Below are 57,671 nucleotides of genomic sequence, written 5' to 3'. Positions count from 1 at the left end.
TGAACAACAGTTTCAGGGCTTACAAATTTCAAACGGTTTATTGCCATTACATTTTGAGTTTACGAAAGGAAATAATGGTGGGTTTACACTTCATATAGATGGCCTAAATCGTGTTCAAGTTATGGAAATGTATAATACCGCTCTTTACGATGGAAAACTATATTCTTTACCTATGGAAGATTGTATGCGACTTATTGAATTGCAAAAGATGATGAGCCGCTCAAATAGCAACCAGTTTTATATTCCTGAAAGTAAGATGGAACATTTTGTAGCGAAAGTTGTGCCAGGATTAATGAAACTGGGAACGGTACGCATTGATGAAGTAATATCAGATCGTGTTGAAACGCCGTCGCTAAAAGCAAAGCTGTATTTAGATCGAGTGAAAAATCGTTTGTTAGCAGGTCTTGAATTTCATTATGGAAACGTCATGATCAATCCGTTAGAAGAAGATGGACAGCCGTCTGTTTTTAATCGTGATGAGAAAAAGGAAAAAGAAATTTTAGATATTATGAGTGAAAGTGCCTTTGCGAAAACAGAAGGCGGCTATTTTATGCATAATGAAGAGGCTGAGTATAACTTTTTATATCACGTCGTCCCGTCGTTAAAAGGCTTAGTTGATATTTATGCGACGACAGCAATCAAATTACGTATTCATAAAGGGGATACAGCACCACTTATTAGAGTGAGAAGAAAAGAAAGAATTGATTGGTTGTCATTTCGTTTTGATATAAAAGGAATACCGGAAGCAGAAATTAAAGGTGTATTAGTGGCTCTTGAAGAGAAACGTAAATATTACCGATTAGCGAACGGTTCTTTCTTATCACTAGAAAGCAAAGAATTTAATGAAATTAATCAGTTTGTAAAAGAATCGGGTATTCGGAAAGAGTTTTTACACGGAGAAGAAGTGAACGTTCCGCTTATCCGGAGTGTAAAATGGATGAACGGACTTCACGAAGGTAATGTTTTAAGTTTAGATGAGTCTGTTCAAGATTTAGTGGAAAGTATTCAAAATCCGAAAAAATTAAAGTTTACAGTGCCGCAAACTTTACATGCTGTAATGAGAGAGTATCAAGTATACGGATTTGAGTGGATGAAAACACTCGCCTATTACCGTTTTGGCGGTATTTTAGCAGATGATATGGGACTTGGAAAAACGCTGCAAAGTATTGCTTACATAGATTCTGTGTTGCCTGAAATTCGAGAAAAGAAACTACCTATATTAGTCGTTTCACCGTCCTCTCTCGTTTACAATTGGTTTAGTGAATTGAAAAAATTCGCCCCGCATATTAGAGCGGTTATTGCAGATGGAAATCAAACGGAGCGGCGAAAAATATTAAAAGACATAGTGGAATTTGATGTCGTAATTACGTCATATCCATTACTGAGAAGAGATATAAGATCGTATGCGAGGCCGTTTCATACACTGTTTCTTGATGAAGCACAGGCGTTTAAAAATCCTACAACCCAAACTGCAAAAGCAGTGAAAACAATTCAAGCTGAATATCGTTTCGGGCTAACGGGAACGCCTGTAGAAAATTCATTAGAAGAGCTATGGTCTATCTTCCATGTCATATTTCCGGAATTATTACCAGGAAGAAAAGAATTCGGTGATTTAAGGCGCGAAGATATAGCGAAGCGCGTAAAACCTTTCGTATTAAGACGATTAAAAGAAGACGTATTACAGGAGCTTCCAGATAAAATAGAGCACTTACAGTCATCGGAGTTATTACCAGATCAAAAGAGACTTTATGCTGCTTATTTAGCGAAATTAAGGGAAGAAACGTTAAAACATTTAGATAAAGATACGTTACGTAAAAATAAAATTAGAATTTTAGCTGGCTTAACGAGATTGCGACAAATTTGTAATCATCCCGCTTTATTCGTTGATGATTATAAGGGTAGTTCAGCTAAATTTGAACAACTATTAGAGATACTAGAGGAATGCAGAAGTACTGGTAAGAGAATTTTAATCTTTTCTCAATTTACGAAGATGCTGTCTATTATTGGTCGTGAGTTAAATCGTCAAGCGATTCCATACTTTTATTTAGACGGGAGTACACCATCACAAGAACGTGTAGAGCTATGTAATCGGTTTAACGAGGGGGAAGGGGATCTATTTCTCATTTCTTTAAAAGCTGGTGGTACGGGTCTTAACTTAACGGGTGCCGATACGGTTATATTATACGATTTATGGTGGAATCCAGCTGTTGAACAACAAGCAGCTGATAGAGCATATCGAATGGGACAAAAAAATACAGTACAAGTTATAAAATTAGTAGCCCACGGAACAATTGAGGAAAAAATGCATGAACTGCAAGAGAGTAAGAAAAATTTAATCGCTGAAGTGATTGAGCCGGGAGAAGAGAAATTATCATCAATCACGGAGGAAGAAATACGAGATATTTTAATGATTTAATATAAAAAGCTATGCTTTCACATGTATGAGAGCATAGCTTTTTTAGTGTAATAATTATAATTTGTTTTGAACAAAGTAAAGAGATAATACAGAATTTATTTTTTAGTCCCTTTACTTTTATATGGCTTTGCAGCTGCCTTTTTCTTTGCACTTGATTGCCAACGATTCCATCCTTTACTTCCTGTACCTTGTCCTACACCTTTTTTCGGTTTTGCTTTCGTTTTACTCATATGATCACTCCGTTATATAAAAATCTTATTTGATAATAGTCAATGATTTAGAACATACTCTTTATAAATGACTATGATTGCTTTAAGTAAAAATAAACTGCTTGAATGCTATAGTATAACACGAATTTGCAAGTAAACTGAAAGGAATTACAAAGAAAATGAAAATAATACGAAATACTGCGGATTCTATATTTCGAACGATTACATTACTTGTTGTGTATATGTTAGTTTCGGTTAGTGAAACATTTTTTGGATTGACGAGACAGAAAAAGTAAAGATGTTAAATTAGCAACAATCAATAAAGCCGTAAAATAAAGAATTGAAAAATATTTTGAAACTTTTTGTTGACTTTCTTTATTTTTTGTATAGAATAATCATTAATAAAATGTTTCAGAGATGTGACAACAAAACGACTATGAAAGGACGAGTAGTAGTAGGATGTAGTCTAAGCGAGTCAGGGGTGGTGTGAGCCTGATACGAAGCCTATTATGAAGAACCTCCTGGAGTTGCTAACCGAAATCCTTTAGAGGAAAGTAGACTTAGCCGGGAACTTCGCCGTTACAAGAAGAACAGTATCGAGATATTTCATCTCCGTATTGTATAAGTGAGCAACCTCTGTTGCTAATTTGGGTGGTACCGCGGAACCAAAGTCTTTCGTCCCAGTTTTTTGGGAAAGAAGGGCTTTTTTTGTTGGCTTCTTTTCACAACATCCAAACATTTTAGGAGGAAACCACCATGTATCAATCATTAATGACAGTAAGAGAGACTCAAATCGCAATTAAGGAAGTTAAAACATTTTTCGAGGATCAATTAGCAAAACGCCTTGAACTATTCCGCGTATCTGCACCATTATTCGTAACGAAAAAATCAGGATTAAACGATCACCTAAACGGTGTAGAACGTCCAATTGAGTTTGATATGTTACATTCAGGAGAAGAATTAGAAATTGTGCATTCACTAGCGAAATGGAAACGATTTGCTTTACATGAATATGGATATGAAGCTGGTGAAGGTTTATATACAAACATGAACGCGATTCGTCGTGATGAAGAACTTGATGCAACACATTCCATTTACGTTGACCAATGGGATTGGGAAAAAATCGTTCAAAAAGAATGGCGTACTGTAGATTACTTGCAAGAAACAGTACGAACAATTTATGGAATATTCAAAGATTTAGAAGACCACTTATTTGAAAAGTATCCGTTCCTTGGAAAGTATTTACCAGAAGAAGTTGTTTTCATCACTTCCCAAGAACTCGAAGATAAATATCCAGAATTAACACCGAAAGATCGTGAACACGCAATTGCAAAAGAACACGGTGCAGTCTTTATTATCGGAATTGGTGATGCACTTCGTTCAGGTGAAAAGCATGATGGACGCGCAGCTGATTATGATGATTGGACATTAAACGGTGACATTTTATTCTGGCACCCAGTATTACAATCTTCATTCGAATTATCATCAATGGGAATTCGTGTTGATAGTAAATCACTTGATGAGCAGTTAACGAAAACAGGTGAAGACTTCAAACGTGAGTACGATTTCCATAAAGGTATTTTAGAAGACGTACTACCGTTAACAATTGGCGGTGGTATTGGACAATCAAGAATGTGCATGTACTTCTTACGTAAAGCACATATTGGTGAAGTTCAATCTTCTGTATGGCCTGACGATTTACGTGAAGCTTGCAAGAAAGAAAACATTCATCTGTTTTAATAGAAGAGAGAGGATAGCTCAAAGAGTTATTCTCTCTTTTTTATAGTGTAAACGAGTGGTTTACAGTGAATTTTACCAATAGTTTCTTTCTTTTTTATCTCCTATTATGTAATAATTTGTTAAAGGAGGAGACGTTATGAGCTTAGGAGAACAACTTAAAAGATTACGAGAGTCAAAAGGGTTTTCACAGGAAGATGTTGCTAAGAAAATTGGTGTGACAAGGCAAGCTGTGTATAAGTGGGAACATGATAAAAGCTGTCCGGATATTGATAATTTAGTTTTGCTTAGTGAAATGTATAATGTTACGCTCGATGAGTTAATAAAAGGGAACCAAAATTTAAAAGAGAAAATACATATTGATGAAGATGAAGATTTTGAGAAAGAGAATGAATTTGGTTTCTACATTGGATTTGGTTTGCTAATTGTGAGTGCTTTCATTGATTATGAAGGAATGCAAGAGATTTTATTAGGAATTGCACTATTCATGATGGTTTTTTACTCTGACGTGAAGAAAGTTATTTTGAATGAGTTCAGATCGTTTTTTAAAACAAAAGATATATATGATAAGAAGTGAGAAGAGTCCGTTATATTTCCTAGGAAAGAGTATAATAAGTAATTGAATTGTTTTATAATGATTTTGGGATGTTGATAGTATGTTAAAAAGTTCAAACAAGCATAACCCCGCTCTAAAGCTAGGACGGGGTTCAAAATCAAAGTTTTATTAAGCGTAAAGTTCTTTCAAATATTTTTACTTCAGTAAAGACTTCTAATAAAACATTACTTATTTGTTACCGAGTTCTTCCGCTAAACCGATTAAAATTCCTTCGGTTCCACGAATGTAGCAGAGTCGATACGAGTTCTCATACTGAACTACTTCACCAACGAGCTGAGCACCATGTTTAGTCAGTCTGGATACCATTTCGTCAATGTCCTCAACGGTGAACATGACGCGTAAATAACCGAGGGCATTTACAGGAGCTGTCCGATGATCTGCAATAGTAGGGGGGGTGAGAAATCGCGAAAGTTCAATTCGGCTATGGCCATCTGGCGTAACCATCATAGCAATTTCTACGCACTGAGAACCGAGTCCAGTTACGCGACCAGCCCATTCACCTTCGACAGTAGCTCGCCCTTCGAGTTTTAATCCAATCTCTTCGAAGAAAGAGATTGCGTTATCAAGAGATTCTACAACGATGCTGACATTATCCATTCTTAGTAATTTGTTGTTTGCCATAGTCTTTATCTCCTTATATGTATAAATTTATTATTTAATTATCCTCATAATTATACTAAAATCTCTTCTAAACAAAAAACATCTTGTCACAGTGTTGGAAAATGTGACAAGGTGTTTTCGGGCATAGTATATAAAATCTTGTTAACGAATAACACTTCGTAAACCCTTTACTATTGAAATATGCGAGAACTTTATTTCGTGAATGCTATCATTTCAAGAATTCGATACTGTAATTGCTATTCGATAGAATAACTTCGACTTTCCCACAAAACAGTCCTACCCTGTTTCTATTGATATAGGAAGGAAATAGATTCATATATTTTTTAAAGTTTTACCGGTGGAAATTAACTCATCTGCACTAAAGGCTCAATTTTCGCCATAAATGATTGATGCAGTGCCTCAACACCTGTTACTAAATGAAGGCGGTCAATAACGACAGACACTTTAATTTCTGATGTACTTACCATTTTAATATGAATATCTTCTTCTTTTAAAGTAGTGAACATATTTGCAGCAACACCTGGATTAGAGACCATACCAGATCCTACAATGGATACTTTTGCTAAATGATTTTCATACTCTACAGATTCATAGTGAAGTGTTTCTTGATTTTGTTCGAATACCTCTAACGTTTCTTTTAAATCATTAGAATGGATTGAGAAGGAGAGGTGAACAGTTCCTTCATTTGTAATACTTTGAATGATGATATCTACATTAATATGTGCCGCTGCTAATGTAGAGAAAATTGTTGAAAGTGCACCTTGTTCTAATCCTTTAATTGTGACACGTGTAATATTATCTTCAAATGCAATACCTTTAACGATTGATTGTTGTTCCATGTTACATTCTCCTTTTACAATTGTTCCATTTTCTTGTTCCATACTTGAGCGAACTTCTAAAACGACATTATGATTTTTAGCAAACTCAACCGCACGCGGGTGTAATACACCAGCACCGAGGTTTGCAAGTTCTAACATTTCGTCATAAGAAATTTCATCTAATTTATAAGCGTCTTTTACAAGTCTGGGGTCCGTCGTATATACGCCTGTCACATCCGTGTAAATATCACATTTTTTTGCTTGTAGTGCAGCCGCTAATGCAACAGCTGTAGTATCAGAACCACCACGTCCAAGCGTTGTAATTTCATGGTTTTCACTAACTCCTTGGAAACCGGCTACAATAACAATCGTGCCTTCAGTAAGATAAGACTGAATTCGATCTGTATGAATGTCAGTAATCCGTGCACTACTATGTACAGATTCTGTCGTCATACCAGCTTGCCATCCAGTTAATGAAATCGCGTTATAGCCTTTTGCTTGTAGTGCCATCGTTAATAATGAAATAGTCACTTGCTCTCCTGTTGATAGCAGCATATCCATTTCGCGTTTACTCGGATTTTCTGAAATCGCGTTAGCAAGTGCTACGAGTTCATCTGTGCTTTTTCCCATTGCTGAAACGACAGAGACGATGCTATATCCTCGTTCATATTCTTCAATAATTAAATTTGCTACATGTTGAATGCGCGCGACATTTCCGACAGAAGTGCCACCAAATTTTTGTACAATCGTTTCCATTATGAATTCCTTCTTTCATCCATTTTTAAGAATAGATTAGGACATATATAAATCCCAATATTCCTGTAGTTACCAGAGAAAAACAAAAAACACCATCTCAAATAAGTGAGGATGGTGCTGTTACAGGAAAAGGGAAACAGAAAACGGAGCTAATAAAAAAACCGCCAAAAAAGGAATACCATAAAAATGATATCTCTTTTTTGTAGATAGCTCTTCATACATACACTTCTGTACATATGACAGTTCTGTTTCTATTCGAAAACAGCCCCAATCGATAAATGCAGAGAAAATTATCGATTTCGGCAATACTTCCTTTCATCTAAGTTCATAGACATCTCTGTGTCTCCATTAGAATAATCATAAGTATCGCAACCTCTATCTCACGTTTTAGGCGAGAGTGTTTGATTTATGAAGTTGTTGGTAACATTTGTTTTATAATAATTTAAATTTTTCGGGGAATCAAGTGTTTTGTATAAATTTTAAAAATTCTTTCTTTTCTTGAAGTAGTTTGTGAAAACTGTAGCAAAATAAATTCATTGCATGTACATTAAATTTATAGTGCATAGGAGGTGGAAGAATGAAGGGGAAAAAGCCTATTTATGTTTCGGCAGAAATGAACACAACAATGGAAAATTTATGGGGATATACACAGGAACCAGATATACATACAGAATGGGATGCTCGCTTTACTGAAATTTCGTATTTAGAGAAAAAAGAAGGAGAACCGCAGAAGTTTTTATATAAAACTAAAATTGGATTTGGACTTGAAATAGTTGGTGAAGGGGAATCGATAGGAGAAATAAGAAAAGAAACGGGTGAACGGATTTCTTCTTTAAAATTTTGGACAGATAATAAATTATCACTTATTCAAATAGGGCGTGGTTATTGGAAGTATACACCGCGTAAAGAACACATTCATTTTGAGACGCAATATGATTACGATACGAGGTTTGGTCGTATAGGAAATGTAATAGATTTCTATATGTTTCGTCCGTTATTAGGCTGGGCGACTGCTTGGAGTTTTGATGCGTTAAAATTATGGATAGAAAAGGGACTTCATCCTAAGTTACTAATTAGAAGAACAATGACATATTGGCTCGTATGTTTTTTATTTGCTTTTGTATGGATGTATCAAGGAATAGTGCCGAAACTAGTGTTTACTCATTCAGAAGAAGTAAAAATGCTATCTGTGATGATTGGTTCAACGGAACATAGTATTTTTGTACTTAAAATAATTGGATTACTAGAAATTATTTTTGGTGTCCTATGGCTGTTGCCATTTCCAAAACGAAAAGTATTTATCGTACATATTTTTATGTTAATAGCCTTAACGATAGCGGCGGGTTTTACGAATATCGTAAGCTTTACAGAGCCGTTTAATCCAATTACATTAAATGTTTTACTAATGGGGTTATCAATTGTCGGTTATATAAATAGCACGAATTTGCCAAGCTCAAAAAATTGCAAGAGGAAGAGAAAGGGATAATGTATGGCTAATATGTATGAAAGACTATTAGGGGATTCTTATAAAAAACTTCATCCAAAATTACAGAAACGCTATGAGATTACAGAAGAAAATAGCTTTATTGGAGAAGGAAAGATGGATGGAATTTACGGAGGTTCTTTTTTCGTAAAATTGATATTAAAAATTGCATCGAAGTTTCGAATGTTTTTCTCTGAACGGGGGAAGGAAGTGCCATTTACAATACATAATACAGCTGAGCGAGATGAACATGGAAATGAACTTGTGCGGTGGAATCGTACTTTTTATTTTCATAATAAGAAAAGATACTTTAACGCTGTTATGCAGTTGGATGAAGAGAATAATGAAATTGTAGATTATTTTGGTGAGCCACATTTACTCGTTTCTACATTGAATTTTTATATTGATGAAAAAGGCGGGATGCATATCTCTTCAAAGAAACAATGGTTTTTTATGTTTGGAAGAAAAGTACCGTTACCTAGGTTTTTATACGGAGACGCCAAAATTGTAGAAAGTTATGATGAAACACTACAATGTTTTCGAATTCATGTACAAGTGCGCAATGTATTAATTGGTTCATTATTTTCATATAAGGGAACATTTGTGGGGAGGAAATAAGTGATATGAAAAATATAATAGTTGGGATAGCTTGTTATATTATTTTTCTAATATGTGAGTGGTCAAATGTAAACCCAGTTGAAGCAATTATTTTATTATCTATTTTGTTATTTATACCGATGTCATTTTGCATCATTGATAAGAAAACAAGAAATGGATTATATGTATTATTTTGTAAATTTGTATCGCTGTTATATCCAATCGCAGCAATTAGTGCAGTGCTAGCTTTCGTAACAAATCACTATTTCTTTGCGTTACTTTGGTTTGTATATACAGGAATTTTTGCGTTATTTGGTGTAAGTAGATTACTAGAAAGAGGATGGAAACCGTTAGAAGAGACGGCTATCGATAGTGCGTTTATGTATTTGTTTTTAGGTGGTTTCTGGTTTTTTGCTTCTGTAGCAAAACTCTCCATTATGCACTTTAGTTCTGACATTGTTTTGCTTACCGCTGCACATTTTCATTATTCGGCATTTCTACTGCCGTTATCAGCTGGTTTAATTGGGAGAAAAAGAGAAAAGAGAAGTAAAGTGTATGATGCTATTATGTTTATCATCGTCATTTCACCTATGACAGTTGCAATAGGAATTACGTACTCAAGAGCATTTGAATTTTTTGCAGTTCTTCTATATTTATGTGCTATTTATAGTTATGGGATTTATGTTTGGCGCACGAAATTTACTGCTATTAGTGCAAAGGTTCTCCTGATCATATCGTCTAGTACACTCATGGTAACAATTATGTTTTCACTTATATATTCATATGGGAATTTGAAACATGTAATGACAATTACAATTGCTCAAATGGTTTGGATTCACGGTGTTGTTAATGGAATTGGAGTAGCGTTACCGGCATTTGTCGGTTGGATGATTGAAAAGAGTGCTCCGAATTATAAATATTACGGGAAACCAATGAGCAGGTTAAGAGGAAATACGACAGTTGGAGAAGCATTTTTACATAACAGAAATTTAATAGATAGCAAGGAATACAAAGGTTTAGTTGATAAAATGAATGATTTTCATAGTGAGATATTTGACGTGACCAAGATTCCTTTAAGTATTATTCGTTTCTATGAAAATACAAAAGAGTATGAGTTACAATCGTATATTAAATGGAATCGTTGGTTCCACCCGCTTGCATTTTGCTATGAAAAAATGAGTAAGCGTGTAGGACAAATACATTTAGGAATGGGCGGCAAGTGGGAAACGATGCATGGCTCTATCATCGGGGTAATAGATGAGAAGGATGGAAGAGAGAATGTAAGGGCTTGGCTAAGAAAAAATGAAGCAGGAGAATCTATTTTTGTAGCTCTTTATTCAAAGCACACATATAAGAGCGAGACATATATGAATATTGCATTACCTTTACCAAATTCGAATATGACGGGGGTTTTAAAATTATGTAATAAGAGTAATGATTTAATCATTACTAGTAAGCTGAGAAGAAATGGTAAAGGAGATGAGGGGATTTATTTACATACTCGTTTCTTTACAATTCGTTTACCGTTAGCAGAGACTTTTATTATTAAAGAGAGCACAGATCACATATTAGAAGCTAATCATAGAATGTGGATATTTGGAGTTGAATTTTTAGAAATTGATTATGAGATTAAGAAAATAGCGGAGAAGTAAGAAAAGCTTGGAGAGATTCCAAGCTTTTCTACGTATGCGTAATTGTCATAGCAACTTGTTTATCTAAGTCTCGGTCCCAAACACGTTGAATTTCAAACGTACCTTTTTCAAAAAATAATGGGAATCTCTCTTTAAACCAATTTTGCATAGGAAGATTTAATGCTGTATCAATTGGCACCCATAATAATTCGCCTTCAGGAGGATTCATAAGAAGTTCGCCTTCAAATGAGTCTGTCCAATAATTAAATACCATATATCGAACGTTTTCTTTCGGATTTACGTATTCATCTAATCCCTTAAAAGTTAATTTTGAAACAAGTAATCCAGTTTCTTCTTTTACTTCTCGTTTAGCAGCGTGAACGATACTTTCTGGAAAATCTACTTTACCGCCAGGAGCGATGTAGCCAGGAAAACCTCGATGATCGGGGCGTTTTATAAGTAAAACTTCATTATTTCGCTGGATCATACACATTGTATAGATGCGGTGCTCGATGTTATGAGAATTTTGAGGCATAACAATGTATTCTCCTTTATATTTATTTTGATAATTTTACCATAACATAATGGTTTCTTATATAATTGAAAAAGAATATTAGGAATTTTTAGTGATATATTATAAAGTCTATAATCATTTGAAAAGAGGAGAGAGAAATGCAAGGGGAAGTACAAAGAGAAAAAGGTTTGGGGTATGTTGGGAAATTATTATTGCCAGTTAAAGCGTCACCATATTTTAAGTTTTTATGGATTGGGCAATTACTTTCGACTTTAGGCAGTTCGATAACGATGGTTATTTTGCCAGTCGTTGTGTATTCATTAACTGGTTCAACAGTTGTAATGGGGATGACAATGGCAATGTACATGCTACCTAATATTCTTGCGTTACCGTTTGCTGGATTAGTCGTAGATCGAATTGATCGGGTGAAAGTAATGTTATTTACAGATATAATTCGCTGTATAGTAATGCTATTACTTGCGACACTTATATTTATGGACGTTTTAACAATTCCACTTCTATATGTACTTGTAGCATTATATGGACTTATGGAAGGGATATTTCAGCCAGCGTATGCGGCTGTAAGAGCGAAAGTATTTGTACCGGACATTCGAAATGCAGCTAATGCATTAACGCAAATGAGTAATCAAGGTATACGACTAATTGGACCGGCTCTTGGAGGATTAATCGTTTCAGTTGCATCTGCTGGAATAGGATTTGGACTAGATGCAGTAACGTATTTGCTATCATTTTTTTGTTTATTATTTTTAAGAGAAATAAAGTTTAAAAAAGTAAACTCCATTGAAAAGAGAAAGGTCGATTACAAACAAGAGTTTATGGAAGGTGTTTTCGTTTTAAAAAGTCATCCGTGGCTATGGATTACAATTTTAGTCTTTTCTTTCATCAATATTTGTTATGCAGGAATTATCGTCGTATTAATTCCATGGTTATTTAATGTTCATCATCAATTTGAAGCATACGTGTATGGATTAGGAATGGCATCCTCTGGTGTTGGAGCTGTAATTGCCGCGTTAATATTTGGTGGGAGAGAACGGTGGCATAAGCGTGGATTACTTGCTTATGGTGGTGTTTTAATAAGTGGTTGTGCGCTTTTAGTTATGCCGTTTATTACTTGGGCACCTGCTTTAATTGGATTAATGGCAATTGAAGGGTTTGGTATGATGATATTTGGACTCATTTGGGAAACAAGTTTACAAGAGCTTGTGCCAGAAGAAGCATTTGGAAGAGTGGCAAGCCTTGATATGTTAGGTTCATTTGCTTTATTGCCACTAGGTTATGTGGTTGTAGGATGGTTAGCTACTGTCATAGGTGGCGAGATAACGATTATAACACTAGCTATTTTTGTACTTGTAACAATTGGAATAGCGTTATGTGTAACAAGTATTCGACGATTTGATTGATGATATAAGGGAAGGGGGAACGACTTATATGATTATAGAAAACTTGAAAGATATAGTAGTAAAGGAGTTGGCCAACAAATATATTTTGCAAGAAAAGGTCTTTGAAGCAAAAAATTTCACAGTCTATATCGCCACCCATAGAGAAAATAAGCTAACATATAACCAACTAGTATTAATAAAACATCTTTGTAACGAAAAGCCTTCCGTACATATTTGGGACAAGAAAATTAGTACGGAAGCAACAGAACTAGAAATCACAGAAGAAGTGACGGAAGCGATTCAATCTGGTTTTGTAAATGAAGAATAAGCCCTAATCAAATTAGGGCTTATTCTTCATTAAACACAAATGTTTGTTTCATTTGTTCCCCCTCATTTACCGGATGACCGTTGTATGAGAAATTTTTTTCTTCCCAAGTAATGACGACTTTAAAATTATGGCTATTAAAGTCTAAAGGGAATACGATGTAGTCAAAGCTTGTCTGACTTTTTGAAACGTTGTTATGTAATGTAGTAGGATTAAAAGTAGCTTTAGAGGTAGGAGTGTTATCAACTATTTCTACAGCTACGTTTGAAACATCATTACCGATGTTTTTTATGAGTAAGCGATATGTATCGTATACACCCTGTTTTGGCTGCGCTGCTTGCTTGTTTGCGTTATGGGATTTATCAATTTCGATATACCACTGTTTAGACTTTGATTCAATTGGTAGTGAGTGAAATGTGTATGCACTAGCTTGTATTGGTAGTGCTAAACAGATTAGTGTAAAGAGAGAAAGTATTTTTCGTTTCATCTTTAAAGTACTCCCATTCTGTAACGAATTTATTTGTTATTATCTTCTTTTTTTGAGAAGGTATACCATAATTCAATTGTAAAAAATATAGTCTCTCTTTGTGAATAAGATGGATATATTTCTCTTGGGCTAACCAATTGCCTGCAGCAATTGCGTTATGGATTGGAACGATGTATTTATTTATAAAAGGAAAATTATATGTTGTTTTCTTAATTCCCGTGACAGTCATGACACTCATGACTGTAATTTACATTTTAAATGCAAAAATTGGTTTTAACATTCCGCTAAACACATCTTATATTGTAGGTACATTTATTACGATTATAGTAACTGCTGTATTCTTTATGAAAGCTGTGAAAAATAAAAATGAGAATATTGAAGTAGATGTGCAATTAGAGAAGGAAGCTGTGTAGAGATTTTTCTACACAGTTTTTTCTAATGTGAAAAATTTTCCAATAATATGTTAAAATAACATTGTCATACAACAAGGGGGATTTGTTTTATGGAAAATGGATATCTTGCTAAAGTAGATTTAATGAAAAAAATAGAATCGAAATCTAAGTATAATAAGAAACTTGAAAAATACCAAAGACGTTTATTAGCACTACAGCAAATTGTAAAAGAAGAAAAAATCGCAGTTATGCTCGTTATGGAAGGCTGGGATGCGGCTGGAAAAGGCGGAGCGATTAAGCGAGTGACGGAACATCTTGATCCGCGCGGGTTTCAAGTAAATCCAATCGGAGCACCAGCACCTCATGAAAAACGGTACCATTACTTGCAACGTTTCTGGCGGAAACTACCTCAGTACGGGCAAATTACTATTTTTGATCGCTCATGGTACGGCCGTGTGTTAGTTGAGCGTGTTGAAGGCTTTGCTACAAAGGAAGAGTGGACGAGAGCGTATGATGAGATTAATGATTTTGAAAAACTATTAACAGATGATCATTATATAATCGGGAAGTTTTTCTATCATATTAGTAAAGATGAACAATTAAAGAGGTTTAAAGATAGAGAGAACAATCCTTTAAAAAGATGGAAAATTACAGACGAAGATTGGCGTAACCGTGAAAAGTGGGATGAGTATGTTGAAGCAATGGAAGACATGTTTGAAAAAACAAGTAAGCTAAATGCGAAATGGCATATTATTGAAAGCAATGATAAATTATACGCACGTTTGAAAACATTGAAAGTGATTATTGCATTGATTGAGGATTACCTTTTAGAACATAATATAGAATTACCTTCGTATTATTATGAAATGAAAGAGGGTAAGACAGAAGGTTTTGAAGCTAATCAAGATGAAGTTGTAAAATAGTACAAAGTTTGTATATGAAATATAAAGTAGAGCCACCCTGTAATTTTAGATAATAAACTTACAGGGTGTTTTTATTTAGAAACATTTTACAATTAACGGAATGAGGTATATAATCAATAATTATATTAACAATGTTAATATAATTATTGATTATATACAGTATGGAGGTTTTATTTTGAAGGGAAGAGATGTTGTCTTAGGCTTGTTAATGGGAAAAAAAATGTCTGGTTATGATATTAAAATTGTGTTTGAAGACGTATTTACTCATTTCTTTGATGGGAGTTTTGGAATGATTTACCCAACGTTACGACAGTTGGAAAAAGAGGGGAAAATAAAGAAAGAGGTTATTATGCAAGAAGGAAAACCGAATAAGAAAATGTACTTTATTACAGATGAAGGGCGTGAAGAGTTTTATCAGTACATGCAAACAGATGTAGAGAAAGATGTTTTACGTTCAGATTTTTTAATGAGGATGTATTTCGGTTATTATAGCGATGACAAGGCAATAAAAAAATGGATTGCGGACGAAATTGAAAGGAAAGAAGCATATATTGCGGATCTTCGTTTGAAATATGAAAAGTGGAGAGAAGGTATTACTTTTGTTGAAGAAATTTCACTAGATGTAGGTATCGCATCGTATAGTGCTCAAGTAGAGACGTTGAAAAGAAAACTAGAGCAACTAGAAGTAAAAAAACACAATAAAACGGAAGAATGAAAAACACGTTCATAATAAATAAAGGGGTAGATGAACATGGAGCAATCAAAGGGTATTAAGATTGTCTTTTTAATGTGCTTAGGTATATTTCTTTGTATGATTGATACGACAATTATGAATATAGCTTTACCAGCCATACAAACGAGTGTAAATACTTCATTAGAAAAGATGTCTTGGATATTAAATGTTTATACGATGACGATTGCAGTACTAGCCATTCCACTAGGAAGGATAGCTGATATTTTTGGGAAAGCAAAGATGTATATTCTTGGTTTGATAATTTTTGGTGGTGGATCAGTGCTTTGTGCTTTTGCTAATACGGGCGATTTTCTTATCTTTTCTCGTTTTATACAAAGTATTGGTGCGGCAATTTTATTTCCGACAAGTATGGTAATCGGCGTATCAGCAATGCCATTAGCAAAGAGGCATGTTGCACTTGCAATTTTAGGGGTAACACAAGGACTATCAGCTGCAATGGGACCAGTAATAGGTGGAATTATTACACAAAATTTCGGTTGGAGATGGGTGTTCTTCGTAAATGTTCCAATTTGTATTCTTGGAATCATTTTATGCTGCGTTATGCTGCAAATAAAAAATGAAGAACGTATTATTTCAAAAATAGATTGGGTAGGACTACTATTAAGTAGCACAGCAATTTTTTCTTTTACTCTCATATTAGTAAAAGGCAATACATGGGGATGGCAAAGTAATATTGCTTTTTCTTGTTATGCAATTAGCACTATTTCTCTTATTCTATTTGTTTTAGTAGAACGAAAGATTCATAATCCAATGGTGAATTTAAAGTTATTTCAAGATCGAATGTTTGTCGGAGCGTCTATCGTTATCATATTAAGTAATTTATTTTTAATTGGAGTTACTGTATTGCTTCCGACGTTCTTGACGAAAATACAAGGCCGAACGGAAATTGAAGCAGCTTTTTTAGTGACACCTATTTCAGCAATGATATTTTTTGTCTCACCAGTTGCAGCAACTTTAATTAAAAAACTCGGAAAGGTAACTATTATTTTGTCAGGCTTTCTTGTTATGGGCTTATCTTATTATTGGTTGCAAATGATTGATGTTAATTCAACAAATATAGAAATTATTATTCCATGTATGATATTAGGTGTTGGGTATGGTTTAGTAGTAGGTCCAATTACAGTTTTAAGTGCTTCTTCGTTTGAAGGGGAATTATTAACTGCTTCTCAAAGTGTTGTCTCAATGTTGCGGCAAGTAGGAATTGTATTAGCAGTTGCAATATTTGTATCTAACTTAACGCACAATTTAGCTGTAAATAAAGAGAATGTATATCGTTATGCAGAAAAAAAAGTGCATAATATTCATGTGGATAGCTCACAGCAAGCTGAAATACTGCAAGTAACAAAAGAAAAAATAGAGAACCAAAGTATAGAACCAAGTGTAGAAAAGCATCAAAATAAAACATTTGTAGGGTTAAATAAAGAGAAAAAAGATGCATTAATTCACCAAAAAGTGGATGAAGTATTAAGAGGAATTCCAGTAGAATATAGAGATGTAAAAAGAGAAGAAGTTATGAATCAAGTGACAAAAGAAGTTGAAAAACAAGAGGAAAGTATAAAGAAAGAGGTACTCGCATTTTCGAATGATGTGAATCACTATGCTCAAAATCAGATGGCAATGAGTTTTACAGATTTATATAAAGTAAGTGTGCCGATTATCTTAGTTTTTGCGTTAGTAAGTTTGTTATTTTGGGAAGGAAAGGCTTTGAGTAAAGGGAGAAGGAAAAGGGTAGTAGAGGAAGCGTAAAAAAACAGGCTAATAGCAGCCTGTTTTTTTATTGTTTTCTCCTTGCATATTGTAAATAGTAGTATTTTTAATATAGCATGAGATAAGTAGTCTATGGTTAGTAAGTTTTTAGAATGAAAAAAACGAATAGAAAATGTCGTTGTATATGTAATGTAAAACATAATACATTAACAAGGGGATTTTATTTCAAAGGGAGGATGAGGAATTGTTAGATGAGGCGGGGGCTTTAAAAAGTAATCACATATATACAGAAGAAGACCAACAAAAATTATACAAACGAACGTTAATAATCGTCAGCATCTCACAAATGTTCGGCGGAGCAGGGTTAGCTGCTGGAATTACAGTAGGTGCACTTCTTGCGCAGCAAATGCTTGGGACAGATGCATATGCAGGATTACCAGCTGCTATGTTTACAATGGGATCTGCGGTAGCGGCTTTCTTTGTTGGGAAGTTATCACAAAAACATGGTCGCCGCATAGGGCTTGCAGGAGGTTTTATAGTAGGTGGACTAGGGGCTATTGGAGTTGTGGTGGCAGCTTTAACAAATAGTATTATTCTTTTACTAGTTTCTTTACTTATATATGGCGCGGGCACAGCTACGAATTTACAAGCGCGTTATGCTGGAACGGATTTAGCGAATAAGAAGCAAAGAGCAACTGCTATTAGTATTACGATGGTAATGACGACTTTTGGTGCAGTCGCAGGTCCGAATTTAGTAGGTGTAATGGGAAGGTTTGCTCATTCAATTGGAATTCCTGAACTTGCTGGTCCGTTCATATTATCGGCAGCAGCATTTATACTAGCTGGTCTTGTTCTATTTGTTATGCTTCGTCCAGATCCGTTACTTATTGCTAATATGATAGAAACATATAAACAAGAGCATACATATAAAGGGCAAGCAGTAATAGAAGAAGCGACAGAAAATAAACGAGGTATTACTGTTGGAGCTATTGTAATGATACTTACACAAATCGTGATGGTTGCGATTATGACGATGACTCCAGTTCATATGGGGCATCACGGTCATGGATTAAGTGCAGTAGGACTTGTGATTGGTTTTCATGTAGGTGCAATGTATCTTCCATCTCTCGTTACAGGAATGTTAATTGATAAAATTGGAAGAACTACGATGAGTATAGCTGGCGGAGTAATTTTACTAGCAGCAGGTGTCATATCTGCAATAGCGCCGAGTGATTCTTTAATACTATTAATTGTTGCTTTATCTTTACTTGGATTAGGATGGAACCTCGGTTTAATAAGTGGAACGGCTCAAATTGTTGATGCAACTATACCTTCCACACGTGCAAAAACACAAGGGAAAATAGATGTGTTTATTGCGCTAGCTGGAGCTTCAGGCGGAGCGATGTCAGGTATGGTAGTGGCGAATTCAAGTTATGCGGCATTGTCATTAGCAGGAGGAGTATTAGCTTTCATGCTTATTCCTGTTGTGATATGGGCTCGGACAGGTAAATAAAATTAAGAGAGTAGAAGCAGCGTTCAAAGTGGGGTAACCAATCTTTGGATGCTGCTTTTTTGTAGTTAGTTGTATAAAAGAAAAATGTTAGTTTAAATCCCACTCCACAATAAGGCCTAAATGCGTAAGACCACCGCCAAATCCGTATAGTAAAAGTGTGTCTCCGTTATTTAATTTTCCTTCTTTCCTAGCTAAGTCCAGAGCGAGTGGAATGGAAGCCGAAGATGTATTTCCCATGTGTTTTACACTTGTTAAAGTTTTTTGAATTGGAATTTCGGTTTTCTCACAAATAGATTCAATCATTCGTAAGTTAACACTGTGTGGTATGAACCAGTCTATATCATCTATTTGCATATTTGCGGTATGTAATAGTTCTTTTATACCTGCTGGCACTGTACGAGTTGCCCATTTATATACTTCTCTCCCGTTTTGAACGATTTTTTCATTTGTTTGCAGTGGTGTGCCATTCATAGTAGTAGATAAGTTTGTTCGGTATAGATGAATCCCACCGTGCCCATTTGTTCCCATGTGAGCAGCGACAAAGCTTGGTTTGTTTTCATCTCTTTCTAATAAAATAGCTCCAGCACCATCGCCAAATAAAATGCAAGTCGTTCTATCGGTGCAATCAGTAACTTTAGATAATGTCTCTGCCGCTACGACAAGTACTTTTTTGTGTGATCCAGAAGTGATTAAGCTATTACCGACGTGCAGGCCATATGTGAAACCAGCGCAAGTTGCATTTAAATCAAATGCTATTGTATGAGGTATGCTGAAGTGTTGTTGTATTTGACACGCGACACTCGGAAAAACATAGTCAGCGGTTTCAGTTGGTGGCAAGTTGTTACCCTTTCTATAGGCCTGTTACTAATAGTAGCTCTTGTGATTTTTATTGTAAGAAGAACGCGCAAAAAATGACGCTTAAAGTAAAAATATAAAGAATTTCTTTAGCGTGAGATAGGTTGTTTAATCTTGTGAAAGCGAATTACTTATGCTACACTTTATGTAACTTAAAATGAACGGAGGGGCTTCCTTTGATCTTAATCAGATTACGTCTCAATACTTTGTGCCAATAATTGAATAGCGCTCAAAGGCTCTGTCTGTGTGCAGAGTGAACGGGATTGGTCTGCCTATTTTAAAGGAACCCTTTATTAAGCTTATATGTGAAAAAGAGGGAGGGACGAATACGCCCTCTTTTTGTTTTGCCTTTATAAATAGAATGGGATCGTATAGGTGAACACTTATTGTGGATACGTATATGATTTTGGGACTTATTGACTATGAGATAGGATGAAAGTATAGCTTTCTCCTGTTTCTTTGGTGAACCCTTATCCGTTTACGAAAACACAGGCAGTAACCTGTGTTTTTTATTTTACGTAATCGAAATGGAGGAATAAATATATGGAAGAATTATTACAAAGAGCAGTTTTAGTTGGAGTAAATTTAGGTAATGAAGATGATTTTGCATATTCAATGGAAGAGCTAACAAACCTTGCAGAAGCTTGTGATGTAGAGGTAATTGGGCAAGTGACGCAAAATTTACAACGAGTAAATCCTTCCCATTATATTGGAAAAGGAAAGATTGAAGAAGTAGCAGCGTATGTAAATGAAGTAGATGCGAATATGGTAATCTTTAACGACGAATTATCTCCTTCACAAATTCGAAATTTAGAAGCGGATTTAGATTGTAAAGTTATTGATCGTACCATATTAATTTTAGATATTTTTGCGCAACGTGCGAAAACGAAAGAAGCACAGTTGCAAGTAGAGGTAGCGCATCTTCAGTATATGATGCCTCGTTTAATCGGGCTTCGTGAATCATTAGGAAGACAGAGCGGCGGAGTTGGTACGAAAAATAAAGGTGTCGGTGAGAAGAAATTAGAGTTAGATCGTCGTAAAATTGAAGAACAGATTTCAGTTTTAAATAAAGACCTAGAAGCACTTGTTGCCCAGCGTCAAACGCAGCGAAAGCAGCGTAAGAAAAATGAAGTTCCTGTTGTAGCTTTAGTAGGTTATACGAACGCAGGAAAATCAACGACGATGAATGCGATGCTTGAAATTTATAATGGTACAGAAGAAAAACAAGTATTTGAAAAAGATATGTTATTCGCGACGTTAGAAACATCTGTGCGAAATATTGATTTGCCAGATAACAAATCATTTTTATTAACAGATACAGTTGGATTTGTAAGTAAATTACCGCATCACCTTGTAAAAGCGTTCCGTTCCACACTAGAAGAAGTAGCGGAAGCGGACCTACTTATTCATGTTGTAGATTACGCTAATCCAAATTATGAACAGTTAATTGATATTACAAATGAAACGTTAAAGAAAATTGGGGTTGAAAACATTCCGACCATTTATGCTTATAACAAATCAGATATGGTAGATGTTGAAATTCCGAAAGTACAAGAAGAACGCGTTTATTTATCGGCGAAGAAACATATTGGAATAGAAGAGCTTGTCGAAATGATTCGCTCACACATTTATAAAGAGTATACGAAGTGCGAAATGTTAATTCCGTATGATCAAGGACAGGTAGTTTCTTATTTCAATAATCATGCGCACGTTTTATCTACGAGTTATGAAAACGAAGGTACGAAACTAGAAGTAGAATGTAAGACGAGTGATTACGAAAAGTATAAGCGTTTTGCGATTTAATAAAAAAGGCGATCCTAATATATGTTAGAATCGCCTTTTTCTTATTCTGTAATAGAGGCCCACTTATAAGAGTCAACTACCCCCACTGAGATAAAGCGTTTCAGTGGGGGCTTGAGTTATAATACTAGGTCTTTTCGGTCTATCACTAGACAGTTGACGCTCTAGCATTCATGCCACCTTATGGTAACACCCCAAGTATGTTTTTGGTTGGTACTGGCAACGAATGATTGTTTTCCCACTTGCACCACCCTTTCGAAAAAGAGCAGTTCTTCCTTGTGGAAGAAGCCACCACTCAGGTGAATCTGGCGTGTGCTACAAGCCCCGACAGGTCGAGTACACATGGATGGTTGACACACCCACTAAGCTATGCGCGAAGCAACAGCCTTACGTTTTTGCACTTCTAATAGAATCGGCGTTTTCACTTTAAGATTCTTATCCAATTCTACAATGTTTGATTTTTTCAATGTATTCAACGCACCATTAATATCAGCGTGAATACATGTTCCTGCTTTACTTTGGTACAGACCACGAGTGAGTCGTTTGCCACTAAAGCGATACTGAGTCTTATCATCTTTAGACCAAACTGGAACCGGATCCTTATCAAGAAAACTAGCTTTTGAAGTATAGCTTTCTTCTTGTTTCAAAAATCGGATGCCTTCTTTTATACATTTATTCTCAATCGCTGCAATCAATTTCTGAAATGGAATTTGAACAAACTTTTGATTATTCTTTTTCCCCATATCAGATTTTTGTTTCCAACCAACGTTATAACCTACTACAACCGTATCTACGCTACATTCCTTCACTTTTTTAAACAACAACCCTACCGTTTGTGAAAGGTAACCATTTATTTGTCTTTCTCGTTTATGCCAAAGTGCGGCTATTCTATTCGTTACAACGCGTTTGGAAATTCCATTTTCTATATTCTTCTGCCCTAGATTACGTATCATTTTGTTGAAGTATTGGTTAATGGATTTTAGTTTTTTCCCATCAATTAAAAATGCATCACCTGTATTTGCCACGCAACTTACTAATCTATCTACACCTAAATCGCAACTCAAAGCGTTACTCGTAGTCGTGGAAAGTTTCTTCATTTGAGAAACGTGCATTTCATATGTGTAATGCACCTCAAAGAACCGACCTTTTTGCTTCGGTACAATCTCAATGTAGGAGATTTTTTTATTTCTTAAGTTTTTAGGCATACGTATTTCAATGGAACCGAATTTTTTCCTGAATGCAACACTCATTGGAATCATCCAATACCCATTATCATCCACTTTTGGCACTTGATAGATTTCAATAATTCGTTTGTCAGTGGAACGAGAATAATTTGGAAACTTCGGACGACCTGTGAACTTCTCAGGATTTTTCTTCCACTGTTCCAACGCTTTAAAAAAGCTCTTTACTTCTGTAAACAAGGTTCTACGAATCGCTTGAACAGAGTTTGATTGAATACCCCAGTAGTTCATATCTGCTTGCATGGCAGTGTCCACTTCTTTTACAGTAGCCATTTTATTATCGTTCAAATAACTTTGTTTAATGGTGTACAATCCAACATTTCGCAATGCTTTTGAACTATGTGACATGCGCTGCAATAAACGAAATTCTTTAGCTGTGAGGCAAGCTCGTCCGATATTTTGTTTCTGTGTGAATCGTTGCATGTTTTCTCTTTTCTTTTGTTTCCGTAATACTTTTACTGCTTTCTTTCTAGCCATTTTTTCACCACCTTTCTTAGAGAGTTCATTAAAATTACTTTTGACAAATTAATATGTAGAAAGAAATGGAACAAGAATATATTCTTCATCGTAATTCCTTTTGGACCAAGTAGCGGAATGATAATCATTATCTAATTTCGTTGTCTTACAATCTATTCCCTCCTTATCTACACTATATCGTAAGAAAAAAAGAAACGAACATTCGCCTCAAAAATTATTATGAGCGAAACAAAAGAGTTCAGCCTACCTGCTGACGGTAATTCATCTCCACCTGAATTGTTGGGTTTCACCGGTAACACAAATCAGATGGAGTCTTCTTGCCGGAAAGGATAAACCCGATAAAGCATATAGAAAAAATATATTATTTAAGAAGTGATATTTCTGGAAAAAGAAATGAAACCAGTATAGAATAGAAATGTTTCAAAAGTCAGAATTTATCAAGATTAAAGTCTTACTTTATTACACCTGCTGTAATAAATATATATTTTGTACAGGAAGGAGAGATTCATATATGCAGGCAGTTTCGAAAAAAAATACAATGGAAACACCGACGATATATCGAATACTATTTGCGATTAGTTTCGGTCACTTTTTAAATGACTCGATGCAAGCAGTTGTGCCGGCATTGTTTCCTATTTTGGAAAAAACGATGAATTTATCCTATATGCAAGTAGGGTGGATTGCGTTTGCGTTAAATATGACGTCATCGATTATGCAGCCGGTTTTTGGTATGTATTCTGATAAGAAGCCGTCACCATTTTTATTACCGCTCGGTATGTTTTCGAGTATGCTTGGGATGATTGGACTTGCATTTGCACCGAACTTTATTATTGTTATTATTTCTGTTTTATTTATCGGATTAGGTTCCGCAGTCTTTCATCCAGAAGGTGCTCGTGTTGCTTATATGGCAGCCGGTGCAAAACGAGGTTTAGCGCAAGCGATTTATCAAGTGGGAGGAAATACAGGGAATTCACTAGCTCCTATTTTTACAGCGTTAATTTTCGTTCCGCTCGGCCAAATTGGCTCTTTAGGTTTTACAGCCTTTGCAGCGGTAGGAATTGTATTATTAATTTTCGTATCAAATTGGTATAGGAATGAATTAGCTACTGGTGCTGTAAGAAGAAAGAAGAGGGCTGCACTTGAGGCTGAAAATGCGATAGTAAGTACACATATTAAATTTGTTATTATACTTCTTGTTTTTCTTACTTTTGTACGTTCTTGGTACGGTGCTGGTATAGGGAATTTTTATCAATTTTACTTAATTGAGCATTACGGTTTATCTATAAAAAATGCCCAGTATTTCGTATTCGCATTTATGATTGCCGGTGTATTAGGAACTTTCTTTGGTGGACCGTTAGCAGATCGATTTGGAAAGAAAACAATTATTGTATTTTCAATGCTTGGTTCGGCGCCACTTGCCCTTTTATTACCTCACGTTTCGCTCATGTGGGTCGTACCGCTATTTTTATGTATCGGTTTTATTAGTTCAAGTAGTTTTAGTGTAATTGTTGTTTATGCGCAAGAGCTTGTTCCTGGAAAAGTAGGGATGGTATCTGGATTAATTGTAGGGCTTGCGTTTGGACTCGGAGCTTTAGGATCTGTAGTACTTGGGAAATTGGCTGACATATATAGTCTACAATTCATTATGTTACTATGTAGTTGTCTACCATTAATTGGACTTACTTCTTGGTTATTACCAAGTGATAAGAAAACGATAGAATAGGGGATGCACTATGAAATTATGTGAAAATGTTACAGAATTAATAGGAGATACACCTGTCGTCCGATTATCTAAATTTATTCCAGAAGACGCAGCGGATGTGTATGTAAAACTAGAAATGTTTAATCCATCACGCAGTGTGAAAGACCGCGCTGCATATAATTTACTGCACGTTGCAGAAGAGAATGGTCTCATCAAACCAGGAGATACAATTATTGAACCGACAAGCGGAAATACAGGAATAGGCTTAGCAATGAATGCAGCTGCGAAAGGGTATAAAGCGATTTTAATTATGCCAGACAATATGTCAAAAGAGCGTATAAATTTATTGAAAGCATACGGAGCAGAAGTAGTATTAACACCAGCAGAACAAAGAATGCCAGGAGCAATTGCGAAGGCGTTAGAATTGCAAAAGCAAATACCAAATAGTTTCATTCCGCAACAATTTGAAAATCCAGCAAACCCGAATATTCACCGTTATACGACCGCACTTGAAATTTATGAACAAATGGATGGCGAACTTGATGCATTCGTAGCAACGGCTGGAACTGGTGGAACTATTACAGGGACTGGGGAAACGTTAAAAGAGAAACTACCAAACTTATATATTGCAGTAGTAGAACCGAAAGGATCTCCCGTTTTATCAGGCGGTGTTCCAGGCCCTCATAAATTAGTAGGAACAAGTCCAGGATTTATCCCGAAAAACTTAAATACAGAAGTGTATAACGAAATTATTCAAATTGCAGACGAAGAGGCTTTAACGACAATGAGAAACTTAGCAAGACAAGAAGGTTTATTAGTTGGACCATCTTCTGGAGCTTCTGTTTACGCAGCGATTATGATAGCAAAACGATTAGGCGCTGGTAAAAAAGTTTTATGTATTGCACCTGATACGGGAGAACGGTATTTAAGTATGGGATTATTTGAATAAAAATGATAGAAACCCCTTAATGGTGAAATAGAACTATTAAGGGGTTTGTTATAGGATATTAAGAGAGGAGAAACACAATGAAACTATTAAAACCGACAAATGAATATAGCGAACAAATTATGGAGTATCGAGAGGCATTTTTACATGCGGATGAACAACCACATGGCAGTAGTTCTTTACAAAATTTTGCTGCACTTGATGAATGGTTTGAAAAAGTGAGTAAACAGGAACTGGGAGAAAACTTACAAGGTAATCGAGTACCTTCTAGTCAATTTTTAAGTTTTGAAAAAGGGGAACTTGTAGGTTTTGTGAATATTAGACAACGATTAAACGAAGAATTATTGCGGGAAAGTGGTCATATTGGATATAGTGTTCATCCGAATAAACGTCGCCAAGGCTACGCGACAAAACAATTGAAGCTCGCATTATATGAAGCACAAAAGTTAGGGTTACAGAAAGTGTTAATAACTTGCGATAAAGCTAATATTGCTTCGGCTAAAACGATTCAAAAGGTTGGCGGTGTTTTAGAAAATGAAGTAGTTTCTTCTCATACTGGGGAAATTGTTCAGCGTTATTGGATAAAAATATGATTTAGTGGGAATTTGAAAAGGGAATGCAATGCGCAATATCGAAATAGATAAATGAAAAAGTAAGGGTGTACTGCAATTATAGGGGGAAATGAAGTGGGATTAAAAGAGAAAGCGATAGAAATGTCGGAGGTTTATAGGAGAAATCCGAAGATCGAAGCTATTATTTTAGCAGGTTCAGTAGCTAGAAAGTTAGAAGATGAACATTCGGATATAGAATTACATATATTATGGTCAACGCCACCAGAGGATGAGGATCGTAAAGGGCCTATTAATCATATTGGTGGAGCGATTTTGTCATATCATCCTTATGAGGAAGAAGAATGGTCGGAAACATATTTGACAAAAGAGGGAATTAAATTAGAAATCAGTAACTTTTTAACAGAAACAGTAGAGAAAGTTATTTCGGATGTGGTGGATCAATATGATATAAGTTATGAAAAACAATGTATCGTATCATCCGTTCATGATGGTGTTAGTTTGTATGGAGAAGAGAAAGTGAATGAATTAAAAGATAGAGTGGTATCATATCCAGAAGAACTTGCGGAACAGATGATTTCAGAAAATCTTTGGTTAAGCAATCGCTGGCATAATCGAGAGGCACTTTTAAAACGAAAAGACTGGCTTATGTTATATGATGTTATTTGTGAAGTTCAAAGAAATATATTTGGGGTCTTATTTGGTTTAAACCGAATATATGTGCATCACCCGGCGTTTAAATGGATGCCGAATAATGTGGAACGAATGAGTATTAAGCCTGAAAACTTATATGAGCGTATGGCGAATACGTTAATAGGGAAACCGGAGTATAGTGTACAGGAGTTAGAAGTGTTAATTGAAGAGCTATTACATTTAGTACGACAATATGCTCCAGAATTACATATTACTGAACAACAAAAACGTATTCAATATGCGAAGTGAAAAAGAAGGGATGTAACAATGCGTTACATCCCTTCTTTTTATTTGACTAATTTACCTAGTACGGGTAATCGCTGAATTCTATCACCGAGAATATGTGAAGCAAGTCCGCTCGTTAGGACGAATAAAAGGTAAACAAGTCCTCCTGCGACGCCACAAATACATACAATAAGCAGTGATTCCATATAAGATTGTCCAGGAATTAACCATTTTAAAATTGCTTTTAATGCAATTACAACAGCAGACATTGCTGCGGAGTAAATCGTAATAAGAAATACTGTCTTTGCAGTCTCACCAATTTTGAATTTCGCAAACTTAACGATGCAGTACAACATAATAACATTGGAAACGAGGTATCCAAGAATTGTTCCAAGCACAGCACCGTGTCCGCCAAATAAATGTAAGAGCGGTGTATTTACTAAAACTTTAACGAGAATACCGGCTGAGAATGCAATCATTGTTTTTCTTTGATAATCGATTCCTTGTAAAATAGCTGCTGAAACTGTGAAAATCGCACTTAATATAGCAGAAGGTGCAAAGGAAATTAAATATTGTGATCCACCAAGTGCAATTTCAGGATTTACATAAACCATACGGAATGCATCGTAAGCGATGCTAGCAAGGCCGAATGCAGCTGGGATAGTGAAGAATAACAAGACTTGAAATATCTTTGAAATTTGTTCTTGTAATTCTTCTAGTTTCCCGCTTGTATACGATTTTGTTATTGCTGGAATGATCGTTAATGAGAATCCAGTTGCAAGTGAAGCTGGAATCATAATTAACTTTTGAGCGTAGTTCGTAATATAAGCGAACACTGCATTCGCTGTTTCTAAAGGCTCTCCCATCGCCCTAAGGACATCAGCTACAGTATATTGATCTACTAACGTATAGAGCGGGATTGCAATGCCGACAAATACAATTGGGATTGCATATCGAAGTAATTCCATATAAATTTTTTTTAAAGGAATATTTGATGCCCTTGATTTTAATTCACCTTCGGGAGGTTTTAATCGGTTATACTTTTTCCAGTACATCATTAAAATAGAGAGGCTGGCAAGTGCCCCGATAACAGCGCCAAACGTAGCAACTGCAACAGAAGAGGCGACTGAACCCCCTAATAGTTTTGAGACGATAAAACTACCAACTAAAATGAAAACAACGCGTGCAATTTGTTCTACGACTTGAGAAACAGCACTTGGTTTCATATGTTGAAATCCTTGGAAATAACCACGTGTAACACTCATAGCTGGTACGATAATAAGTGCGAAACTTAATGCTCGCATCGTAAGTGTTACGTCGGCGATAAATTGTGGATCTGGCGTTTTCGAGCGAATAATAAATTGTGATATGTACGGTGCTCCAATAAATAAAATTAAAAACCCTAAAAAGCCCATAAACAACATTAATTTTACGCTAGAGTGGTATAATTTTTTGCTTGTACTATAATCACCAAGCGCATTATGCTTTGCAACAAATTTGGAGACGGCAATAGGGATACCAGCTGTTGAGAAGCTTAATAAAATACCGTACCAAGAGTATGCATATCCATACAAAGCGACCCCTTGCGTCCCAACTAATAATTGAAAAGGGAAGAAGTATATAAAACCTAATATACGTGAAATCATTGTCGCACCGCTTAATAAAGCAGTTCCTTTTAAAACTTTTGAAGTAGACAAAATTCTTTCCTCCTACTCGTGCTGTCTTGCATTTATCGTATACTACTATAAACCTGTTAGAGAAGTTAATATAGTATGGAACATAAATATTCTAATATTATTCATTTAAAAGTCATATTTTACATTTTTTAAATAGAATGTAATACATAAAAATTCAAAATATAAGTTGACACTATTTTTAATGTGTGATAAAAATGATAGTAATCAATTCGGAAAATAATATTTGGGCAATGAAAGGGTATAGTAGTGAATATCTCCCTATTTCAGAGAGCTGATGGTTGGTGTGAATCAGTATATAGATTATTCATGAAGTTCGTCCTGGAGCATCTTTCATAAATCTCATATTTTGAGGAAATGAAAGACGGTAGTTTATACCGTTATCAAATAAAGTGGTGAAGATTGTTTCACAACTAGGGTGGTACCGCGATATTTATCGTCCCTACGTATTTACGTAGGGACGTTTTTTGTTTAGGTCCTAACTTTGTTGTGGCTTCATAACTAGGGTGGTACCGCGATATTTTATCGTCCCTACGTATTTGCGTAGGGACGTTTTTTATTTAGGTCTTACTTTGTTGTATCTTCATAACTAGGGTGGTACCGCGATATTTTTGTCGTCCCTACGTATTTACGTAGGGACGTTTTTTATTATTAGGGAGGAAGTGAACGTATTAGAAAAGAGTATGGATAGAACAATATAAATACCGGATTGTAAAACAGACACAGATAAAGAGAGGAGATTAACAAATGAATTCACAGCAATGGACATCGAAATTAGGTTTCGTATTAGCTGCAGCAGGTTCAGCAATTGGTCTTGGGGCGATTTGGAAATTCCCATATATGGCCGGCATCGGAGGGGGCGGCGCGTTCTTCCTTATTTTCATCGGTTTCACATTATTAATTGGTTTACCGCTATTATTAGCTGAATTCGTAATCGGAAGAAGTACACAAAAAGAGGCTGTTGATGCGTATAGAGAAATCGCACCAAAAACATTATGGCCATGGTTAGGTAAATTGGGGATTGTAACTTGTTTCATACTACTATCTTTCTACAGTGTTGTAGGAGGCTGGATTATATTATACTTATGGAATGCAATTTCAGGTAGACTATGGGAAGGAAATGGAGCATACGAAGCTACGTTTGGTGAAATCATTTCCAATCCGTATTTAGCAGTTGGATCACAGCTATTATTCATCCTTATTACTATTTTCATCGTAAGTAAAGGTGTACAAAATGGTGTTGAAAAAGTAAATAAATATTTCATGCCAGCATTATTCGTTTTATTCTTTGTTTTAATCGTTCGTGCACTTACGTTAGATGGTGCTGGAGAGGGAGTTCGTTTCTTCTTACAACCTGACTTCTCAAACGTAACATCAGAAGTCATTTTATACGCAATGGGACAATCGTTCTTCTCGTTATCTGTCGGTGTAGCCGTTATGGTAACGTATAGCTCATACTTACCGAAAGAAGAAAGTTTACCGCGTTCAGCATTTTCTATCGTAGCTTTAACACTTGTGATTACATTACTTGCAGGGCTAGCGATTTTCCCAGTTGTATTCGCATTTGGAATGGAACCATCTCAAGGGCCGGGGCTATTATTTATCGTATTACCTGCTATTTTCAGTAAAATGGCATTTGGAAAATTATTCTTCATCGTTTTCTTATTACTATTCTTCTTTGCTACTATTACATCAGCAATTTCGATGTTAGAAATTAGCGTTGCATCTTTAACTGCAAAAGGAAAAGGGAAGCGTGAAAAAATGGCTTTAATCGTAGGGCTATTAATCTTCGTTGTTGGAGTACCATCAGCATTATCATTTGGTATATTAAGTGATGTGAAGATTTTTGGAAAGACAGTCTTTGATTTAGCGGATTATGCAGTTAGTAACGTACTAATGCCACTTGGTGTTTTATTAGTTTCTATCTTTGTTCCTTTGAAAATGAAGAAAGATGTATTAATGAAAGAACTTGGTGTAAGTAAAAATAAAGGCTATAAACTGTTCGTATTATGGTTATTCTTACTTCGCTTTATCGCACCAATTGCGATTATTATCGTATTCTTAAATGTACTTGGCATTATTTAAAAAGAAAGGTAGCGTATCGTTTTATGATACGCTACCTTTTTATTTTGCTCTTTTTTGTAGTTCGTTTACTGTTACGAACTGATAGCCCTTCTTAGATAAAGAGTCTAAAATACCTTCAATGGTTTGTAAATTTTCATTAGACTCATCATACATTGAGTGCAGTAAAATGATAGAACCTGGTTTTACATTTTTATTAACATATTCAATTTTATCAGCAGCAGATTTATAAAAAGTATCAGGTTCAAGGTCCCATGTGATTGTTTCGATATTGTTTTTATTTAAATAATATGGCAGACCAATTAGCTTCTTACCGTTAGGTGGTCTAAAATCAATTTCGCCTGTATAGCCTGTTTGGCGGATGAATGAATTCGTTTTTTCTATTTCTTCTTTAATAAAAGAAGGTGTTTTAAAAACCATTCTGTTATGAGAATATGTATGGTTTCCAACTTGGTGTCCAGATTGTACGATAGATTCTCCTAACGATAGGTTTTTTTCTAATTCATTTCCGATTAAAAAGAAAGTAGCTTTTGCATTGTATGTATCTAGTAGCGGTAATATTTGTTTTACATTGTTCGTAGGACCATCATCAAAAGTTAAAGCAATCACTTTTTCATTTGTTTCTACTCGGTTTGTTAAATCTCCAAACAATTGAAAACTTCTTGCGTTCATCAATTTGTATGTTCCAAATAATGCTACAGTAATAATGAATAATGTAACGATTGTAATGATTATTTTCTTTTTCATAAAGCAACCTCACTATATTTTTGGATTGGACTAAAAAGTATTATATCAAATTAAGTAATTTCATGCTTTAAAAAGGATATGGATGCAAGGGGAAGGAATTTATCATATAATAAAATACAAAAGGTATATTAGGAGGTGTTTATATGGCGATTATAATTCAATTGCCGGACACTGCAGCGTCTCATGCAAAGCCAAGTATGGAAATGGCGATACTTTGCGTGAGGTAGACAAGTAATATACAATCGCCTAAATGAGCTCGTATCATTTTTTATATTTGGCTTTGCACCTTATTGAAATGAAACATAAAAAATAAGGGGCGAGCAGAAATGAAATACGTAAAAGCTGCGACGGTTTTACCAGAAAGTTTAATTGCTGAAATTCAAAAGTATATACAAGGTGAAACAATTTACATTCCAAAACAAGAAACGAAACATTATAAATGGGGTACACGATCTGGAGGAAGAAAACAATTAGATGAAAGAAATAAAACAATTAAAGAAGCGTTTAAAAGCGGAATTTCCATTCATCAACTTGCAGAGGAGCATTTTCTTTCCGGAGAAACGATTAAAAAGATTGTGTACTCTAAATGAAGATAAAAGAGTCTAGTTCAAATATCATTTTGAACTAGACTCTTTTTGCTTTGTATCTATTGGATATATTGCGTATGAATGGGAAAGATAATAGAAAAATGTGCCGTTTTTTTACTAAATAGAATATTTGAGTGAAAAGCAGAAAGGTGAGCATTTATGAATCATATTGGACAAATAACGATAGAGCTTTTAATTGGTTTCTTTGTTCTATTAATTGCTACAAAAATACTAGGGAAAACACAAATATCTCAGCTAACACCTTTTGATTTTATTTCTGCTATCGTCCTTGGTGAGCTCGTTGGAAATTCAATATATGATCCTAAAATTAAAGTGTGGTCTATATTATATTCAGTATTTGTTTGGGTAATTTTAATTTATTCAATAGAAGTGATAACACAAAAAATAAGAGGAACAAGAAGGTTTTTTGAAGGGTATCCTTCAATTATTATTCGTAATGGAAAGATTGACCGAGAACAATTAAGTTCAAATCATTTAGATATTAATCAATTACACCAAATGCTTAGGCAACAAAAAGATATTTTTTCAATTCGAGAAGTTGAATATATGATATTGGAACCTAACGGAAACATAAGCGTTCTGAAAAAGAGCAAATATGAATCTCCTACTATAAATGATTTAAGTTTAAAACATAAGCCTGTATACTTACCAATTTCATTAATTAGTGATGGAAAAGTAGTGAAAGATAATTTGAGGGAAGCTGGTTTTGATGAAGGATGGCTGTATAAGCAAATAAAGCAAAGAGGGATTACTAAATTTGAGGATGTATTATATGCTGAATGGAAAACAGACGATGGTTTCTATTGTCAGGAAATGAAGCGATAGAACATAATCGATGTATGTAATATTCGTTTCTAAGTTATCTTTTACATATCAAAAAGCTGAATCATTGTATACAATAAGACTAGATCAACAATTTGTATGGAGTGATAAAGATGGAAGCTTTTATTAGAAGTGATCAATACAATTTTATAAAATCACAAGCTTATATTTTAGCAAATGGGCATGCAACTGCAAATGATAGAGGTGTCATTCAAGCGTTAAAATCACTTGCGATTGAAAAGATAATACATGTATTTGAGAATTTAACGGATGAACAGAAAGAGTTAATCGATACCGTATTAACAGTTCAAAATAGAGAAGATGCAGAATCGTTCTTAATGAGAATAAATCCGTATGTCATTCCGTTTCAGGAAGTTACAGCACAAACATTAAAAAAATTATTTCCTAAAGCGAAGAAGTTAAAGCTGCCTGATATGGAAGAACTGGACATGAAAGAATTATCTTATTTAAGCTGGATTGATAAAGGGTCAAGCAGGAAATTTATTATAGCGAAAAATGATAAAAATAAGTTTGTTGGTCTGCAAGGGACGTTCCAAAGTTTAAATAAAAAGAGCATTTGTTCATTATGTCATGGACATGAAGAAGTTGGGATGTTTTTAGTTGAAATTAAAGGTGATGTACCAGGAACTTTCGTTAAAAAGGGAAACTATATTTGTAAAGATGGTGTAGCTTGTAATCATAATATGAAATCACTTGATAAATTGAACGATTTTATTGAACGATTGAAGAAATAAAGAAGGAACCTCTAGTATTTAAACTGGAGGTTTTTATTTTTTGAAGAAGTAGTAATAGGCTTCTTTTGTAGCCGTAAATTTATAAAAAAAGTCGGGTCATTTATAATAAAATTAGATAAAAATATCTATTTGGATACAGTTGCTTATATGCAAGGAGGTAAAACATGAATTACATTTCACCGAAAGAAGAAATTTTAAAAGCGAAACGGTGGCTTAAAGATACGATAGCGGCAGGTCGTGGTCATACCGTTGCTCTTAAATTGGATGGCACGGTGGTAGCAGTGGGGCGAAATAAAGAAGGAGAATGCAATGTAAGCAGCTGGTGTGATATTGAAGCAGTCGCAGCGGGTAATGTTCATATGGCGACGAACACGGGTAATGCACATACAATCGGTCTTGCATGTGACAGTACTGTGGTAGCTGTGGGTTGGAATAAGCATGAACAATGTGATGTAAACGATTGGCATAATGTTGTAGCGGTTGCGGCGGGGTGGCGTCGTACCATTGGCCTTAAACCGGATGGCACAGTAATAGCAGTGGGGCGAAATAAAGAAGGAGAATGTAATATAAGTAGCTGGAGAGATATTGTGGCGGTCACGGCGGGTGACTGGCATACAGTTGGTCTTAAAATGGACGGAACAGTGACGACTGTGGGGAATAATCGATATGGCCAATGCAATGTAAGTGGATGGAGTGCTATGGTGGAGTTGGCGGCAGGTTATCTTCATACTGTTGGTTTGAAATCGGATGGCAAAGTGATGGCAGTGGGTAATAATAAACTTGGTCAATGCGATGTAGGCAGCTGGAAAGATATTATGGCAATAGCAGCTGGTACGAATCATACAATCGGACTTAAATCAGACGGTACCGTGGTGGCAGTCGGCTGGAATGAGCATGGTCAATGTAATGTAAGCGATTGGCATGATATTGTAGCGATAGCGGCGGGGTGTGCGCATACGGTCGGTCTGAAATTAGATGGCACGGTGGTAGCAGTAGGTGATAATACATACGGTCAATGCGATGTAGGTAGCTGGCGTAACATCAGATTACCTGGCAAATAGTTAATTCACAACAAATCACTAGTAATATTATTCTAGTTTAGGAGTAATTATGGAATAGAATATGTAGATAAGAATCCCTTTTTAAAAGAGGTTCTTATTCTTTTTCCATAAAATGAGTGTCTAAATGGAATTTTGGAACAAACTTTATTTCAAAGCTACAGTAGAAAGTATAAATTACAAATAAAGCATAGGAGAGCTGAAGAAATGCTTAAAAAGTTTTTGCTTTCTTTACCGGATGTTTTACTTGTGTGCATTGTTATCTACATAACATACACAACTACTTTTAGTTTTGTACAGATGTTAGTAATTTCAATTGCAATCGGAATCGTCGGTGGTCTTGTTATAAGAATTTGTAAGGATGTATTCACGTATATAAGGTGGACAATTAAACAAAGGAAATCTTGAATATGTTGTATTGCTATTAGGAGGAGAGGAAATGACTAAGAAAAAGAGTAGAGTGAAAAATGAAATCGCACTTTGGACATTGACAGCGGTTGTTCTCATTATTGCATGGTACTTTTTTCAAAGATAAAAATGCATCGTACTTAAAAGGTACGATGCATTTTTATTATTTTTTTTGCCAATTTTCTTTTATAAAGTCTTCACGGCCAGATTCTTTTTGCTCAGTAGCATATTTCTCCGGATTTTTTTTATAAAAATGTTGATGGTATTCTTCAGCCTCATAAAAAGGTGCAGCCAGGCGAATTTCAGTTACGATTGGCTCTTTAAACATACCGCTTTCTGCAAGAGCTTGTTTTGATTTTTCAGCAAGCTCTTTTTGCGTTTCATTATGATAAAAAATAGCAGTGCGATAAGATGGACCACGGTCAAAGAATTGTCCGCCATCATCAGTTGGATCGATTTGTGGCCAATATAAATCTAGTAATTTTTCATATGGAAAAATAGAAGCATCGAATGTAATTTGTACAACTTCTAAATGACCAGATGTACCAGCTTTTACTTGTTCATATGTTGGGTTTTCTACATGACCACCTGCATAGCCAGAAAGTACTTTATGAATACCAGGAAGTTCATCAAATGGCTTTACCATGCACCAAAAGCAACCGCCTGCGAAGGTTGCGAGTTCGTATGTTTTTTCGGACATTGTTGTAATCCTCCTAAATGTATATGTTTTATATAGTATTATACAATCTTTTTTATTGCGCAATAAAAAAGATTTAGAAGTAAAGAAAAATTGAAATATATTTCTTTATAAAGTCTTTAAAATTCCTTCAAAGTTTCTTTTTTTCTGAGTGTTATGATGTAAATCGAAGTGAATATGTGAGGTGATAGTCAATGAATCCACGTATGAAAATTAATAGTTTACAACAAAAAATGAAAGAGAGACTAATATGAAAAAGGAATTTATACAAAGCGATTTAAGAAATATATTGATTGCGGCATGCTTACTATTAGGGTTAGTTATTTTTGGATATTTTTTAATGAATAATTACCCAGGTACAAATGAAAAAAAGAAGTTAACAAATGCAACATCTACTTTAGAATCAATTACATCTATTGCTAATTCAGATGCCAAAAAAAGGGTTACAAAAACTTTTAATATTACAGCGAAAGTAGCAAGTTTAGATTTGGGAAATGGGAAAAAGGTAGATGCATGGACTTTTGATGGAACATCACCGGGTACTCAAATTCGAGTTAAACAAGGTGAACGTATTGTTGTAAATTTGAAAAATGAATTGCCAGAACCCGTCACAATCCATTGGCATGGATTAGATGTTCCTGCGGCGGTAGACGGTGTTCCAGGTGTTACGCAAAATGCTATAAAACCAGGTGAAACATATACATACGCATTTAATGCTGATCAGGTGGGGACATATTGGTATCATTCACATCAAAAAAGTGCAATACAAACGGAGCGGGGACTATTTGGAACCATTGTTATTGAACCGAATAAACCAGCTATAAAATATGAAAAGGATTATACAGTGGCAATCCATGAATGGAAAACAGGAGCCATAAAAACCCGTAAGCATAATGGCGAACAAGATAAAGACTGGGATAGCTACCCTAGCAATCATATTCGAAATGAAAAGGCGCAAACTTTAGAAGGCCCGTTAATGATGCCAAGTAATGATCAACTCAAAGATTTATCTGATGGAGATGATTACGATGTATTTACATTAAATGATACAAGTGAGGGACTACGATTGGATGCAAAACCAGGTGAAACAGTACGCCTTCGCTTAATTAATGCTGGGAATAATACGCATTTAATGACATTAGTTGGGGCGCCATTTCAAATTATCGCATTAGATGGTCGTGATATAAAAGGTGGGGACGAGCTAGATAAAGCAATTCTTCCGATGGGAGCTGCACAACGTTATGACCTTGTTTTTAAAATGCCGGAAACAACGAGTGTAAAACTTATTAATGTGGATCCATCTAAGAAAATGAATCGAATGTTAACGGCGACTATTGGGAACGGTTCTTTGCCGAAAAAACCTATTGATATAAAGAGTTATCCATGGTTTGATTTTACGAAATATGGAGAAAAAGAAGTTGGCAAGTTTACGATAGATTCAAAGTTTACAAAGGTCTATGATATGGATTTGGCAGAAGGTGTGAAAGATGTAAATGGACAAGAAAAATGGGTGTATACGATTAATGGAAAGACATCACCTGATATTCCACCCATTAAAGTAGAGAAAGGAGATAAAGTTAAGATTCGCTTTAAAAATAAGGGAGAAGAAATTCATCCAATGCATTTGCATGGACATACATTCCAAGTTATTTCTAAAAATGGTAAACCAATGGAGGGAAGTCCGATTTACTTAGATACAGTTAATGTTTTTCCGGGAGAAGAATATGAAATTGCTTTAGAGGCAAATAATAGTGGACTATGGATGGTTCATTGTCATCATCTCGTTCATGCGGAAAAAGGAATGCATACGATGATGAATTATGAGGGGGTAACTACTCCATTTTCTACCGGAGATCACTCAGGTAATCATCCAGAATAATAATACGGAGGTTTTCATGCTTTATAGAATGATAGTATTTATTGTAACAAGTGTAAGTATATTTTTATTTTCTCATAGTAGTGTATTTGCTCATACAAGTGTTGTAGGAATCACCCCTAAAGAGGGTGAGGTTCTGACAGGACAACCGGAACAGATTATTCTTGAATTTAGTGAACCAGTTACAGGAAATGTAGTCAATATTGAACTGCTAGATCCAAGTGCAAAGAGAGTGCAAGTATCAAAGGTTGAAATATTAGATAACCCAACAAAAATAAAAGTGAAAATACCAAACTTAAATAATGGTACTTACACAGTAAGGTGGTCTATGATATCTGCAGACGGACATCCGAGTGAGGGAGGCTATCCCTTTTCAATTGGAGAAGAAGTACAAACTAATGTAGTGGTAGAGGGAAATGCGAGTGGGAGTGGCTCAGTATTTTCAGATGTTATGATAGTAACACTACGCTATATTGTAGAGGGAATGATTTTAATTGGAGCAGGAGTAAAGTGGCTCGATATGTTTGTAAAACGTTATAGATTACCTTCCATATTGCAAAGAATGAAGAATATGAAAAAGATTTTCTTCTCTATACTTGTAGTAGGATTAATAGCCGAATTAATAGTATATAAGTCAGTTATTCCGAAGGGAAGTTTACTTATTCATTCGCCATTTTCAGTTATTATTATGATTCAACTGCTATTATTAGTTCTTATGTCTTTGCAGCATATGGGGAACGAATGGTATGCGCTAGTTTGGGGATTTCTTGTTGTGAGTTTTTCTTTCACAGGTCATGTGTGGATTACTAATCCAAATTGGGCAGCAGTTATAATTAGAATGGTCCACGTTATGAGTATTGCAGTGTGGCTAGGAGCACTTATTTATTTAGCTCTTGTTATAGCGTGGACAACATTATACAAAATTACATTTGATCAAAAGCGTTTCCGTAAGCATTTTAGCATTATTGCTGGTATTTCATTTATTCTAGCATTTCTTTCTGGGGAATTAATTGTGTTTTTACAGACGAGGAATTGGGTACTTTTTAATTTTAATTCAATATGGACGAACCTTTTAAATATAAAGATTCTTACTGTATGTATAATTACAATTGTAGCATGGAGACAAACGAAAACATGGGGTAACGATATCGGAACAGTTAATCGCCGTTTATTGCTCTTAGAAATTGTTCTAGCTATACTCGTATTATTAGCTGGTATTTGGATGAGTCAAGTTTCGTTTCCGGTGAATTCTGTAACTAGCTAAAATTATAATGTTCATAGGAGTTCTGTAATGTCAATCCGTATTAGATTGCTGTTGTCGTATGTTGCGATGGTAATTATTCCAATCGTTTTTTGCGGTATAGCAGTTATGTTAATTAGTGTTACTTTATTTGGTGATATTCGTATTGCAAAAGCAATCATTGGTCTTAATCAAACTAGTCATTCTCTCATTGATAAAGAGCAGGAGGGAGCTATTCGTACAAAAGAAGATGAAGATGATATTTTTAGTAGGTTAAAAATTCTTTCATCGTATGCTCCAAATAAATTGGAGGATATAAATTTTTTAAAGGAAACTGATAAAGAATTAAACGATAATCAAGCAGGATTACTAATTCGAAAAAATGATGAGCTTACATATTCATCCCCATATTTTAAAATCTCTTCGTTCGATAAATACCTGCCCGCATTTGAAACGGAAGGACAAAGAAAGGGAATGGATGTGAAAATAGAGGGTAATTCTTTTTACTATAAGCAATTTGATTACTACGATGAAGAGAAGGATAAGGTTAGTATTTTTGTATTTGAGTATGTAAATCCTTTAGAAGAAATGATTAGAGAATTTTTCCCGTATTTCGTATTCTCTTTAATACTTGGGTTAATTATTACGAATGGAATATTAACATATTTTATATCACGGAGTATTATTAAACCATTGCATTCATTAAAGCAGGCAACGGAAAGAATTCAAAAGGGTGATTTAGATTTTCAAGTAAAGCCACTTGCGAAAGATGAAATAGGTGAATTAAGTTTATCGTTTGAAGAGATGCGTGGCAGGTTGAAGGAATCGGTCGAGTTGCAAATGCAATATGAAAAGAATCGTAAAGAGCTGCTTTCAAATATTTCTCATGATTTACGGACGCCAATTACGGCTATTAAAGGTTATGTACAAGGAATTAAAGAGGGTATCGCTCGAACTCCAGAACAATTAGATAAATATTTAACGATTATTTATCATAAAGTGTTTGATATGGATCAATTAATTGACGAGCTTTTTCTCTTTTCAAAACTTGATTTAAAAGAGGAACCGTTTCAATTTGAAGAGGTTGAAATTAACCAATACTTATCTGATTGTATAGAAGAACTACAGCTTGAATTACAAGATAAGGGAATTGCAGTGAGATGGGATGCTCAAAAGGATACTTCTATTTTGGTAAAAGGTGATCGTGAAAAATTACGTCGTGTTATTACAAATATCATTTGGAATAGTGTGAAGTATATGGATAAAGAAGAAGGATATATAGGAATTCGCATGACCGAATCTACTGATTATGTAACGATTTACATAAAAGATAATGGGGTAGGAATAGAAGAGAAGGCGTTGCCTCATATATTTGAAAGGTTTTATCGTGCAGATCATTCTAGAAATTCTAAAACAGGTGGAAGCGGACTTGGTTTGTCAATTGCACATCAGATTATCACACAACATGGTGGTGATATTTGGGTAGAAAGCAAAAAAGGTAAAGGAACGACGCTGGCATTTACATTACAAAAAATCAATTAGAAAAAGGAGAGCATCTTGAAAAGAATTTTAATTATTGAAGATGAAGCTATTATAGCAGAGTTAGAAAAGGATTATTTAGAGGTTGCTGGGTATACAGTAGATATTGATTACTCTGGCGAAAAAGGTTTACAAAGAGTTCTTCTGGAGGATTATGACTTGTTAATTTTAGACATAATGTTACCGGGAATAGATGGCTATGAAATTTGTAAACAAGTTCGATTGGAAAAGGACATACCAATACTTATGGTGTCCGCAAAACAAGAGGAAATCGATAAAATTAAAGGGTTAGGTTTTGGAGCAGATGATTATATTATAAAACCGTTTAGCCCGAGTGAAATGGTGGCACGTGTAAATGCTCATCTAGCTCGTTATGATCGTTTAACAGGAAAACGAGAACAAATAAAAGATGAAATTCGTATTCGAGGATTGTTTATTGATAAATCAGCACGACGTGTATTTGTAAATGGAACTGAGGTCATGTTAACAGGAAAAGAATTTGATTTATTAACTTGTATGGCAGAACATCCAAATCAAGTATTTAGTAAAGATCGTCTCTTTGAAACTGTATGGGGGATGGATGTCATTGGTGATGCAGCAACGGTTGCTGTCCATGTGAAAAATATTCGTCACAAAATTGAACTCGATCCATTTGATAAATCATATATTGAAACAATTTGGGGAGTAGGGTATCGTTTTACACAGTGAAAAAGGCCAGCAAAAATGCTGGCTTTTTTTGCGTAAGTAGATTAAGAAATTACAAACAAGATCCTCCGCTCACATCAATTAATTGTCCAGTAACCCAGCGGCTGTCTGGAGAAGCGAGAAATGCCGCGGTATCGGCAATATCTTCTACTTCACCTAAGCGATTAAAAGCGGAAATGGTAGTAGCGTACTGTTTCATCATTGGGTCGCTCAAGAGTTCCGCATTCATATCTGTTTTAATAAATCCAGGAAGTATTGCATTCACTGTTATTCCTCGTGCTCCGAGCTGTTTTGCTAGCGTGAAAGTCATCGTATTAATAGCGCCTTTCGTCATACTATATGCAACGAAATCAGGTAAAGAAATACGAGTGGCAGCGGATGAAATATTAATAATTCGGCTATTGTCACGTAAACGAGATAGAGCTTGTTGGATGATAAAGAATGGTGCTTTTGCATTAACAGAAACCATTCTATCAAAAAATTGTTCAGTCGTTTCTTCAATAAAAGCACCAGGACCAATTCCAGCGTTGTTTATTAAAATATCAAATTTAGTACTACCAGTTCTATTTTGTAATTCGCTATCTAAAGAACTATAAAGGGTTTCTACACCATGTAAAGATTCAAGGTTTGCACCGATAGAAAAAGCTGATCCGCCATTTGATTGAATTTCATAAACAGTTTCTTCAGCATCTTCTTTTCGATTTCCGTAATGAATAGCAACTAATGCACCGTCGTTTGCTAAACGTTTTGCAATAGCACGTCCAATTCCTCGGCTTGCTCCTGTAACTAATGCCACTTTTCCTTTTAACATAGTTTTCTCATCTCCTCATAAAATTTTATATGTTATTAAGTTGTTTTTCTTTATGTATTAATGCGAACATACTTAAGTAATATATGAGTATGTGTAAGGAGTTCATTCCGATTTTGTTTTGAGAAAAAATAAATAGTCTTCTAGTAAAATGGATTGAATTTTAAATCTTTTTTGGAAAACATGTTGACAATGAAAAGAACAACGTCCTATAATACGTTTAACAAATAAAAGTTAATTGAGAATTTTCCAACTTTATATATTACATATGCAAAGAAGAGGAAAGTAGATGGTTATGATCGTTTCAGAGAGCTGCTCCTAGGCTGTGAGAGTAGTAACAATCGAATCATTGAAGATCACCTCGGAGCATTGCTTGCGAAAGGGAAACTGAGTAGAGGGCGACGGCATCGTCTCCGGTAAAAGGACGGGGGTCTAATTGGACCTACAAAGCTTATATTTCGCGAGAAGTATAAGGAAGCTGAGTGGTAACGCGAAACTCTCGCCTCAGCAATCAAAGCTACTAAATTGTAGTAGTTGATTGCTGAGGCGAGAGTTTTTATTTTAAAAAATAGAATACGATAATGCGTAGAAGAGGAGAGTAAATGAAGAAAATTGTTTCAGAGAGCTGCCCAGAAGCTGTGAGGGTGGTAACAATTTCATCATTGAAAATCACCTCGGAGTACTACTTTTGAAAACTAGTAAAAAGTAGCGGAGTTGTTTCCGATAGAAAAACAAAAGTCTAATTGGACTTGCAGAGCTTATATTTCGTGAGAAGTGTGAGGAAGCTGAGTGGTACCACGATTCCCTCGTCTCAGCAATGGATTGCTACAAGTATGTATGTAATCGATTGTTGAGACGAGTATATTTTTAAAAATTATATACTGAATATTCTGTTAAAAATACTCATCTCAGCAATCGATATAGAAATAGATTGCAAAAATAGAGAGAAAAAAGAGGAGCGATGTGAGATGGGAAACCAGTATATTTATATGAATGGGGAATTTGTAGAAAAAGAAAAGGCAGTTGTTTCAGTATATGATCACGGTTTTTTATACGGAGATGGTGTATTTGAAGGGATTCGTAGTTACGGTGGAAATGTATTTTGTTTAAAAGAACATGTAAAACGATTATACGAATCAGCAAAATCTATTTTACTTACAATCCCACTGACAGTTGACGAAATGGAAGAAGCAGTTTTACAAACACTGCAAAAAAATGAATATGCTGATGCCTACATTCGATTAATTGTTTCAAGAGGAAAAGGTGACTTAGGGCTCGACCCTAGAAGTTGCGTGAAACCGAGCGTTATTATCATTGCAGAACAATTAAAGTTATTCCCACAGGAATTTTACGATAATGGACTAAGCGTTGTATCTGTTGCATCGAGACGTAATACGCCAGATGCATTAGATCCACGTATTAAGTCAATGAACTATTTAAATAACGTACTTGTGAAAATTGAAGCGGCACAAGCAGGAGTGTTAGAGGCCCTTATGTTAAATCAACAAGGATATGTTTGTGAAGGATCTGGAGACAATGTTTTCGTTGTGAAAGATGGAAAAGTGTTAACACCTCCTTCTTACTTAGGGGCGCTAGAAGGTATTACGAGAAATAGTGTTATCGAGCTATGTGAACGACTTAATATTCCATGTGAGGAAAGGCCATTTACTCGCCATGACGTATATGTAGCAGATGAAGTGTTTTTAACAGGAACAGCAGCAGAATTAATTCCAGTTGTAAAAGTTGATTCAAGAGAGATTGGAGATGGAAAACCAGGAAGTGTAACGAAACAATTGACAGAGGAATTTAAAAAGTTAACGAGAGAAAGAGGAGTACGTGTTCCAGGACTGGCGGAGAGCTTACTGTAGATAGGGAGAGGAGTTAATTAAAATGGAGCAGCATACAACACGTGAGAAATTACAGTGTGAAGATGTGACAGGTGCCGGACATGTTATTCAAAGCTTGAAAAAATTAGGTGTAACGACTGTTTTCGGTTATCCAGGCGGAGCGATTTTGCCAGTGTACGATGCGTTATATGGAAGTGGTTTGAAGCACGTTTTAACTCGTCATGAACAAGCTGCCATTCATGCGGCAGAAGGATATGCGAGAGCTTCTGGAAAGGTCGGGGTAGTCTTTGCTACCTCTGGCCCAGGGGCGACAAATTTAGTTACGGGTTTAGCAGATGCTTATATGGATTCGATTCCTTTAGTTGTCATTACAGGGCAAGTTGCAAAACCTCTCATCGGAAAAGACGGATTTCAAGAAGCAGATGTTGTCGGGATTACAGTACCTGTTACGAAGCATAATTACCAAGTTCGTGATGTGAATCATTTATCACGTATTGTACAAGAAGCTTTTTACATCGCCGAAAGCGGGCGACCAGGACCAGTATTAATTGATATTCCAAAAGATGTTCAAAATGAAAATGTAACAAGTTTTTATAATGAAGTAATTGAGATTCCAGGGTACAAATTAGAGCCTATGCCAGACGGTAGGAAGCTTAGAGAGGTAGCTAAAGCAATTTCCGAAGCAAAACGTCCACTTCTTTATATTGGAGGAGGGGTCATTCATTCAGGTGGTTCTGATGAACTCATCAAATTTGCGAGGGAGAATCGTATTCCTGTCGTTTCCACTTTAATGGGACTGGGTGCGTATCCGCCAGGAGATTCGTTCTTTTTAGGAATGCTCGGCATGCATGGAACGTACGCTGCAAATATGGCAGTAACAGAATGTGATTTACTACTTGCTTTAGGTGTTCGCTTCGATGATCGTGTAACAGGAAAATTAGAACTTTTTTCTCCGTATTCGAAAAAGGTACATATTGATATAGATCCTTCGGAGTTTCATAAAAATGTAACTGTGGAATATCCGATTGTTGGAGATGTGAAAAAAGCGTTACACATGCTGTTACATATGCCGATTTGTACACAGACAGATAAATGGCTTACGAAAATCGAGGAATGGAAAAGGGAATATCCTCTTTCTTATCATCAAAAAGAAAGTGAGTTAAAACCACAGCATGTTATTAGTCTAGTAAGTGAATTAACGAACGGTGAAGCGATTGTTACGACAGAAGTAGGACAGCATCAAATGTGGGCTGCTCATTTTTATAAAGCGAAAAATCCACGGACTTTTCTAACATCTGGTGGACTAGGAACGATGGGGTTTGGTTTCCCAGCAGCAGTTGGTGCTCAGCTTGCAAAAGAGGAAGAACTCGTCATTTGTATTGCAGGCGATGCTTCTTTTCAAATGAACATTCAAGAACTGCAAACAATTGCTGAAAATAATATTCCTGTAAAAGTATTTATTATAAATAACAAATTTTTAGGGATGGTAAGGCAATGGCAAGAGATGTTTTATGAAAATCGTTTATCAGAATCAAAAATTGGATCGCCAGATTTTGTGAAAGTGGCAGAAGCATATGGAGTGAAGGGATTAAGGGCGACAAATTCAACAGAGGCGAAACAAGTGATGTTAGAAGCATTTGCTCACGAAGGTCCTGTCGTAGTTGATTTTTGTGTAGAAGAAGGTGAAAACGTATTTCCGATGGTTCCGCCAAACAAAGGGAATAACGAAATGATTATGAAGAGGTGGGAAGAATGAGTCATACTTTTTCACTCGTTATTCATAACGAGCCAAGCGTCTTGTTACGTATAAGTGGAATTTTTGCTCGGCGTGGCTATTATATTTCTTCTTTATATTTAAACGAAAGAGATACTAGTGGCGTTTCTGAAATGAAACTCACAGCAGTTTGTACTGAAAATGAAGCGACATTACTTGTTGGTCAGTTGAAAAAATTAATTGATGTACTGCAAGTAAATAAATTATAAGGAGTGTATCGAATATGAAAACGTATTATGAAAAAGATGCAAATGTAGAGTTATTACAAGGGAAAACAGTTGCGGTAATTGGTTATGGATCTCAAGGTCATGCGCAAGCACAAAATTTACGTGATTCTGGTGTAGAAGTTGTAGTTGGTGTTCGACATGGTAAGTCTTTTGAAGTAGCAAAAGCAGATGGGTTTGAAGTAATGTCTGTTTCAGAAGCGGTTCGAACCGCGCAAGTCGTACAAATGTTATTGCCAGATGAACAGCAAACACATGTGTATAAAACAGAAGTAGAAGAGAATCTCCGTGAAGGGCAAATGTTACTTTTCTCACATGGATTTAATATTCACTTCGGACAAATTAACCCGCCAAGTTACGTAGATGTAGCAATGGTCGCGCCAAAAAGTCCAGGTCATCTCGTTCGCCGTGTATTCCAAGAAGGGAATGGTGTTCCGGCGTTAGTCGCAGTACATCAAGATGCAACAGGCACCGCATTACATGTAGCACTTGCGTATGCAAAAGGTGTAGGTTGTACACGTGCAGGTATAATTGAAACGACATTCCAAGAAGAAACAGAGACGGATTTATTCGGAGAGCAAGCGGTACTTTGCGGCGGGGTAACTGCACTTGTGAAAGCTGGTTTTGAAACATTGACAGAAGGCGGATATCGTCCTGAAATTGCATACTTCGAATGTTTACATGAATTAAAATTAATTGTTGATTTAATGTACGAAGGTGGTTTAACGAACATGCGCCATTCTATTTCAGATACGGCTGAGTTCGGAGATTATGTAACAGGATCGAGAATCGTTACAGATGAAACGAAGAAAGAGATGAAACGAGTACTTACAGAAATTCAGCAAGGTGAATTCGCGAAGAAATGGATTTTAGAAAACCAAGCTGGGCGTCCAACATATAATGCGATGAAAAAAGCAGAGCAAAATCATCAGTTAGAAAAAGTAGGGGTAGAACTTCGTGAAATGATGAGCTGGATTCATGCACCGAAAGAATTAGTAAAGAAATAGTGTAAGCGATTGTATGTGAAAAATACGTAAGAGGGGATTTGACAAGATGAGAAGTGACATGATTAAAAAAGGTTTTGATAAAGCGCCACACCGTAGTTTATTAAAAGCAACTGGTTTGAAAGATGAAGATTTTGATAAACCGTTTATAGCTATCTGTAATTCTTTTATTGAAATAATTCCAGGTCATAAGCACTTAAATGAGTTTGGAAAACTTGTTAAAGAAGCAGTACGTGCAGCAGGTATGGTTCCATTTGAATTTAATACAATTGGAGTAGATGACGGTATTGCGATGGGGCATATCGGTATGCGTTATTCGCTTCCGAGTCGTGAAATCATTGCAGATTCAGTAGAAACGGTTGTAAATGCACACTGGTTTGATGGCATGATTTGTATTCCAAACTGTGACAAAATTACACCTGGTATGATGATGGCTGCACTTCGTATTAACATTCCAACTGTGTTTGTTTCAGGTGGTCCGATGGCGGCTGGAAAAACGTCAAAAGGAGACGTTGTCGATTTAAGTTCTGTTTTCGAAGGTGTAGGAGCTTATCAATCTGGTAAAATTTCAGAAGAAGAATTAAAGGATATTGAAGATCATGGCTGTCCATCTTGTGGTTCTTGTTCCGGTATGTTTACAGCAAACTCTATGAACTGTTTATGTGAAGTATTAGGTTTAGCTCTTCCTGGTAACGGAAGTATTTTAGCTATTGATCCAAGACGTGAAGAATTAATTAAACAAGCAGCAGAGAAATTAAAGATTTTAATTGAAAGAGATATTAAACCAAGAGACATTGTAACGGAAGAAGCAATTGATGATGCGTTCGCGCTTGATATGGCAATGGGTGGATCAACGAATACAGTATTGCACACGTTAGCGCTCGCACAAGAAGCGGGTTTAGATTACGATATGAACCGTATTGATGCCGTTTCAAGACGTGTACCACATTTATGTAAAGTAAGTCCTGCCTCCAATTGGCATATGGAGGATATTGATCGAGCAGGCGGAATTAGTGCAATTTTGAAAGAGATGAGCCGAAAAGAAGCGGTGCTTCATTTAGACCGTATTACTGCTACTGGGCAAACATTAAGAGAAAACATTGCTCATGCAGAGATTAAAGATAGGGAAGTTATTCATTCTCTCGAAAACCCTCATAGTGAAGAAGGGGGATTACGTATATTAAAAGGAAACCTTGCGAAAGATGGGGCAGTTATTAAAAGTGGGGCAACAGAAGTAAAACGATTTGAGGGACCTTGCGTTATTTTTAATTCACAAGATGAGGCACTTGCGGGCATTATGCTTGGAAAGGTTAAGAAAGGCGATGTAGTTGTTATTCGCTATGAAGGACCAAGAGGCGGTCCTGGTATGCCGGAAATGTTAGCACCAACGTCAGCGATTGCTGGTATGGGATTAGGTGCAGATGTTGCGCTATTAACGGATGGACGTTTTTCTGGAGCTTCACGTGGTATTTCGGTAGGGCATATTTCGCCAGAAGCAGCTGCGGGCGGAACAATTGCACTTCTCAAGCAAGGGGATATCGTTTGTATCGATGTTGAGGAAAGATTGTTAGAAGTAAGAGTTAGTGATGAAGAATTAGATAAGCGTAAAAAAGAATGGAAACGACCAGAACCGAAAGTGAAAACTGGCTGGCTTGGACGTTATGCGCAGATGGTAACATCGGCGAATACAGGTGCAGTTCTAAAAATCCCGGATTTTGATTGAGCCAATTTAAAAGAGATAAGGATGATATGAAATGGTGCAAAAGGTAAAGGAGAGAGTGAAAATTGAAGATATCTTAATGGCACATAATTGCATGAAAGATATCGTTATTAAAACACCGTTACAACGTGATACAGTTTTATCTGAGAAATATGATTGTGACGTTTATGTAAAACGAGAAGACTTACAATTAATTCGCTCTTTCAAAATTCGTGGTGCGTACAATTTAATTCAAAGTTTATCGAAAGAACAATTACAAAACGGTGTTGTTTGTGCAAGTGCTGGTAATCATGCACAAGGAGTTGCTTATACGTGTAATTTATTGAAGATTCCGTCAAAAATCTTTATGCCAACAACGACACCTAAACAAAAAGTATCGCAAGTACAATTTTTCGGTGGTGATTTTGCGGGAATTGTATTAGTTGGTGATACATTTGATAGCTCGTTCCAAGAAGCACAGCGCTATTGTGAGGAAAATAGAATGACTTTCGTTCATCCGTTCGATGATCCGTATGTTATTGCTGGTCAAGGAACAGTGGCAGTTGAAATTATGCATGATCTGGAGAAACCAGTTGATTATATCTTTACAGCAATCGGCGGTGGTGGGCTAGCATCAGGTGTTGGTACATATGTAAAAGGTGTTAGTCCTGCTACAAAGGTCATTGGCGTAGAGCCGATGGGAGCTGCATCTATGAAAGAGGCTTTTCTTCAAAACGAAAATGTCGCGTTAGAGAAAATAGATAGTTTTGTTGATGGGGCAGCTGTCAAAAAAGTAGGGAAGTTAACATTTGAAACGTGTAAAGATGTAATTGATGATATTGTTTTAGTACCAGAAGGAAAGGTTTGTACGACGATTTTAGAACTGTATAAGAAAAATGCAATTGTAGCTGAACCGGCTGGTGCACTATCTATTGCAGCGCTTGATTTATATAGAGATGAAATAAAAGGTAAAACAGTTGTATGTACGCTAAGTGGTGGAAATAACGATATTGATAGAATGCAAGAGATGAAAGAACGTTCTCTCATTTACGAAGGGTTAAAGCATTATTTCATCATTGAATTCCCGCAGCGTTCAGGTGCACTAAGAGAGTTTCTTGATAAGGGATTAGGGCCAGAAGATGATATTACTCGTTTTGAATACATTAAGAAACATAATAAAGAAAATGGTCCAGCACTAGTCGGAGTAGAGTTGAAACATAAAGAAGATTATGAGCAATTAATTACTCGTTTTAAAGAAAATAATATTCAATTTATGGAGCTTAATAAAAATCCTATTTTGTTTGATTTGTTAATTTAATAGAAGCAAAGGGGTAACATACAGTTGTACCTGAAATAAAAAAGATAGATGCAAACAGCGGAAATGCTGCTTGTATCTATCTTTTTATAATTACACTATATACTTTCCATATTCAAGTAGGATAAAGCTAGTTAACCAAAAGAGTATCGCAATGCGAATAATTGCATACATTGTAAATTCAAAGGGAGAAAGTTTTCTCTCTCGTTTTATTTTTTTTAGAAGTCTAACAGAAAAAAATGAACATAAAAGTAGAACGGCTATAGATATTTTATAAATATTCTCTAACAAACTTACATTTTCTAATAAGTCTTTCAGCATGTTCATCACCTATTCTGTAAAGTATGTTACAGAGAAATAGATTTTGCGCTGTCTAGTTTCGTTTGTTTTTTATGTTCCCTGTATCATCAATATCTACATCAGTTGAAATCGTTTGTAAATACTGTAGAGCTTTTTTCTTTTCTTCCTCATTTACAGGTGAAATTTGGTTGTTGCGAATGATGTAAGGATTGAATGACATTTGGACATCCTTTCCTTTAAAAGTTAAAGTTAATACGCCAGTTTCAGCGCTTTTCCCACTCACATAACTTGGGAATAAAAAGTTACCTAATGAATAAGCGATAGGAACTTTATTATAATACTCAAATCCTTGTAACCAATGCGGGTGACTCCCGACAATCGCGTCAGCTCCTGCTTCAACCATTTTAGGTACATATTGTTTTTGGTATTCTACCGGACGATTTGATTTTTCAACGCCCCAATGCATATAGACGATTAAATAGTCTGCATCTTTCTTTTGCTCTTTAATTGTTTTTATTACAAGATTTAAATCATATCCGTTCGCAACACCAGGTTTATTGTCACCAGCTACCCAATTCGTATCAGGCATAAATCGAACGAAGGAAAGAAATTTGAACTTTTTCCCTTTTACAGTCATTTCTCGTGCAGTATATGCATCTTTTGCATTTTTTCCGGCTCCAATGTAAGGGAACTTTAATTTTTCTACGTGAGAGATCGTATCTAATAATCCCTCTTGACCGTAATCAAGTGTATGATTATTTCCGATATTTACGATGTCATATCCAGTGTTTTTTATCGCTTGAAGCGTGGATGGATCACTTTTAATCCAAAACAGTTGTCCAGGAGCTTTCTTTTCTCTTGTTGTAAATGCTGACTCTAAATTAACGAAAGAAATATCAGCTTTTGTTATTTCTTCTTTTACATGTTGGAATGGATAATCAGCCCCGTTTTTTTCGATTACAGGACGTAATTGCCAATCGAACATTGTATCACCAGAGAATGTGAGTGTGATTTCCGGATTTTCTATTTTCTTTTCATTTGTTGAAGCGGTTTTACTAGATTTGTTTTGCAAATCGGGTTTGTCTTTCGCCTTTGAAGTAAAAGAGTAGTTAATTAATAAAACAATTGGTGTAATGCAAAAGGCTATTAACAGAACTCGTTTTAGTAAAGTTTTCATAAATACCTTCCTTTTTGAATTTATACCGCAATTTGTGGGCAATAAAACTCACGTTAATTAAAGTTTCACTTTAAGTATAACTACAAAAAATTGCAGTTTATGTAGTGAAAACATTTGTTAATATTCTCAATATTAAGTTAACATATAGATAACCTGTAAATCAATGTATAAACCAAAATATAGAAATAAAGAATTCGAAGGGTGAAGAACGAGAGATGGTTATATTAGGAGCAGTTGTAAATGGGATTTGTATTATATTTGGTACTTTACTAGGAAAATTATTTAGTAGAATTCCAGAAAGTATGAAGGGAACAATTATGCATGCAATCGGTTTAGCGGTTACTGTGCTTGGACTTCAAATGGCATTGAAAAGTGAAAATTTTCTTGTTGTCATTTTAAGTTTAGTTATTGGTACCGTCATCGGGGAATGGCTACAACTAGAGGAAAAGTTAAAGCTGTTAGGAGATTGGCTAGAAAATAAAGTTGGATCGAAAGGGAAAGGGAGCATATCAGAAGGGTTTGTAACAGCTACTTTAATTTTTGCAATTGGTGCGATGGGCATACTTGGTGCACTCGACAGTGGGATTCGCGGAAATCATGATATTTTATTTACAAAGGCGATTATCGATGGGTTTATTTCTATTATATTAACGACAACTTTAGGAATTGGCGTAGTATTTTCGGCGATTCCAGTTATTTTATATGAAGGAGGGATTGCGGTTTTTGCAACACAAATTAATAGTTTGGTCCCGAAAGAATTAATGAATCAATTTATAGTGGAAATGACAGCTACAGGTGGTATTATGATAGCCGCTATTGGATTGAACTTACTTGGTGTTATTAAAATTAAGGTAGCAAATTTACTGCCAGGTATATTGGTAGTTGGAATAATCGTTTCACTTATTTATGGTTACGGTTTAATAGTAAAGTAATAGGGGGGGAGATACATATGGAGGAATTTCAATTTACAAAACGTGTTCATAACATATTGAAGATTGCAGCAGAAGAGGCAGAAAGTAATATCATTCAACCAGCTCATCTGTTTATAGGCATGTGTAAAGAAGGTACTGGAGTTTGCAGCGAGTTGTATATGTATTTGTTTCGTAACGTGGGTACGGATTTTTTAAAAAAACATTCATTACGAAAACGATACGATTTAACGGATCAACATTATAAAAAAATAGGCCAATATAAGTTATCTTATAAGGTGTTAGAAATTTTACAAATAGCGAAGAAACGTATGGAACGTTTTCAGCAAGTAATAATGAATGAAGGACATGTTATATATGCACTATTTCGTGCGGATACGCTTATTGGAAATGCACAAATACAAAAAGATATATTGCATATTATAGCTGAGCCAAGAGATTTAGCGGTCGATTTAAAAGGTTTTGCTCCTACTTATAATGATTTAACTTGTACTGTTAGAAAGGCTAACGCTTCTGATTTTGAACAATTAGCAAGTTTTGTTGAAGCAGAATTTGGTGAACGGTGGTTACATTCGATAGAATATGGATTTCGTACATATAAAGAAAACTTACCTATTTATATAGCAGAACAAGAAGAAGTAATAGTAGGTTTCGCTTGTTACGATGTAGTGAGAGGAAAGAGAGGATTGTTTGGTCCGATGGGCACAGCGAAACAAAATCGTGTGAAAGGTGTAGGGAGGCAATTGTTACATCGTTGTTTACATAGTATGAAGCAAGATGGGTATGAATACGCAATTATTGGACAAGCAGGTCCGATTGAGTTTTATGAAAGAAATTGCAATGCTCGTTTAATACCGATAGAGAATAAGTAACCAACTCCAAATAGGGGAGTTGTTTTTTTTATGAAAAAGATGTAGAGATGTAGTGATTTTTACTGGAAAATAGCGGGTTTTGTGGTAAGTTTTACAAATAAAGCAAATTACTAAACTTTTTACAAGAAAGGGTGTAGAATGGGTATCTAAAGAAAGAAGGTGTGAAAATGGCCAACTGGAAACGAAATTTAATGATTTGTTGGCTAGGTTGTTTTACCACTGCAGCCGGTATGAGTTTAGTAATTCCTTTTTTATCTTTTTATATTGAGGAATTAGGGGTGACTGGCACTTCTAGCATTGCACAGTGGTCAGGACTTGCATTTGGTATAACATTTTTAATGGGTGCGATCGTATCACCAATATGGGGAAAGCTTGGTGATATACATGGACGGAAATTGATGCTGATTCGTGCGAGCCTTGGGATGGCGATTATTATGACGCTTATGGGGTTTGTAACGGACGTGTATCAACTAGTCGCACTAAGATTTTTGATGGGAGCGGTATCTGGTTTCCTTTCAACGGCGATGACATTTATTGCAGCAGAAACTCCGAAAGAACATTTAGGTTGGGCAATCTCCACAATTTCAACAGGTGGCGTGAGCGGTTCTTTACTTGGCCCATTACTTGGTGGTTATTTGTCTGAGTTAATTGGAATGCGCCATGTTTTTCTTGTTACAGGGGCTTTTTTATTCCTTTCTTTTCTCATCGTTTTTTTCTTCCTACATGAAGAGAATCACTCCGCTCAAGCAAAAAAAGTACAACCGAAAAAAGTATGGACGATGGTTCCAGCAAAGCATTTAATTATTAGTTTATTTGTAACAACATTTATTATTCAACTTGCGAACATGTCAATTCAACCTATTATTACATTGTATGTAAAGAATTTAGAAGGCCCAGGAACAGCTCATATTGAAATGATTGCAGGCGCAGTCATGTCTGCGACAGGTTTAGCTATTATTATGGCAGCTCCTAAGTTAGGGAGATTATCAGATCGTATTGGACCTCAAAAAACGTTAGTTGTGGCATTATTTGCGGCAGGAATTATTTTTATTCCGCAAGCATTTGTAACCTCAGCTTGGCAACTATTAATTCTTCGCTTTTTATTAGGTATTGCACAAGCAGGACTATTACCTTCCGTACAAACTCTACTAAAACAACATACACCAACCCATGTAACGGGAAGAATATTTGGGTATAATCAATCGTTTCAGTTTTTAGGAAATATGATTGGACCAGTACTTGGTGGACAAATTGCAGCACATGCGGGCTTCCAATATGTTTTCTTTTCTACTTCATCACTATTATTTATTGCGTGCATTTGGGTTTATTTTCACAATAAGAACGAAGAGGTATCAGAGAAACGACATTTGGAAGTTAGTTAACTAAGTGAATGAAAAATAAAAAGGATGAAGCAACGATTGCTTCATCCTTTTCTTTAAAATTGAAGACAAAGATAGCTTAATGTACCAAGCTCGTAACTGCGGTGAATGACTTCACCGTTATTATCGCCACTTCCCATAGCGATAAATAAAGGAACAAAATGCTCTGCTCTTGGTACTGCTAATTGTGCATGAGGGGCATTGTTCTCCCAATTAAATAATGCATCTTTATCAGTAGTCTGCATATGTTTAATAATCCAATCATCAAATTCAATTGCCCATTGTTCGGGTGTAGTCTGATTCCATTTTAAAGCTCGTAAGTTATGAACGGTAACACCGCTACCGATTACTAAAATATCTTCTTGTCCAAGTCCTTTTAGTGCTTCACCAATTTCAAATTGTTCTTTTGCAGGAAGGAATGGATTGACTGATATTTGGACGACAGGAATAGTTGCTTCTGGATACATACGGTGCAAGAGTGTCCATGAGCCATGATCTAAACCTCTCGTCATATTATGATGGACTGGAATACCTTTGTTTTTAAATTTTGTTTCTAACATAGATGCAATGTTAGAAGAGCCTTTCGCACGATATTTGATTTCGTATAACTCAGGAGGAAAACCTCCAAAATCATAAATTGTTTCATATTCGTTATCTGATGAAGAAATCGTTAATACTTCGCTTTCCCAGTGAGCGGTGAAAATAACAATTGCTTTCGGTTTGAATGTTTCGCCAAGTGTTTTTAAAAACCTTGTATAGTCTGTATCTTGAATAGCAAGCATCGGTGATCCGTGTGCTAAAAATAATGATGGCATCATAATAGAAACCTCCCAAAAATATAATAATTACTTTATGTAAGTAACTATATAATTTTATTTTCTGTTCGTCAATATATTAGTTTAAGAGCTAATTGGAAAGTGGGTCATTTGTCATAATGAAGGCAATTGCATATAATACATAATAAGTATAATGAATGGATATTCATTTTTGATATACATAATAGAGTTGGGGGCTGACGAAATGAACGTACAGGAAAGTTTCGTTACGGCATTGGATGGATCGGAAATTTATTTGCGTAAGTGGTTACCAGAAGGAGATCCGCGAGGGATTATTCAAATTGCACATGGTATGACAGAACATGCAGGTGTTTATACAGACTTTATTGCTGCTTTATTAGAAGCAGGGTATGGTGTTTATGCGCATGATCATAAAGGTCATGGGAAAACAGTGAAAAGAGAAGAAGATTATGGTCATTTTGAACCAAATGTAGGTTGGAATGAGGCTGTGTCTGATGTTATTTTTGTATCAGAAACGATAAGAAAAGAGCAGACATGCTCGTTGTTTTTACTTGGACATAGTATGGGTTCTTTTTTATCAAGACGTGCTGTACAACTTAAAGGTGGATTATATGATGGATTCCTTATTTCAGGAACTGGTGGGAACCCGGGATTCTTAGGAGTCATTGGTCATAAAGTAGCGACAATCGAGATGAAACTACGCGGGGCAAAAACGAAAAGTCCGATGCTAAACTTTTTATCTTTCGGAAATTTCAACTCACACTTTAAGCCAAATCGTACGAAATTTGATTGGTTATCTTCAGATAATAATCAAGTTGATAAATATATTGCGGATCCGTTATGTGGATTTATTTGTACAACAAGCTTTTATCGCGAATTGTTTTCCGGTGTATTAGAAGTAAATAAACTAGAAGAGTTTAAGAAAACACCGAAAAATCTTCCAATACATATTTTTTCAGGAGATCGTGATCCTGTTGGGGATATGGGGAAAGGTGTAAAAAAAGTATATGAAAATTATAAAAAATGCGGCGTGAAAGATGTAACACTTCGTTTATATGAAAATGGAAGACATGAAATGTTCCATGAAGTGAATAGAGATGAAGTATTTAAAGATTTGATTTCGTGGTTAGATGCGCATAATAGATGAGAAAGCTAAGCCCAAACCGTTTGTAGTTTGGGCTTGTATTTATAAATTTGTTAGAGATAAAGACAAAGAATTTTTGGGGATTTTCTTCAAAGAAATATAGAAACAGTTTCAAGGAGAGGAATATATGAGATTTGGAATTATTGGCCCATCCGAAGATGAAATTATGCCATTTATTGAAGAGATGACTAATAAGGAAATAACGAACCTTGCGATGTTAACGTTTCATAGTGGGAAATATGCAAATGTGGAAGTTGTTGCATTATATTGTGGTGTATGTAAAGTTAATGCAGCTATTGCAGCTCAAATATTAATAGATAAGTTTAATGTGACACATATTATCGTAACAGGTGTTGCAGGAGCGATTGACAAAGTATTGAAAATTGGAGATACAGTAATTTCAACAGAAATAGCATATCACGATGTTGATGAAGGGATATTAACTGAATATCATCCGTGGATGGAAAGTGTATATTTTAAAACGGATCGTACACTTCTTGAATTGAGCCGTGAAGTAATCGAGAACAATCAATTTACCCAAAATATTTATTTTGGAAAAGTTGTTACTGGGGAAGCGTTTATTAGTGAAAGCGGTCGTACAGAAATAATTTCTAAATACAATCCACTTTGTGTAGATATGGAAACTGCAAGTATAGCTCACGTCTGTTATGCTAACACGATTCCCTTTTTAGCAGTGAGATCAATAACGGATACAGAAGAAGCGTCTGGCCTAGAAGTGTTTGAAGATAATTGTGTTTCTGCTT

At 35.6% G+C, this 57,671-nt stretch carries 51 protein-coding genes, 3 pseudogenes, 1 riboswitch and 3 other annotated features (2 of these 58 only partly in view); of the genes and pseudogenes, 40 read left to right on the top strand and 14 right to left on the bottom strand.

Translation table 11 applies throughout. From position 1 onward, the window contains the following. A protein-coding gene (locus ACUN0F_RS24720) for an SNF2 helicase associated domain-containing protein (RefSeq protein WP_445540367.1) crosses the window boundary here: on the top strand, positions 1-2,416 show its 3' portion. 779 nt of this gene lie to the left of the window's left edge; the window shows 2,416 of its 3,195 coding nt (coding positions 780-3,195); the start codon falls outside the window, past its left edge; its stop codon occupies positions 2,414-2,416. 95 nt (positions 2,417-2,511) lie between these two features. Here ACUN0F_RS24720 and ACUN0F_RS24715 read toward each other — a convergent pair whose 3' ends face one another. Beyond that, the gene (locus tag ACUN0F_RS24715) at positions 2,512-2,646 is read right to left on the bottom strand and encodes a DUF3934 domain-containing protein (protein ID WP_000047588.1); all 135 of its coding nucleotides are present in this window, start codon (positions 2,644-2,646) and stop codon (positions 2,512-2,514) included. Between the two features lie 406 nt (positions 2,647-3,052). Next, positions 3,053-3,311: a binding site (T-box leader), on the top strand. A gap of 70 nt (positions 3,312-3,381) precedes the next feature. On the opposite strand from ACUN0F_RS24715, the gene asnA reads away from it, so the two are divergent. Next, on the top strand, positions 3,382-4,365 hold the full coding sequence (gene asnA, locus ACUN0F_RS24710; protein WP_445540366.1) for an aspartate--ammonia ligase: 984 nt from the start codon (positions 3,382-3,384) through the stop codon (positions 4,363-4,365). Between the two features lie 136 nt (positions 4,366-4,501). After that, on the top strand, positions 4,502-4,939 hold the full coding sequence (locus ACUN0F_RS24705) for a helix-turn-helix domain-containing protein (protein ID WP_445540365.1): 438 nt from the start codon (positions 4,502-4,504) through the stop codon (positions 4,937-4,939). A 207-nt stretch (positions 4,940-5,146) separates the two neighbouring features. Here ACUN0F_RS24705 and ACUN0F_RS24700 read toward each other — a convergent pair whose 3' ends face one another. Then, positions 5,147-5,599, bottom strand: coding sequence for a VOC family protein (locus ACUN0F_RS24700; RefSeq protein WP_061676617.1), 453 nt, complete (start codon positions 5,597-5,599; stop codon positions 5,147-5,149). A 344-nt stretch (positions 5,600-5,943) separates the two neighbouring features. Further along, positions 5,944-7,173: an aspartate kinase gene (locus tag ACUN0F_RS24695; RefSeq protein ID WP_445540364.1), complete on the bottom strand. Its 1,230-nt coding sequence runs from the start codon at positions 7,171-7,173 to the stop codon at positions 5,944-5,946. Positions 7,174-7,372: 199 nt separating this feature from the next. Further along, a riboswitch (Lysine riboswitch) is annotated at positions 7,373-7,559 on the bottom strand. Positions 7,560-7,750: 191 nt separating this feature from the next. On the opposite strand from ACUN0F_RS24695, the gene ACUN0F_RS24690 reads away from it, so the two are divergent. From ACUN0F_RS24690 to ACUN0F_RS24680, 3 genes are read left to right on the top strand one after another with little or no spacing between them, the layout of a single operon-like run. Continuing rightward, entirely contained in the window at positions 7,751-8,659 is a 909-nt protein-coding gene (locus tag ACUN0F_RS24690; protein WP_445540363.1) for a DoxX-like family protein, read from the top strand. Positions 8,660-8,662: 3 nt separating this feature from the next. Then, on the top strand, positions 8,663-9,274 hold the full coding sequence (locus tag ACUN0F_RS24685; protein WP_445540362.1) for a DUF4166 domain-containing protein: 612 nt from the start codon (positions 8,663-8,665) through the stop codon (positions 9,272-9,274). Positions 9,275-9,279: 5 nt separating this feature from the next. After that, positions 9,280-10,905 carry a YndJ family protein gene (locus tag ACUN0F_RS24680; RefSeq protein ID WP_445540361.1) on the top strand — a complete coding sequence of 542 codons (1,626 nt, stop codon included), beginning with the start codon at positions 9,280-9,282 and terminating at the stop codon, positions 10,903-10,905. Between the two features lie 28 nt (positions 10,906-10,933). Here ACUN0F_RS24680 and ACUN0F_RS24675 read toward each other — a convergent pair whose 3' ends face one another. Then, positions 10,934-11,419, bottom strand: coding sequence for an 8-oxo-dGTP diphosphatase (locus tag ACUN0F_RS24675; RefSeq protein ID WP_445540360.1), 486 nt, complete (start codon positions 11,417-11,419; stop codon positions 10,934-10,936). 137 nt (positions 11,420-11,556) lie between these two features. On the opposite strand from ACUN0F_RS24675, the gene ACUN0F_RS24670 reads away from it, so the two are divergent. Together ACUN0F_RS24670 and ACUN0F_RS24665 are read left to right on the top strand one after the other, a co-directional pair. After that, on the top strand, positions 11,557-12,819 hold the full coding sequence (locus tag ACUN0F_RS24670; RefSeq protein ID WP_445540359.1) for an MFS transporter: 1,263 nt from the start codon (positions 11,557-11,559) through the stop codon (positions 12,817-12,819). Positions 12,820-12,847: 28 nt separating this feature from the next. Next, a complete protein-coding gene (locus ACUN0F_RS24665) occupies positions 12,848-13,126 on the top strand; it encodes a hypothetical protein (protein WP_097917597.1) in 279 nt (92 codons plus the stop codon). A gap of 19 nt (positions 13,127-13,145) precedes the next feature. On the opposite strand, the gene ACUN0F_RS24660 is transcribed toward ACUN0F_RS24665, so the two are convergent. Then, positions 13,146-13,610: a hypothetical protein gene (locus ACUN0F_RS24660; protein ID WP_264462573.1), complete on the bottom strand. Its 465-nt coding sequence runs from the start codon at positions 13,608-13,610 to the stop codon at positions 13,146-13,148. Positions 13,611-13,720: 110 nt separating this feature from the next. Here ACUN0F_RS24660 and ACUN0F_RS24655 point away from each other — a divergent pair. The 5 genes and pseudogenes from ACUN0F_RS24655 to ACUN0F_RS24635 form a co-directional block, all read left to right on the top strand. Next, positions 13,721-14,023 (top strand): annotated as a pseudogene (locus ACUN0F_RS24655) (carbon starvation CstA family protein); the annotation flags it as partial. An 89-nt stretch (positions 14,024-14,112) separates the two neighbouring features. Beyond that, positions 14,113-14,925, top strand: a complete 813-nt coding sequence (locus ACUN0F_RS24650; protein WP_445540358.1) for a polyphosphate kinase 2 family protein — start codon at positions 14,113-14,115, stop codon at positions 14,923-14,925. Between the two features lie 175 nt (positions 14,926-15,100). Then, entirely contained in the window at positions 15,101-15,640 is a 540-nt protein-coding gene (locus tag ACUN0F_RS24645; protein ID WP_445540357.1) for a PadR family transcriptional regulator, read from the top strand. Positions 15,641-15,676: 36 nt separating this feature from the next. Continuing rightward, positions 15,677-17,425: an MFS transporter gene (locus tag ACUN0F_RS24640; protein ID WP_445540356.1), complete on the top strand. Its 1,749-nt coding sequence runs from the start codon at positions 15,677-15,679 to the stop codon at positions 17,423-17,425. A gap of 205 nt (positions 17,426-17,630) precedes the next feature. Further along, positions 17,631-18,899, top strand: coding sequence for an MFS transporter (locus ACUN0F_RS24635; protein WP_445540355.1), 1,269 nt, complete (start codon positions 17,631-17,633; stop codon positions 18,897-18,899). Between the two features lie 87 nt (positions 18,900-18,986). Here ACUN0F_RS24635 and ACUN0F_RS24630 read toward each other — a convergent pair. Then, a pseudogene (locus tag ACUN0F_RS24630) lies at positions 18,987-19,727 on the bottom strand (ketoacyl-ACP synthase III); the annotation flags it as partial. Between ACUN0F_RS24630 and ACUN0F_RS24625 the strand changes: the two are divergent. After that, positions 19,710-19,814: pseudogene (locus ACUN0F_RS24625) on the top strand (cobalamin biosynthesis protein CbiN); the annotation flags it as partial. The pseudogenes ACUN0F_RS24630 and ACUN0F_RS24625 overlap by 18 nt on opposite strands. 483 nt (positions 19,815-20,297) lie before the next feature. After that, a complete protein-coding gene (gene hflX, locus ACUN0F_RS24620) occupies positions 20,298-21,557 on the top strand; it encodes a GTPase HflX (RefSeq protein WP_000391884.1) in 1,260 nt (419 codons plus the stop codon). Between the two features lie 359 nt (positions 21,558-21,916). Here the strand turns inward: hflX and ACUN0F_RS24615 are convergent, their stop codons facing one another. Then, a complete protein-coding gene (locus ACUN0F_RS24615; protein WP_046955084.1) occupies positions 21,917-23,272 on the bottom strand; it encodes an RNA-guided endonuclease TnpB family protein in 1,356 nt (451 codons plus the stop codon). 511 nt (positions 23,273-23,783) lie between these two features. Between ACUN0F_RS24615 and ACUN0F_RS24610 the strand changes: the two genes are divergently transcribed. From ACUN0F_RS24610 to ACUN0F_RS24595, 4 genes are all read left to right on the top strand, one after another. After that, positions 23,784-24,995, top strand: coding sequence for an MFS transporter (locus ACUN0F_RS24610; protein WP_445540354.1), 1,212 nt, complete (start codon positions 23,784-23,786; stop codon positions 24,993-24,995). Positions 24,996-25,005: 10 nt separating this feature from the next. Further along, positions 25,006-25,923 (top strand): cysteine synthase A, encoded by a 918-nt coding sequence (gene cysK, locus ACUN0F_RS24605; RefSeq protein WP_000762271.1) that lies wholly within the window; start codon positions 25,006-25,008, stop codon positions 25,921-25,923. A 77-nt stretch (positions 25,924-26,000) separates the two neighbouring features. Then, positions 26,001-26,513 carry a GNAT family N-acetyltransferase gene (locus tag ACUN0F_RS24600; protein WP_264462568.1) on the top strand — a complete coding sequence of 171 codons (513 nt, stop codon included), beginning with the start codon at positions 26,001-26,003 and terminating at the stop codon, positions 26,511-26,513. Between the two features lie 93 nt (positions 26,514-26,606). After that, positions 26,607-27,431: a DUF4037 domain-containing protein gene (locus tag ACUN0F_RS24595; RefSeq protein ID WP_445540353.1), complete on the top strand. Its 825-nt coding sequence runs from the start codon at positions 26,607-26,609 to the stop codon at positions 27,429-27,431. A 38-nt stretch (positions 27,432-27,469) separates the two neighbouring features. Here the strand turns inward: ACUN0F_RS24595 and ACUN0F_RS24590 are convergent, their stop codons facing one another. Continuing rightward, positions 27,470-29,104, bottom strand: coding sequence for a putative polysaccharide biosynthesis protein (locus ACUN0F_RS24590; RefSeq protein ID WP_445540352.1), 1,635 nt, complete (start codon positions 29,102-29,104; stop codon positions 27,470-27,472). A 221-nt stretch (positions 29,105-29,325) separates the two neighbouring features. Beyond that, positions 29,326-29,548, top strand: a binding site (T-box leader). 300 nt (positions 29,549-29,848) lie between these two features. On the opposite strand from ACUN0F_RS24590, the gene ACUN0F_RS24585 reads away from it, so the two are divergent. Then, on the top strand, positions 29,849-31,186 hold the full coding sequence (locus ACUN0F_RS24585; RefSeq protein WP_097857286.1) for a sodium-dependent transporter: 1,338 nt from the start codon (positions 29,849-29,851) through the stop codon (positions 31,184-31,186). A 39-nt stretch (positions 31,187-31,225) separates the two neighbouring features. Here ACUN0F_RS24585 and ACUN0F_RS24580 read toward each other — a convergent pair whose 3' ends face one another. After that, complete coding sequence (locus tag ACUN0F_RS24580) at positions 31,226-31,930, bottom strand: polysaccharide deacetylase family protein (RefSeq protein WP_097857285.1); 705 nt, start codon at positions 31,928-31,930, stop codon at positions 31,226-31,228. 326 nt (positions 31,931-32,256) lie between these two features. On the opposite strand from ACUN0F_RS24580, the gene ACUN0F_RS24575 reads away from it, so the two are divergent. The 5 genes from ACUN0F_RS24575 (at position 32,257) to ACUN0F_RS24555 (ending at position 35,581) form a co-directional block, all read left to right on the top strand. Then, the gene (locus tag ACUN0F_RS24575) at positions 32,257-32,520 is read left to right on the top strand and encodes a CD3324 family protein (RefSeq protein WP_000878306.1); all 264 of its coding nucleotides are present in this window, start codon (positions 32,257-32,259) and stop codon (positions 32,518-32,520) included. Positions 32,521-32,676: 156 nt separating this feature from the next. Beyond that, complete coding sequence (locus ACUN0F_RS24570; protein ID WP_445540351.1) at positions 32,677-33,363, top strand: DUF421 domain-containing protein; 687 nt, start codon at positions 32,677-32,679, stop codon at positions 33,361-33,363. Positions 33,364-33,473: 110 nt separating this feature from the next. Next, positions 33,474-34,115, top strand: a complete 642-nt coding sequence (locus tag ACUN0F_RS24565) for a FusB/FusC family EF-G-binding protein (RefSeq protein WP_000387077.1) — start codon at positions 33,474-33,476, stop codon at positions 34,113-34,115. Between the two features lie 164 nt (positions 34,116-34,279). Next, the gene (locus tag ACUN0F_RS24560) at positions 34,280-35,176 is read left to right on the top strand and encodes an RCC1 domain-containing protein (RefSeq protein WP_001106789.1); all 897 of its coding nucleotides are present in this window, start codon (positions 34,280-34,282) and stop codon (positions 35,174-35,176) included. Between the two features lie 204 nt (positions 35,177-35,380). After that, positions 35,381-35,581, top strand: coding sequence for a hypothetical protein (locus ACUN0F_RS24555; protein WP_000913387.1), 201 nt, complete (start codon positions 35,381-35,383; stop codon positions 35,579-35,581). A 163-nt stretch (positions 35,582-35,744) separates the two neighbouring features. Here the strand turns inward: ACUN0F_RS24555 and msrA are convergent, their stop codons facing one another. After that, positions 35,745-36,281: a peptide-methionine (S)-S-oxide reductase MsrA gene (gene msrA / locus ACUN0F_RS24550; protein WP_106101461.1), complete on the bottom strand. Its 537-nt coding sequence runs from the start codon at positions 36,279-36,281 to the stop codon at positions 35,745-35,747. A gap of 247 nt (positions 36,282-36,528) precedes the next feature. On the opposite strand from msrA, the gene ACUN0F_RS24545 reads away from it, so the two are divergent. Genes ACUN0F_RS24545 through ACUN0F_RS24530 form a run of 4 tightly spaced genes read left to right on the top strand, consistent with a single transcriptional unit; the run spans position 36,529 to position 41,641 of the window. After that, complete coding sequence (locus ACUN0F_RS24545) at positions 36,529-38,157, top strand: multicopper oxidase family protein (RefSeq protein ID WP_445540350.1); 1,629 nt, start codon at positions 36,529-36,531, stop codon at positions 38,155-38,157. 16 nt (positions 38,158-38,173) lie between these two features. Beyond that, complete coding sequence (locus tag ACUN0F_RS24540) at positions 38,174-39,418, top strand: copper resistance CopC/CopD family protein (RefSeq protein ID WP_445540349.1); 1,245 nt, start codon at positions 38,174-38,176, stop codon at positions 39,416-39,418. 27 nt (positions 39,419-39,445) lie between these two features. Next, positions 39,446-40,936, top strand: a complete 1,491-nt coding sequence (locus tag ACUN0F_RS24535) for a sensor histidine kinase (protein WP_264461162.1) — start codon at positions 39,446-39,448, stop codon at positions 40,934-40,936. Positions 40,937-40,951: 15 nt separating this feature from the next. Then, entirely contained in the window at positions 40,952-41,641 is a 690-nt protein-coding gene (locus ACUN0F_RS24530) for a response regulator transcription factor (protein ID WP_137053363.1), read from the top strand. A gap of 49 nt (positions 41,642-41,690) precedes the next feature. On the opposite strand, the gene ACUN0F_RS24525 is transcribed toward ACUN0F_RS24530, so the two are convergent. Then, positions 41,691-42,449 carry an SDR family oxidoreductase gene (locus ACUN0F_RS24525; RefSeq protein WP_098802862.1) on the bottom strand — a complete coding sequence of 253 codons (759 nt, stop codon included), beginning with the start codon at positions 42,447-42,449 and terminating at the stop codon, positions 41,691-41,693. 574 nt (positions 42,450-43,023) lie between these two features. Next, positions 43,024-43,263: a binding site (T-box leader), on the top strand. Positions 43,264-43,414: 151 nt separating this feature from the next. On the opposite strand from ACUN0F_RS24525, the gene ilvE reads away from it, so the two are divergent. The 6 genes from ilvE to ilvA are packed head-to-tail and all read left to right on the top strand — an operon-like array spanning position 43,415 to position 50,312. Further along, positions 43,415-44,314: a branched-chain-amino-acid transaminase gene (gene ilvE / locus ACUN0F_RS24520; RefSeq protein WP_046955076.1), complete on the top strand. Its 900-nt coding sequence runs from the start codon at positions 43,415-43,417 to the stop codon at positions 44,312-44,314. 22 nt (positions 44,315-44,336) lie between these two features. Next, positions 44,337-46,049 (top strand): acetolactate synthase large subunit, encoded by a 1,713-nt coding sequence (gene ilvB, locus ACUN0F_RS24515; protein ID WP_445540348.1) that lies wholly within the window; start codon positions 44,337-44,339, stop codon positions 46,047-46,049. After that, entirely contained in the window at positions 46,046-46,276 is a 231-nt protein-coding gene (locus ACUN0F_RS24510) for an ACT domain-containing protein (RefSeq protein ID WP_046955074.1), read from the top strand. The genes ilvB and ACUN0F_RS24510 overlap by 4 nt, the downstream gene beginning before the upstream one ends. Before the next feature lie 14 nt (positions 46,277-46,290). Next, positions 46,291-47,298 (top strand): ketol-acid reductoisomerase, encoded by a 1,008-nt coding sequence (gene ilvC, locus ACUN0F_RS24505; protein WP_445540347.1) that lies wholly within the window; start codon positions 46,291-46,293, stop codon positions 47,296-47,298. A gap of 46 nt (positions 47,299-47,344) precedes the next feature. Beyond that, positions 47,345-49,018, top strand: coding sequence for a dihydroxy-acid dehydratase (gene ilvD, locus ACUN0F_RS24500; RefSeq protein WP_445540346.1), 1,674 nt, complete (start codon positions 47,345-47,347; stop codon positions 49,016-49,018). A gap of 31 nt (positions 49,019-49,049) precedes the next feature. Further along, positions 49,050-50,312 carry a threonine ammonia-lyase IlvA gene (ilvA, locus tag ACUN0F_RS24495; RefSeq protein WP_000250350.1) on the top strand — a complete coding sequence of 421 codons (1,263 nt, stop codon included), beginning with the start codon at positions 49,050-49,052 and terminating at the stop codon, positions 50,310-50,312. A 90-nt stretch (positions 50,313-50,402) separates the two neighbouring features. Here ilvA and ACUN0F_RS24490 read toward each other — a convergent pair whose 3' ends face one another. Further along, positions 50,403-50,630 carry a hypothetical protein gene (locus tag ACUN0F_RS24490; protein ID WP_264461165.1) on the bottom strand — a complete coding sequence of 76 codons (228 nt, stop codon included), beginning with the start codon at positions 50,628-50,630 and terminating at the stop codon, positions 50,403-50,405. A gap of 52 nt (positions 50,631-50,682) precedes the next feature. Next, on the bottom strand, positions 50,683-51,786 hold the full coding sequence (locus ACUN0F_RS24485) for a CapA family protein (RefSeq protein ID WP_445540345.1): 1,104 nt from the start codon (positions 51,784-51,786) through the stop codon (positions 50,683-50,685). Positions 51,787-52,001: 215 nt separating this feature from the next. On the opposite strand from ACUN0F_RS24485, the gene ACUN0F_RS24480 reads away from it, so the two are divergent. From ACUN0F_RS24480 to ACUN0F_RS24470, 3 genes are all read left to right on the top strand, one after another. Beyond that, entirely contained in the window at positions 52,002-52,718 is a 717-nt protein-coding gene (locus ACUN0F_RS24480) for a DUF554 domain-containing protein (protein WP_046959081.1), read from the top strand. Between the two features lie 17 nt (positions 52,719-52,735). Then, entirely contained in the window at positions 52,736-53,587 is an 852-nt protein-coding gene (locus ACUN0F_RS24475; RefSeq protein WP_445540344.1) for a GNAT family N-acetyltransferase, read from the top strand. Positions 53,588-53,754: 167 nt separating this feature from the next. After that, on the top strand, positions 53,755-54,969 hold the full coding sequence (locus ACUN0F_RS24470) for a multidrug efflux MFS transporter (protein ID WP_445540343.1): 1,215 nt from the start codon (positions 53,755-53,757) through the stop codon (positions 54,967-54,969). Positions 54,970-55,022: 53 nt separating this feature from the next. Here ACUN0F_RS24470 and ACUN0F_RS24465 read toward each other — a convergent pair whose 3' ends face one another. After that, positions 55,023-55,784, bottom strand: coding sequence for a DODA-type extradiol aromatic ring-opening family dioxygenase (locus ACUN0F_RS24465; RefSeq protein ID WP_264461169.1), 762 nt, complete (start codon positions 55,782-55,784; stop codon positions 55,023-55,025). Between the two features lie 202 nt (positions 55,785-55,986). On the opposite strand from ACUN0F_RS24465, the gene ACUN0F_RS24460 reads away from it, so the two are divergent. Then, complete coding sequence (locus tag ACUN0F_RS24460; protein WP_445540342.1) at positions 55,987-56,910, top strand: alpha/beta hydrolase; 924 nt, start codon at positions 55,987-55,989, stop codon at positions 56,908-56,910. A 124-nt stretch (positions 56,911-57,034) separates the two neighbouring features. Then, on the top strand, positions 57,035-57,671 hold the 5' portion of the coding sequence (locus ACUN0F_RS24455) for a 5'-methylthioadenosine/adenosylhomocysteine nucleosidase (RefSeq protein WP_264461171.1). Its footprint extends 53 nt past the window's final position; 637 of the gene's 690 nt are visible here — the first part of the coding sequence; the start codon lies at positions 57,035-57,037; the stop codon falls past the right edge of the window.

The organism is Bacillus sp. 1A (genome assembly GCF_052682215.1).
Note: the sequence above shows the minus strand (reverse complement) of the source record. Positions and strands in the feature narration are given on the sequence as shown.

What these genes read in the sequence shown, in the direction of transcription:
- ACUN0F_RS24715 (WP_000047588.1), bottom strand. Translation starts at nt 2,646, where the DNA reads ATGAGTAAAACGAAAGCAAAACCGAAAAAAGGTGTAGGACAAGGTACA.
- asnA (WP_445540366.1), top strand. Translation starts at nt 3,382, where the DNA reads ATGTATCAATCATTAATGACAGTAAGAGAGACTCAAATCGCAATTAAG.
- ACUN0F_RS24705 (WP_445540365.1), top strand. Translation starts at nt 4,502, where the DNA reads ATGAGCTTAGGAGAACAACTTAAAAGATTACGAGAGTCAAAAGGGTTT.
- ACUN0F_RS24700 (WP_061676617.1), bottom strand. Translation starts at nt 5,599, where the DNA reads ATGGCAAACAACAAATTACTAAGAATGGATAATGTCAGCATCGTTGTA.
- ACUN0F_RS24695 (WP_445540364.1), bottom strand. Translation starts at nt 7,173, where the DNA reads ATGGAAACGATTGTACAAAAATTTGGTGGCACTTCTGTCGGAAATGTC.
- ACUN0F_RS24690 (WP_445540363.1), top strand. Translation starts at nt 7,751, where the DNA reads ATGAAGGGGAAAAAGCCTATTTATGTTTCGGCAGAAATGAACACAACA.
- ACUN0F_RS24685 (WP_445540362.1), top strand. Translation starts at nt 8,663, where the DNA reads ATGGCTAATATGTATGAAAGACTATTAGGGGATTCTTATAAAAAACTT.
- ACUN0F_RS24680 (WP_445540361.1), top strand. Translation starts at nt 9,280, where the DNA reads ATGAAAAATATAATAGTTGGGATAGCTTGTTATATTATTTTTCTAATA.
- ACUN0F_RS24675 (WP_445540360.1), bottom strand. Translation starts at nt 11,419, where the DNA reads ATGCCTCAAAATTCTCATAACATCGAGCACCGCATCTATACAATGTGT.
- ACUN0F_RS24670 (WP_445540359.1), top strand. Translation starts at nt 11,557, where the DNA reads ATGCAAGGGGAAGTACAAAGAGAAAAAGGTTTGGGGTATGTTGGGAAA.
- ACUN0F_RS24665 (WP_097917597.1), top strand. Translation starts at nt 12,848, where the DNA reads ATGATTATAGAAAACTTGAAAGATATAGTAGTAAAGGAGTTGGCCAAC.
- ACUN0F_RS24660 (WP_264462573.1), bottom strand. Translation starts at nt 13,610, where the DNA reads ATGAAACGAAAAATACTTTCTCTCTTTACACTAATCTGTTTAGCACTA.
- ACUN0F_RS24650 (WP_445540358.1), top strand. Translation starts at nt 14,113, where the DNA reads ATGGAAAATGGATATCTTGCTAAAGTAGATTTAATGAAAAAAATAGAA.
- ACUN0F_RS24640 (WP_445540356.1), top strand. Translation starts at nt 15,677, where the DNA reads ATGGAGCAATCAAAGGGTATTAAGATTGTCTTTTTAATGTGCTTAGGT.
- hflX (WP_000391884.1), top strand. Translation starts at nt 20,298, where the DNA reads ATGGAAGAATTATTACAAAGAGCAGTTTTAGTTGGAGTAAATTTAGGT.
- ACUN0F_RS24615 (WP_046955084.1), bottom strand. Translation starts at nt 23,272, where the DNA reads ATGGCTAGAAAGAAAGCAGTAAAAGTATTACGGAAACAAAAGAAAAGA.
- ACUN0F_RS24610 (WP_445540354.1), top strand. Translation starts at nt 23,784, where the DNA reads ATGCAGGCAGTTTCGAAAAAAAATACAATGGAAACACCGACGATATAT.
- cysK (WP_000762271.1), top strand. Translation starts at nt 25,006, where the DNA reads ATGAAATTATGTGAAAATGTTACAGAATTAATAGGAGATACACCTGTC.
- ACUN0F_RS24600 (WP_264462568.1), top strand. Translation starts at nt 26,001, where the DNA reads ATGAAACTATTAAAACCGACAAATGAATATAGCGAACAAATTATGGAG.
- ACUN0F_RS24585 (WP_097857286.1), top strand. Translation starts at nt 29,849, where the DNA reads ATGAATTCACAGCAATGGACATCGAAATTAGGTTTCGTATTAGCTGCA.
- ACUN0F_RS24580 (WP_097857285.1), bottom strand. Translation starts at nt 31,930, where the DNA reads ATGAAAAAGAAAATAATCATTACAATCGTTACATTATTCATTATTACT.
- ACUN0F_RS24575 (WP_000878306.1), top strand. Translation starts at nt 32,257, where the DNA reads ATGAAATACGTAAAAGCTGCGACGGTTTTACCAGAAAGTTTAATTGCT.
- ACUN0F_RS24570 (WP_445540351.1), top strand. Translation starts at nt 32,677, where the DNA reads ATGAATCATATTGGACAAATAACGATAGAGCTTTTAATTGGTTTCTTT.
- ACUN0F_RS24565 (WP_000387077.1), top strand. Translation starts at nt 33,474, where the DNA reads ATGGAAGCTTTTATTAGAAGTGATCAATACAATTTTATAAAATCACAA.
- ACUN0F_RS24560 (WP_001106789.1), top strand. Translation starts at nt 34,280, where the DNA reads ATGAATTACATTTCACCGAAAGAAGAAATTTTAAAAGCGAAACGGTGG.
- ACUN0F_RS24555 (WP_000913387.1), top strand. Translation starts at nt 35,381, where the DNA reads ATGCTTAAAAAGTTTTTGCTTTCTTTACCGGATGTTTTACTTGTGTGC.
- msrA (WP_106101461.1), bottom strand. Translation starts at nt 36,281, where the DNA reads ATGTCCGAAAAAACATACGAACTCGCAACCTTCGCAGGCGGTTGCTTT.
- ACUN0F_RS24545 (WP_445540350.1), top strand. Translation starts at nt 36,529, where the DNA reads ATGAAAAAGGAATTTATACAAAGCGATTTAAGAAATATATTGATTGCG.
- ACUN0F_RS24540 (WP_445540349.1), top strand. Translation starts at nt 38,174, where the DNA reads ATGCTTTATAGAATGATAGTATTTATTGTAACAAGTGTAAGTATATTT.
- ACUN0F_RS24535 (WP_264461162.1), top strand. Translation starts at nt 39,446, where the DNA reads ATGTCAATCCGTATTAGATTGCTGTTGTCGTATGTTGCGATGGTAATT.
- ACUN0F_RS24525 (WP_098802862.1), bottom strand. Translation starts at nt 42,449, where the DNA reads ATGTTAAAAGGAAAAGTGGCATTAGTTACAGGAGCAAGCCGAGGAATT.
- ilvE (WP_046955076.1), top strand. Translation starts at nt 43,415, where the DNA reads ATGGGAAACCAGTATATTTATATGAATGGGGAATTTGTAGAAAAAGAA.
- ilvB (WP_445540348.1), top strand. Translation starts at nt 44,337, where the DNA reads ATGGAGCAGCATACAACACGTGAGAAATTACAGTGTGAAGATGTGACA.
- ACUN0F_RS24510 (WP_046955074.1), top strand. Translation starts at nt 46,046, where the DNA reads ATGAGTCATACTTTTTCACTCGTTATTCATAACGAGCCAAGCGTCTTG.
- ilvC (WP_445540347.1), top strand. Translation starts at nt 46,291, where the DNA reads ATGAAAACGTATTATGAAAAAGATGCAAATGTAGAGTTATTACAAGGG.
- ilvD (WP_445540346.1), top strand. Translation starts at nt 47,345, where the DNA reads ATGAGAAGTGACATGATTAAAAAAGGTTTTGATAAAGCGCCACACCGT.
- ilvA (WP_000250350.1), top strand. Translation starts at nt 49,050, where the DNA reads ATGGTGCAAAAGGTAAAGGAGAGAGTGAAAATTGAAGATATCTTAATG.
- ACUN0F_RS24490 (WP_264461165.1), bottom strand. Translation starts at nt 50,630, where the DNA reads ATGCTGAAAGACTTATTAGAAAATGTAAGTTTGTTAGAGAATATTTAT.
- ACUN0F_RS24485 (WP_445540345.1), bottom strand. Translation starts at nt 51,786, where the DNA reads ATGAAAACTTTACTAAAACGAGTTCTGTTAATAGCCTTTTGCATTACA.
- ACUN0F_RS24480 (WP_046959081.1), top strand. Translation starts at nt 52,002, where the DNA reads ATGGTTATATTAGGAGCAGTTGTAAATGGGATTTGTATTATATTTGGT.
- ACUN0F_RS24475 (WP_445540344.1), top strand. Translation starts at nt 52,736, where the DNA reads ATGGAGGAATTTCAATTTACAAAACGTGTTCATAACATATTGAAGATT.
- ACUN0F_RS24470 (WP_445540343.1), top strand. Translation starts at nt 53,755, where the DNA reads ATGGCCAACTGGAAACGAAATTTAATGATTTGTTGGCTAGGTTGTTTT.
- ACUN0F_RS24465 (WP_264461169.1), bottom strand. Translation starts at nt 55,784, where the DNA reads ATGATGCCATCATTATTTTTAGCACACGGATCACCGATGCTTGCTATT.
- ACUN0F_RS24460 (WP_445540342.1), top strand. Translation starts at nt 55,987, where the DNA reads ATGAACGTACAGGAAAGTTTCGTTACGGCATTGGATGGATCGGAAATT.